This window comes from Microbulbifer sp. MKSA007 (genome assembly GCA_032615215.1).
GTDB lineage: Bacteria > Pseudomonadota > Gammaproteobacteria > Pseudomonadales > Cellvibrionaceae > Microbulbifer.
Genome location: CP128433.1, coordinates 2384631 through 2442301 on the forward strand (window position 1 = coordinate 2384631; position 57671 = coordinate 2442301).

At 44.3% G+C, this 57671-nt stretch carries 50 protein-coding genes (2 of these 50 cut by a window edge); 27 read left to right on the plus strand and 23 right to left on the minus strand.

The window, feature by feature from the left end:
* Positions 1-407 carry the 3' portion of a hypothetical protein gene (locus QT397_13535; GenBank protein ID WNZ58312.1) on the plus strand. It extends 340 nt beyond the left edge of the window, so 407 of the gene's 747 nt are visible here — the last part of the coding sequence; the start codon falls outside the window, past its left edge; the stop codon is at positions 405-407.
* A gap of 175 nt (positions 408-582) precedes the next feature.
* On the opposite strand, the gene pcp is transcribed toward QT397_13535, so the two are convergent.
* On the minus strand, positions 583-1251 hold the full coding sequence (pcp, locus tag QT397_13540; GenBank protein ID WNZ58313.1) for a pyroglutamyl-peptidase I: 669 nt from the start codon (positions 1249-1251) through the stop codon (positions 583-585).
* 95 nt (positions 1252-1346) lie between these two features.
* Positions 1347-1766: an ester cyclase gene (locus QT397_13545; protein ID WNZ58314.1), complete on the minus strand. Its 420-nt coding sequence runs from the start codon at positions 1764-1766 to the stop codon at positions 1347-1349.
* A gap of 272 nt (positions 1767-2038) precedes the next feature.
* Here QT397_13545 and QT397_13550 point away from each other — a divergent pair, with 272 nt between their 5' ends.
* From QT397_13550 to QT397_13560, 3 genes are all read left to right on the plus strand, one after another.
* On the plus strand, positions 2039-3406 hold the full coding sequence (locus QT397_13550; GenBank protein ID WNZ58315.1) for a hypothetical protein: 1368 nt from the start codon (positions 2039-2041) through the stop codon (positions 3404-3406).
* Positions 3403-6528 (plus strand): efflux RND transporter permease subunit, encoded by a 3126-nt coding sequence (locus tag QT397_13555; GenBank protein ID WNZ58316.1) that lies wholly within the window; start codon positions 3403-3405, stop codon positions 6526-6528. Before QT397_13550 ends, QT397_13555 begins: the two co-directional genes overlap by 4 nt.
* A gap of 291 nt (positions 6529-6819) precedes the next feature.
* Positions 6820-7401: a GNAT family N-acetyltransferase gene (locus tag QT397_13560; protein ID WNZ58317.1), complete on the plus strand. Its 582-nt coding sequence runs from the start codon at positions 6820-6822 to the stop codon at positions 7399-7401.
* Here QT397_13560 and QT397_13565 read toward each other — a convergent pair.
* Positions 7294-8202, minus strand: coding sequence for a LysR family transcriptional regulator (locus QT397_13565; GenBank protein ID WNZ58318.1), 909 nt, complete (start codon positions 8200-8202; stop codon positions 7294-7296). The two genes, QT397_13560 and QT397_13565, sit on opposite strands and share 108 nt — an antisense overlap.
* 105 nt (positions 8203-8307) lie before the next feature.
* Between QT397_13565 and QT397_13570 the strand changes: the two genes are divergently transcribed.
* Genes QT397_13570 through QT397_13580 form a run of 3 tightly spaced genes read left to right on the plus strand, consistent with a single transcriptional unit; the run spans position 8308 to position 9663 of the window.
* Entirely contained in the window at positions 8308-8895 is a 588-nt protein-coding gene (locus QT397_13570; GenBank protein WNZ58319.1) for a hypothetical protein, read from the plus strand.
* The gene (locus tag QT397_13575) at positions 8892-9248 is read left to right on the plus strand and encodes a hypothetical protein (GenBank protein WNZ58320.1); all 357 of its coding nucleotides are present in this window, start codon (positions 8892-8894) and stop codon (positions 9246-9248) included. Before QT397_13570 ends, QT397_13575 begins: the two co-directional genes overlap by 4 nt.
* Before the next feature lie 31 nt (positions 9249-9279).
* Positions 9280-9663, plus strand: a complete 384-nt coding sequence (locus tag QT397_13580; GenBank protein ID WNZ58321.1) for a 5-carboxymethyl-2-hydroxymuconate Delta-isomerase — start codon at positions 9280-9282, stop codon at positions 9661-9663.
* A 228-nt stretch (positions 9664-9891) separates the two neighbouring features.
* Here QT397_13580 and QT397_13585 read toward each other — a convergent pair whose 3' ends face one another.
* Positions 9892-10770 carry an ABC transporter six-transmembrane domain-containing protein gene (locus tag QT397_13585; GenBank protein WNZ58322.1) on the minus strand — a complete coding sequence of 293 codons (879 nt, stop codon included), beginning with the start codon at positions 10768-10770 and terminating at the stop codon, positions 9892-9894.
* Positions 10771-10789: 19 nt separating this feature from the next.
* Entirely contained in the window at positions 10790-11356 is a 567-nt protein-coding gene (locus QT397_13590) for a TetR/AcrR family transcriptional regulator (GenBank protein ID WNZ58323.1), read from the minus strand.
* Between the two features lie 95 nt (positions 11357-11451).
* On the opposite strand from QT397_13590, the gene QT397_13595 reads away from it, so the two are divergent.
* The 3 genes from QT397_13595 to QT397_13605 all read left to right on the plus strand — a co-directional run bounded on the left by QT397_13595 (position 11452) and on the right by QT397_13605 (position 16472).
* Entirely contained in the window at positions 11452-12573 is a 1122-nt protein-coding gene (locus QT397_13595) for an efflux RND transporter periplasmic adaptor subunit (GenBank protein WNZ58324.1), read from the plus strand.
* Between the two features lie 9 nt (positions 12574-12582).
* Entirely contained in the window at positions 12583-15699 is a 3117-nt protein-coding gene (locus QT397_13600) for an efflux RND transporter permease subunit (protein ID WNZ58325.1), read from the plus strand.
* Between the two features lie 629 nt (positions 15700-16328).
* On the plus strand, positions 16329-16472 hold the full coding sequence (locus tag QT397_13605) for a hypothetical protein (protein ID WNZ58326.1): 144 nt from the start codon (positions 16329-16331) through the stop codon (positions 16470-16472).
* A 56-nt stretch (positions 16473-16528) separates the two neighbouring features.
* Here QT397_13605 and QT397_13610 read toward each other — a convergent pair whose 3' ends face one another.
* Complete coding sequence (locus QT397_13610) at positions 16529-17293, minus strand: SDR family oxidoreductase (protein WNZ58327.1); 765 nt, start codon at positions 17291-17293, stop codon at positions 16529-16531.
* Positions 17294-17432: 139 nt separating this feature from the next.
* On the opposite strand from QT397_13610, the gene QT397_13615 reads away from it, so the two are divergent.
* Entirely contained in the window at positions 17433-18353 is a 921-nt protein-coding gene (locus QT397_13615; protein WNZ58328.1) for a LysR substrate-binding domain-containing protein, read from the plus strand.
* 244 nt (positions 18354-18597) lie between these two features.
* On the opposite strand, the gene QT397_13620 is transcribed toward QT397_13615, so the two are convergent.
* The gene (locus tag QT397_13620; GenBank protein ID WNZ58329.1) at positions 18598-19296 is read right to left on the minus strand and encodes a hypothetical protein; all 699 of its coding nucleotides are present in this window, start codon (positions 19294-19296) and stop codon (positions 18598-18600) included.
* Between the two features lie 170 nt (positions 19297-19466).
* Here QT397_13620 and QT397_13625 point away from each other — a divergent pair, with 170 nt between their 5' ends.
* Both QT397_13625 and QT397_13630 read left to right on the plus strand, forming a co-directional pair.
* A complete protein-coding gene (locus QT397_13625; GenBank protein ID WNZ58330.1) occupies positions 19467-20780 on the plus strand; it encodes a metallophosphoesterase in 1314 nt (437 codons plus the stop codon).
* A gap of 242 nt (positions 20781-21022) precedes the next feature.
* Positions 21023-21736, plus strand: a complete 714-nt coding sequence (locus QT397_13630; protein WNZ58331.1) for an ion transporter — start codon at positions 21023-21025, stop codon at positions 21734-21736.
* A 54-nt stretch (positions 21737-21790) separates the two neighbouring features.
* Here QT397_13630 and QT397_13635 read toward each other — a convergent pair whose 3' ends face one another.
* The 4 genes from QT397_13635 to QT397_13650 form a co-directional block, all read right to left on the minus strand.
* On the minus strand, positions 21791-22399 hold the full coding sequence (locus tag QT397_13635) for an OsmC family protein (protein ID WNZ58332.1): 609 nt from the start codon (positions 22397-22399) through the stop codon (positions 21791-21793).
* A gap of 150 nt (positions 22400-22549) precedes the next feature.
* Positions 22550-23005 carry a hypothetical protein gene (locus QT397_13640; protein WNZ58333.1) on the minus strand — a complete coding sequence of 152 codons (456 nt, stop codon included), beginning with the start codon at positions 23003-23005 and terminating at the stop codon, positions 22550-22552.
* A 250-nt stretch (positions 23006-23255) separates the two neighbouring features.
* Positions 23256-24329 carry a 3-deoxy-7-phosphoheptulonate synthase gene (locus QT397_13645; GenBank protein ID WNZ58334.1) on the minus strand — a complete coding sequence of 358 codons (1074 nt, stop codon included), beginning with the start codon at positions 24327-24329 and terminating at the stop codon, positions 23256-23258.
* A 1068-nt stretch (positions 24330-25397) separates the two neighbouring features.
* Positions 25398-26123, minus strand: a complete 726-nt coding sequence (locus QT397_13650; GenBank protein ID WNZ58335.1) for a YoaK family protein — start codon at positions 26121-26123, stop codon at positions 25398-25400.
* An 892-nt stretch (positions 26124-27015) separates the two neighbouring features.
* Here QT397_13650 and QT397_13655 point away from each other — a divergent pair.
* From QT397_13655 to QT397_13665, 3 genes are all read left to right on the plus strand, one after another.
* Complete coding sequence (locus QT397_13655) at positions 27016-28749, plus strand: Ig-like domain-containing protein (GenBank protein ID WNZ58336.1); 1734 nt, start codon at positions 27016-27018, stop codon at positions 28747-28749.
* A 17-nt stretch (positions 28750-28766) separates the two neighbouring features.
* A complete protein-coding gene (locus QT397_13660; protein ID WNZ58337.1) occupies positions 28767-30503 on the plus strand; it encodes a sialate O-acetylesterase in 1737 nt (578 codons plus the stop codon).
* A 774-nt stretch (positions 30504-31277) separates the two neighbouring features.
* The gene (locus tag QT397_13665; GenBank protein ID WNZ58338.1) at positions 31278-32579 is read left to right on the plus strand and encodes an MFS transporter; all 1302 of its coding nucleotides are present in this window, start codon (positions 31278-31280) and stop codon (positions 32577-32579) included.
* Between the two features lie 434 nt (positions 32580-33013).
* On the opposite strand, the gene QT397_13670 is transcribed toward QT397_13665, so the two are convergent.
* The 4 genes from QT397_13670 to QT397_13685 form a co-directional block, all read right to left on the minus strand.
* Positions 33014-33307, minus strand: coding sequence for a hypothetical protein (locus QT397_13670; protein ID WNZ58339.1), 294 nt, complete (start codon positions 33305-33307; stop codon positions 33014-33016).
* Entirely contained in the window at positions 33268-33837 is a 570-nt protein-coding gene (locus tag QT397_13675; GenBank protein WNZ58340.1) for a nitrogen fixation protein NifB, read from the minus strand. The genes QT397_13670 and QT397_13675 overlap by 40 nt, the downstream gene beginning before the upstream one ends.
* 1731 nt (positions 33838-35568) lie before the next feature.
* Positions 35569-36465 carry a fatty acid desaturase family protein gene (locus QT397_13680; GenBank protein WNZ58341.1) on the minus strand — a complete coding sequence of 299 codons (897 nt, stop codon included), beginning with the start codon at positions 36463-36465 and terminating at the stop codon, positions 35569-35571.
* A 23-nt stretch (positions 36466-36488) separates the two neighbouring features.
* Positions 36489-37292: a hypothetical protein gene (locus QT397_13685; protein ID WNZ58342.1), complete on the minus strand. Its 804-nt coding sequence runs from the start codon at positions 37290-37292 to the stop codon at positions 36489-36491.
* A 735-nt stretch (positions 37293-38027) separates the two neighbouring features.
* Here QT397_13685 and QT397_13690 point away from each other — a divergent pair.
* The 5 genes from QT397_13690 (at position 38028) to QT397_13710 (ending at position 41591) form a co-directional block, all read left to right on the plus strand.
* The gene (locus QT397_13690; protein ID WNZ58343.1) at positions 38028-38678 is read left to right on the plus strand and encodes a DUF4034 domain-containing protein; all 651 of its coding nucleotides are present in this window, start codon (positions 38028-38030) and stop codon (positions 38676-38678) included.
* Entirely contained in the window at positions 38663-39220 is a 558-nt protein-coding gene (locus tag QT397_13695; GenBank protein ID WNZ58344.1) for a hypothetical protein, read from the plus strand. The genes QT397_13690 and QT397_13695 overlap by 16 nt, the downstream gene beginning before the upstream one ends.
* A 228-nt stretch (positions 39221-39448) precedes the next feature.
* The gene (locus QT397_13700; protein WNZ58345.1) at positions 39449-39805 is read left to right on the plus strand and encodes a VOC family protein; all 357 of its coding nucleotides are present in this window, start codon (positions 39449-39451) and stop codon (positions 39803-39805) included.
* 152 nt (positions 39806-39957) lie between these two features.
* Complete coding sequence (locus QT397_13705) at positions 39958-40503, plus strand: hypothetical protein (GenBank protein ID WNZ58346.1); 546 nt, start codon at positions 39958-39960, stop codon at positions 40501-40503.
* 392 nt (positions 40504-40895) lie between these two features.
* The gene (locus QT397_13710) at positions 40896-41591 is read left to right on the plus strand and encodes a heme-binding protein (GenBank protein WNZ58347.1); all 696 of its coding nucleotides are present in this window, start codon (positions 40896-40898) and stop codon (positions 41589-41591) included.
* Between the two features lie 398 nt (positions 41592-41989).
* On the opposite strand, the gene QT397_13715 is transcribed toward QT397_13710, so the two are convergent.
* From QT397_13715 to QT397_13730, 4 genes are all read right to left on the minus strand, one after another.
* Positions 41990-44233, minus strand: a complete 2244-nt coding sequence (locus QT397_13715; protein ID WNZ58348.1) for a molybdopterin-dependent oxidoreductase — start codon at positions 44231-44233, stop codon at positions 41990-41992.
* A gap of 2 nt (positions 44234-44235) precedes the next feature.
* Positions 44236-44694 (minus strand): (2Fe-2S)-binding protein, encoded by a 459-nt coding sequence (locus tag QT397_13720; protein ID WNZ58349.1) that lies wholly within the window; start codon positions 44692-44694, stop codon positions 44236-44238.
* Positions 44695-44852: 158 nt separating this feature from the next.
* Positions 44853-45539 carry a nucleotidyltransferase family protein gene (locus QT397_13725; GenBank protein ID WNZ58350.1) on the minus strand — a complete coding sequence of 229 codons (687 nt, stop codon included), beginning with the start codon at positions 45537-45539 and terminating at the stop codon, positions 44853-44855.
* Entirely contained in the window at positions 45536-46567 is a 1032-nt protein-coding gene (locus QT397_13730) for an XdhC family protein (GenBank protein WNZ58351.1), read from the minus strand. Before QT397_13730 ends, QT397_13725 begins: the two co-directional genes overlap by 4 nt.
* 870 nt (positions 46568-47437) lie before the next feature.
* On the opposite strand from QT397_13730, the gene QT397_13735 reads away from it, so the two are divergent.
* Genes QT397_13735 through QT397_13745 form a run of 3 tightly spaced genes read left to right on the plus strand, consistent with a single transcriptional unit; the run spans position 47438 to position 49722 of the window.
* Positions 47438-47893 carry a hypothetical protein gene (locus QT397_13735; protein WNZ58352.1) on the plus strand — a complete coding sequence of 152 codons (456 nt, stop codon included), beginning with the start codon at positions 47438-47440 and terminating at the stop codon, positions 47891-47893.
* 8 nt (positions 47894-47901) lie between these two features.
* Positions 47902-49422: an amidohydrolase family protein gene (locus QT397_13740; protein ID WNZ58353.1), complete on the plus strand. Its 1521-nt coding sequence runs from the start codon at positions 47902-47904 to the stop codon at positions 49420-49422.
* 12 nt (positions 49423-49434) lie between these two features.
* Positions 49435-49722, plus strand: coding sequence for a hypothetical protein (locus tag QT397_13745; protein WNZ58354.1), 288 nt, complete (start codon positions 49435-49437; stop codon positions 49720-49722).
* Positions 49723-50242: 520 nt separating this feature from the next.
* Here QT397_13745 and QT397_13750 read toward each other — a convergent pair.
* Entirely contained in the window at positions 50243-51214 is a 972-nt protein-coding gene (locus tag QT397_13750; protein ID WNZ58355.1) for a class I SAM-dependent methyltransferase, read from the minus strand.
* A gap of 1140 nt (positions 51215-52354) precedes the next feature.
* Here QT397_13750 and QT397_13755 point away from each other — a divergent pair.
* Together QT397_13755 and QT397_13760 are read left to right on the plus strand one after the other, a co-directional pair.
* A complete protein-coding gene (locus QT397_13755) occupies positions 52355-53200 on the plus strand; it encodes an arylamine N-acetyltransferase (protein ID WNZ58356.1) in 846 nt (281 codons plus the stop codon).
* A complete protein-coding gene (locus QT397_13760) occupies positions 53197-53784 on the plus strand; it encodes a flavodoxin family protein (GenBank protein ID WNZ58357.1) in 588 nt (195 codons plus the stop codon). Before QT397_13755 ends, QT397_13760 begins: the two co-directional genes overlap by 4 nt.
* Here QT397_13760 and QT397_13765 read toward each other — a convergent pair.
* Positions 53746-55044 carry an MFS transporter gene (locus QT397_13765; GenBank protein WNZ58543.1) on the minus strand — a complete coding sequence of 433 codons (1299 nt, stop codon included), beginning with the start codon at positions 55042-55044 and terminating at the stop codon, positions 53746-53748. The genes QT397_13760 and QT397_13765 overlap by 39 nt on opposite strands.
* 493 nt (positions 55045-55537) lie before the next feature.
* Between QT397_13765 and QT397_13770 the strand changes: the two genes are divergently transcribed.
* Positions 55538-56143: a TMEM175 family protein gene (locus QT397_13770; GenBank protein WNZ58358.1), complete on the plus strand. Its 606-nt coding sequence runs from the start codon at positions 55538-55540 to the stop codon at positions 56141-56143.
* A 49-nt stretch (positions 56144-56192) separates the two neighbouring features.
* On the opposite strand, the gene QT397_13775 is transcribed toward QT397_13770, so the two are convergent.
* Together QT397_13775 and QT397_13780 are read right to left on the minus strand one after the other, a co-directional pair.
* Positions 56193-56615, minus strand: a complete 423-nt coding sequence (locus tag QT397_13775) for a GNAT family N-acetyltransferase (protein ID WNZ58359.1) — start codon at positions 56613-56615, stop codon at positions 56193-56195.
* A gap of 1 nt (position 56616) precedes the next feature.
* Positions 56617-57671: the 3' portion of a cupin domain-containing protein gene (locus QT397_13780; GenBank protein ID WNZ58360.1), read on the minus strand. It continues 100 nt past the right edge of the window; 1055 of the gene's 1155 nt are visible here — the last part of the coding sequence; its start codon lies beyond the right edge, outside the window; the stop codon is at positions 56617-56619.

Genomic DNA, 57671 nt, shown 5'->3' on the forward strand with positions numbered 1-57671 from the left:
GTTTAAATGATACTTGTTTTAACTACATCCTGACAAAGTATACCAGTAGCGCTACTAATAGACACAATACTAACAATGAAACTTATACTTCGATTAATGCGATTATGTCTCACAATGATAGCGATAGTCGAAGACGCAGAATTCAGAATGCTAATAATATCGGAATGGTTGCCAAGGCAAATAGCATTCAGTCCTTTCAGCCGCCCAGTATTCTGACCATAAGAAATAGACAGTTTATGGCAGCTGTAAACCTGAAGTGGGTTTTGGATACCTTGGCGAAAAAGGGGCATCACTTTAATGACATTGATTGTCTCTTCTGTAGAAATACTCTTTGGACTGGCACAGTAGCTGTGATGTCGGGTCTATCCGGAGGAGATAAATATAGTGATGATGTTGCTATAAATTAGTAGTACCAGAAGGGGTTGTTTTATAGTGTTAATATGGCCTTTTTTTATTCGGTAAGAGCATTTATTGATCTGCTTGGTGCTTTGAATTATCTCGTTGATATTTCCTTCTTTGTATGTTGATTGCATTGAAATTACTAGTAGGAAAAATATGACCTTACTAAACTGTTCAATTTGATTAGATTTGTAAGTGAGAAGGGATCGGATCGTCAGTGTCCCGCGGGTTAGCTAGTGCGGCTTCAATGGCGGCCTGTATCCCAAGGGCGGCAGTTTCTTTTGACATGCTGGGATTGCCGATATTTTCGGGTAGTGCGGCAATCTGGGGTAGCTGAGGAAGGTGTATCCAGCCGGCGGGGATATTCAGCTGATTAGTCGCGATATAGTGAAGCGCGCCATACATCATATGGTTGCAACAAAAAGTACCCGCAGTATCAGAAATATCGGCAGGAACACCAATATCGCGCATTGCCATAACCATTGCGCGGATAGGGAGTGTGCTGTGATAAGCGACAGGACCATTTTGTACAGTCGGCTCACCCTGCATTTCAACTCCCCGGTTATCTTTCAGGTTATATCTGGTGGAATCATTATAATTTTGTGCAATTCTCTCAGCCGTAATGATTGCACGGCCACTGTATTCTCCTAACATCACCACTAATTGCGGTTCTATTTTTTCAATAGCATCCGCGACAACTTCAACACTTTCAAAGAAGTTGTTGGGTACTAAAAGACCATGAATATCACCATTGGCTATTCGTGTTCCGTCCAGCATACGCATAACTGATTCCGCTGGATTTATCGGTGTGTTACCAAAGGGCTCAAAGCCAGTCAATAAAACTTTTGCCATAGAGATATTATCGTAAATAGATACAGAAAGATTGATATATGGTTAGTTGTCAAAGGTAGCGTTGTGTAGGCTACCTTTGACTGGTTCGTGGTCGGCTATTCAACTAAACCTAATTGCTCCAGGAAAGTGTATTTATCCCAGTCCACCCAGCTTTCCACCATTTTTCCATCTTTATATCTATCGGTATGTACGCCAGTCCAACTGCTGGTTTTTCCTGTTGCGTCATACTGTAGGAATTTACCCGTATGGGTGGCGGTAATCCTCCAGCGGGTGCAGACATAATCACCCTCGGCAACTTGTACCAGAATTTCTAATTTTGTGTTGGAGAATCCCTGGTGAAATTCAGCGACTAGATCCAGGCAGTCTTTTATCGATAAAACCGACGTGGAACCGCCAGCATAGGGCATTTGGTGATTTTTATAATCCGGTGATAAATAATCTGTCGCTTTGTCGGGGAAGTTGTCCCCCCACAATTCCAGTATCGCTTTTGATGTCTCTTTGTGATTGTTCGCCATTTTTGTCCCACTGTCAGTTAGGTCGGAATTTGGTAGCCCAAGCATAGTTCAGTGAATTTAAGGGGGAGCGAATCGAAGTGGGATTAGATTCAATATTGATAGTCGATTGATATGAGTTGGCGCAGATTACAAGGTAAATATATTGAGTAACTACTTTAAGCTTTACAGGGTGTTGTGCGTTCTGCGAACTTTAATAGAGTATTCAACTGCTGGGTTTTAGTGGCACCAGGCTTTTTAAGGTCTGGTTCGGCCAGTTCTTTATGGGTAAAACTATGACAAGTAGCGCAATCAAAGCCTTACTAAAGCGTCGTCGAATGCTACCCGTTTTGATACTTGGTGGAATTTTAATGGCTATGTCGCTGGTGGCCAGTCGACAGAAACCACAAAGATACGAAGGGCAAGTTCCGGAACTGCTGGTGGAAGCCATCGAAGTGAAGCGAATGCCTATTCGAGCTGAAACTGTTGCTTTTGGAGAGGTGATGCCGAGCCTTATCCTTGAGGCAAACTCTGAAGTTGGTGGTCGTGTGGTTTCAGTGTCGGCTGATTTGGAACCTGGCGCAATAATATCTGCCGGGGCACCAATCCTAAATATTGACGAAACCAGCTATCAATTGGCCGTTGCTCAAGCGGAGAGTGACCTGGCTGTTTATCGCGCAAAATTACAAGAACTGGAGGTTGAAAAGGCTAATAGCCAGCGTTCGTTGGAAATAGCTCAGAGGACACTGGAATTAGGGGAACAGGAATTACAGCGAAAAGAGCAGTTGGCGGTTAAGGGGATTGTTTCTCGCTCAGCGGCTGATGCGGAGGAGCAACGGGTATTGAAGTTGCGACAAGAAGTTGAACTTCAAAAGGGTAATCTCTCCCTCTTTCCCACTCGTAGGCAGGTGATAAAGGCCCAGATAAGTCGTGCTGAAGCGCTGCTTGGTGAAAGTCGCTACCAGTTATCGCGAACCCGGATAAGCCTGCCCTATAACGTGCGGATCGGTGATGTCTATGTGGAGGCTGGCCAGTCTGTTGCCCATGGGACTCCGCTTTTTGTCGCTTATGGTATGGATCAGGTGGAGGTTTCAGCCGAACTGACGATGGCTCAAATAGTGCCTCTTTTTCGGAGTATTGAATCTCCCAGTGATCAAACTTTCTCGCCTGACGACTTCTCAGATGCCTTATTGGGATTGGAGGCCAGGGTTGGACTGGTAGGTGGTATTGAACCGGTGGAATGGCGGGGCAGGGTAGTGAGAGTTGGAGGTACCATGGATACCACAAGCAGAACTCTCTCCGTAGTGGTTGCAGTGGATAACCCTTATCGAAATATAGTAGCCGAGGGTCGGCCGCCCCTATTTCGTGGTATGTATGCCCGGATTAAGCTTATTGCACCTCCTTCGCCAGCTTTAGCTATCCCTCGCAGAGCCATGCATGAAGGGCGGGTCTACTTGGCTGAAAATAATCAATTGAAGATTCGCACCATAACGGTGGACTACTACCAGGGTGATCTAGCTGTTGTTCGCTCTGGCTTGGTGCCTGGAGATCAGGTGATAACTACTGATGTTATCCCAGCAATCAGTGGGACGGCAGTATCTGTCATCGATGTCAAAATGGGAGTTTCAGACCTGGCCGTGGCAGCAGAGGAAGTTGGCGAGTGATTCGCTTTTTTGCGATCCACCCAACTGCTGCCAATTTGCTTATGGTGGGTTTAATGCTGGCTGGCTTTTTCGTATTGCCGACGATGAAGCGAGAGACTATGCCGGAAATCGACAAGTTCGAAGTACAAGTCTCAGTATTTTATCCTGGTGCAGCTACCGCTGAGGTCGAAGACAGTATCTGCCTCCCCCTCGAAGAGGCAACGGATGGCATCCCATTTATTGATGAGCGCCGCTGTGAAGCTGCAGACAATCTTGGCGTGATGAAACTGAAAATGCAGGAAGCAGGTGATATGGGGCAGTTTCTTGCCGACATTGAATCTGCAGTAGATGCGATAGACTCCCTTCCTGCTGAGAGCGAAAGGCCAGTCATAGAAGAGCTGGGACGTACCCAGCCGGTGGTGAGTGTTGCCCTAAGCGCAGATTTGCCTTTGATCCAGCTCAACCAATTGGCCGAGCACTATCGCCGAGAGTTACTTCGTCATCCGTTGGTGCCCATTGTCAAAATTTCCGGTTTTTCAGACCATCAATTGCAAGTGGAAATTTCAGATTACAATTTGCGACAGTATGGACTGAGTGTTGCCGATCTTGCCGCAATTATCGATAAGCAGGCAATTGATATGCCCGCCGGTAAGGTAACTGCACCTGATCGGGAGTATCAGGTTCGTTTTACCGAAAAGCGGCGCACCGCAGCAGAGCTTGAAGAACTTATTGTTGTCAAAGGAATGGCTGGCGCAGAGGTGCGATTGGGCGATATTGCCACTATCTACGACAGTTTTGAAAAGGAGGAGGACAAAATCACTTTTGATGGGCAGCGAGCCGCATTGCTTGTTGTTCAGAAAAACAGTGTGGATGACAGTTTGAGGGTGTTGGAAGCGGTTCGCGAATTTGTACAAGCGGAAAATGCCCGTTTGCCGGAAGAAATGCGGTTGATTCTTACTCAGGATAGCGCCTCAATTGTTGCTGATCGTTTAAGGATGATTATTACCAACGCCTGGCAAGGGCTTATTCTTGTTGCGCTGACCCTTTATTTGTTTTTTAGCGGGCGATATGTGTTTTGGGTGGTTATGGGCCTGCCCGTTTCATTTCTCGGCGCCTTTGCTGTGATTACTGCTTTGGGTATATCCATCAATATGATCAGCTTGGTGGGGCTGCTGATTGCAATTGGCATCTTGATGGATGATGCCATTGTGCTTTCGGAAAGTATCGCCACCGAATACCGAGATGGCCGTACACCTCTTCAGGCGGTGGTTATCGGAACCAAGCGTGTTGCAAGGGGGGTTATCTCCTCATTTGTCACTACCGTGATCGTTTTTTCTGGATTAGCTTTTATCAAAGGGGACATGGGGCAGGTCCTCAAAGTTTTGCCAGTTGTTTTGATCTCTGTACTAGTGGTTAGCCTGATTGAAGCCTTTCTTATTCTCCCCGCCCATTTGCGTCATGCCCTTTCGTACAAGGAAAACCCATCAGCCTGGAAAGTCGCTTTTGCTGAGCGATTTGAGTTGTGGAGAGAGTATGTCGGGCGTGTCGCTGATAAAGCGGTGGAATACAGATATGCTTTTGTCGGCGGCGTAGTGGGACTATTTTTTGTTACGGTGAGTCTTCTTCCTGCGGGGTTAGTTAAATTCCAAGGGTTTCCTACATTGGAGGGAGATTTACTACAGGCCCGAATTCTAATGCCCCAAGGAACCTCCCTCGTAGAAATGGAAAATCTGGTGGCGTATCAGAAGAAGGCCCTGTATTTAGCTGCTGGAAACCTCTCAGGGAAAGAGGTAGCGCCACTTATCGAGCACATTAGTGTTACTTACGGTGTGAATGGCGATGCTTTTGAGAGTGGAGCTCATGTAGCCACAATAAATGTCGACCTACTGGCTGCAGAGGTTCGCCATACAAGTATCAGTGAGTTACGTCAGGCCTGGAGTAAGGCTGCTGGCGATATACCTGGTGCGATCGCGATTTTGTATAAGGAGCCATCGCCTGGTCCAGCTGGACGAGCTATTTACCTTCGCTTGGCCGGGCTGGATATTGATCAGCTAAAAGGAATATCTATACGTCTACAAAACTGGCTGCGCAGTTACGAAGGAGTGGTGAATGTACTGGATGACCTGCGTCCTGGTAAGCCACAGCTGACGGTCCGAATGCGGGAGGGGGTTTATGCTTCTGGTATTGATGCCAGTGTTGTGGCCACTCAACTGAGAGCTGCCTATCAGGGCACAGAGATTGATGAAGTGCAGTATCAGGGAGAGACTTACGAAATTCGTGTTCGAATGGATGAGCCATCTCGCAGTGCGCTGTCACGATTTGACGAGCTTGTCATTATCCACCCTGAAACAAGGCAGCGTGTACCCTTGATGGCAATTGCCGATATTGAAATGCACCGGGACTATGCGCGTATCCAGAGAATAAATGGTGAGCGTGTTGTTACGGTCTTTGCAGATGTTTTTACAGAGAGGGCCAATGCCAGTGAAATTCTGCTGGATACCCAACAGAACTTTTTTGCACCATTGGAGCAGGAATTTCCGGGCCTAAGGGTAACCATGAAAGGAGAGATTGAGAATAGTCTCATTACAGGTCTATCGATGGGTAAGGCCTTGTTGATCGGGGCAATAGGAATCTATTTACTACTCTCGCTTCAATTTCGTAGTTATACCGAACCTGTAATTGTGATGATGGCGATTCCCCTGGCTTTAATAGGTGTAGTCTGGGGACATATTATTATGGGGCAGAATATGACGATGCCCAGCATGATGGGATTTGTCTCTCTCACTGGAATTGTGGTGAATGATTCAATCCTGTTAGTAGAGTTTGTGAAGCTTCGTGTCCGAAAGGGAATGGACGTTCACTCGGCGGCGAGTCAAGCCAGTCGCGACCGGTTCAGGGCTATTTTCCTTACCTCACTGACAACAGTGGCCGGATTGTTGCCACTGATGTTCGAAACCAGCCTTCAAGCCCAGATACTGATTCCACTGGTGACCAGTATTGTATTTGGGATAAGTAGTTCAACCGTTTTGATTCTGTTAGTCCTGCCAGCCCTTTATGGCATTCTTAAGGACTTTGGCTTAACTGAGCGAATTCAGGAGCCGCTAGATCGATTACCTGAAGATATCGCCGCTTCTACGACTTAAATAATCTTGATTGTTGAAGTGAAAAAGCAGCTGGAATGATTGGTAGAAGAAGGAAGATAAAGAGAAAGCAGTGGTAATACTTTGAGCTCCGGGAAGAATTATTCATCAATTCTTAATTAGCGCACATGTACGAGTATCCAATATAGGGTTTCGGAGTTGGTTTAAGTAGTCCAATGTTCCATGTACGTCACGGAAGAAGTAGCGAATAGTCCTTGTTGTCCCCTTTACTTCAATTGATAATCAGGAAGATAAATTTGAACTTGCCTTCTTTTGTACAGATTCACTCTCAAAATGATTAGAAAATACAATAAAAATGACTATCCAAGTGTGCTGGATATATATGCCCGTTCAAAACTTGATGAGCTACGGTTTGAAAGCCGGAGTTTCAATCTACTGCCACTGGATAAAGATCAAAAACGTTTGGCCCAGCTGATGGAGTCGGATATTTATGTGTACGAAAAAGGTGATGTTCTTGGCTATGGTGCGCGATATAAGAATGAGATTCGTGCACTGTTTGTGCATCCTTCGTTTAGAGGTCAGGGGGTAGGGCGGGAGTTGCTGGAGTACCTGTTAGGGGAAATCAGTGGCGCTGTACACCTGCAGGTTGCCAAGACCAACGACCCGGTGAAAAACCTGTATCGCAAATATGGTTTTGTGGTGACCAGGGAGCTGCAAACTACCTACAGTGGGGTCCCTGTACTTGCCAATGAGATGGTTCGCCCCCCAGCGCCAACTAAATACACAAACACCTATGCTACAGGAGTGTCAGCAGGCGTTGTTCTGAAAACATTCCTCCAGAAATCTCCAAAAGGCATCCAGCTTGGCGGAGGCGGCTCTTCTCTGCTGATACACCGCAAAAAGTGGCCTGCTTGATTGCTGCCAATCCGGCAGAACCTGAACCAAGTTACCCGCCGTCATATCCCGCTCTACCAAATAATCGTAAAGGCAAGCTATACCGGCGCCAGACAGGGCTGCTTGGTAGAGGGAATAGTAGTTATTACTTGAAAAGTAGGGCTTGGGGGCAATCGTGATCGATTCCTGCCCCTTTTGAAAAGTCCAGGAAAGTGGATCGCGGCTGTACTTGTAACACAGTAGTTGGAATTTATTGAGTTGGTCCGGGGAGGAAAAAGACTTAATCCTTGCCAGGTATTCGGGAGATGCTACCAGGAGCCGATCGTGCCGGCCGATTTGATGAGAGTAGAGTGTTGACTGGGGCTGCGCAGGTTGGGAGCGCAATGCCAGGTCAAACCCTTCACCGGTAAGATCCCGAAGCTGATCATCCAGAATCAGATCCAAACGGATATCTGGGTGCTCAGTTGTAAACTTCGGGAGCCTAGGTGCCAGCCAGAACTGCCCCAGAGCCGTTGGGGCGGTAATCCGCAGCAGTCCAGAGGGCTGCCCCTTGGAGCTGGTTAGGCGCTCTTCCACTTCCCTTAGATCATTAAGGACGCGCTCTGTGGTTTCCAGGTAGTCCCGCCCCGCATCCGTAAGGCTTTGGGATCGGGTAGTACGGTGAATTAGCCGAGTACCCAGTCGCTGCTCTAGCTGTTGGATGGCCTTGCTCACAGCGGACACCGTGGACCCCAATTCCCGAGCAGCACGGGTAAATGACCCCAATCGCGCCACCGTAGTGAACACCTGAATTAAGTGGAACCGGTCCAGAGGAACCTCCAATACTTTCCTGGCAGGAAAAAGTGAATATCAAATTTATGCTATTAACGCATTTATAGGAAAAAGTCACAATATCTTGGCAGATTGACAAGTTAAGAAGGGTTTCTGATGAGAGTGATTGTATTGCTATGCCTGATTTTGGTTCCCAGCGCCTTTACGCTGGCCGAGGCACCGCCAAACAGCCAGCCATTTCACGTCAAGGGGGGTGATTTTAAGTTGCCAGTGGGTTGGCACTTTGGGGAGGTTGCGGGGGTGGTCCGCAGGGAGAATGGCCACTTTGTTGTGTTTCACCGAGGGTCTCATTCGCTGTTGGAGTTCGATGGGCAGCGGCGTTTTGTTCGCGAAATTGGCGCGGGACTGTTTGAAAATCCGCATGGTCTTCGTATAGACCATAAGGGCAATATTTGGACTACCGATACTGCCACGCACCTGGTATTGAAATTTGCACCTGATGGCGAAGTAGCCATGGTATTGGGGAAGCGAGGAGCAGCCAGTGAAGGCTGGTTTGATCGCGACTACAACTTGGTGCTGTTCGATCAGCCCCAAGATGTTGCAGTGGATAGAAATGGATTTATTTATGTGGTGGATAAAGGCAACAGCCGCATCGTAAAGCTGGATAAGAATGGCCTTTTGGTAACCACCTGGGGTGGTCAGGGGAGGCCCCTGGAGAGTTTAATTTCCCTCACTCCATTGTGATTGATTCTGAGGGGCAGTTATATATTGCCGATCGTGAAAACCGCAGGCTACAGATCTTTGATTCACAGGGTAAATATTTAACTCAATGGCGTGGAATAGGTTACCCCTATGTCCTCTTTCTCAAAGGTGATGCTTTGTGGATGACAGATGCACGGGCCGAGGAAGTGCGACAGTACGACCTGTCTGGTGATCTCAAGATGCGCTATCAAGGCCAGCCTGGGCGGGGACAGAAGCAATTTGGCTTTGTACATGGGATCTATGTGGATGACGACGGACTTTGGGTGTCCCATATCTTGAACTGGAGCATTAATCGCTTACTGCCAGCGGATACACTACCCGCTCCGGTCATGTAGCTTTTCTTTCAAAATTCACCTGGGAGTATTTATGCCTCACTGTGTTATCCAGTGTCCTTCTAACCTACTTGAGTCGGTAGATGTTGATAGCTTACTGACTTCTATCCATGCCGCTGCAGATCAGTCTGCACTCTTTGAGCCGGGGGATATTAAAGTTCGTTTGTTACCTGTCGAGCACTATTTGGTTGGACCTGAACCAGCACCGTTTGTACACCTGGAGTGCAGTCTGCTTTCAGGTAGAAGTATTGAGCAGCGACAAAGCTTGGCTCATTTACTAGCCAAGGCCCTATGTGCAGCCGTGCCCGATGTGGAGATGGTTTCTGTAGAGGTCCGCGAGATCGTGCGGGCTACATATTGTAATCGCGCTGCATTGGGAATTGGTCCTTTGGTATCAATAGTCAATGTTCCCAGCTGACGGGAGGGGGAACTGCGTAGCCTTTTCTGGTACTTTGGATGATAAGTGGTCAGCGCTTGTTGATGGGGCGGATCATTAGTAGAAAGAAAGCGCCGGCGGTCATCTGTGCCTGTATCAAGCTTTGAAAGCGGCTTCCAAAGTTTCTTTTGAGATTGAGCCAGTATTTGGTGAGAAGCCCAGCTGTTTTGGAACGGGGGGAGTGCCTTTGGCAATAAAGCCCCTCTTTCCTTATGATCGAATCCGATTAGAAATCTCCTTCAAACGAATAACCTGCTGAACATAGAGTGGCAACGCAGATACCTTCCCAATAAAGTCGAAAACGTACATTAATAAGGCAACTATTAACCCGTAGTTAACCAGGCCCCCATCGATTGCAGCTATGGGAGCGTAAACAAACAAAGCGACTATGCCTGCCCACAATATAAAGTAAGTACCTGTTTCCAGGTCACTCAATTCAATATTCCACCGCATAAGGCGCTGGAAGTGTGCTTTTGCATGCTCAACATTTGGCTGTTTAATCGCATCAACCTGATATTCCAGCTCATTATTATAAGATTCATTCAGCTGATAATTGGTATTTCCGATTACGCAATAGATCAGGATAATCATAGCAAGAAGAGCCAGGCAAGCTAGAAAGACATTAAGATTGATAGCGCTGATGATAATGAGCAAACCCACCGTACCAATAGAAACGGTAATGACTTCTGGTAGACTATTTTCAAAGAATTCGACAATTTCAGTTAATAAACTGGAGCGCGCAGTAATAGTCGATACCGACTGCCTCTTTGCTTTTTCACGGGCTACCATTTCCGACGTAACTACCTGGTAAATATGTGCGTAGATTCTTGTATCGTAAAATCTTCGAGCACTTCCTATAAGGACAGAGATAGTACCCAAGATTGCCAATAGATAAATGCCATCATAGGACTGTTCTAACAGACTATTGATAGCCCAGCCGATGACAAGTGGAAAGAGTAGTTCGAGGAGTGTTTCAATAATGACCAGCGCTAGGGTCAAGGATACTCGCCACTTAAATCGGGTAAAAATCGAAAGTAAAGAATGTTTGTGCTTATCTTTCGTAAAATCAGCAGTAACTGGCTGAGTCATTTAACAACACTCTCAATGGTTAACTAGCAACGCCATTACAAAATGTGTGAAACGCTAAATCGGCCAGCGTATTGTGGTCTATGGATTCTGCATTTTTTGTTAACCAGGATGTATAAAGCAGACCTTCTACCAGGTTTACTACCCAGGAAGTAGGAAGTTTCTTGGACAAGCTGCCTTCGGATTTTGCGTATTCCACTAATGTCGCGATTTCATTTCCCTGTTTCTCATAGATCGCGGTGAGTTCTGGGTCATCTTCATCAAAGTCTCCCAGCTTCATTAAAAACTCCATTTCAGCGGACAGCGGAAAGATCGCCTTGAACATCAGGTGGAAGGCTTGCAGAGCTGATTCAGCTTCGCTTTCCAAGTGTTCGGTAGCTTTATCAAATGCCTGCAGGCAGTGAATTGCAGCAGCCTTAATCAGCTTTTCTCTCGTGTCATAAAGGCGATAAAGGGTAGTGCGCCCAACTCCAGCCGCCCTGGCAATGTCACTAAGTGACGCCTCCCTGTTTTTGCTCAAGAGTTCCATTCCTGCCTTCATGATCGCAGTTTGTGACTTCTGAATACGCGCATCTAGTTGATCAGCCATGGAGTTATCACTCAAACTTTATGGAACATACTTGTATCATAATCTGCTATTAGTTATGGTGCAAGAGTGTTCCATAAACTGTAAGTTGCCTAGGCATGATGAAAATTGCGGGAATCTGGTTAAAGCGACGGGCTGCAGGTGTCGTTGCCACCAGCTTACTGGTCTTGGTAGGGCTGTGGCTTGGGGCTGAGCAACAGCCGGTAGCCATGGTCGAGAAGCCCAAAGAGCTTGGTCTTACTGTCACCGTCGTAGAGGCGGTACCGGCGGATGCACAGTTTGAAGTCAAAACAACGGGCATAACACAACCCCGCTGGGCGACTGAAGTTATCGCGTCAGTCAGCGGGCGTGTCACCCATATTGCTAAACACGCAATGCCGGGCAGCCTCATTAGAAAAGGAGAAATACTGGCATCGCTACAGGATACTTTTTACCAGTCTGAGCTAAGTGCTGCTCAAGCCAGAGTGTCAGAAGCTGAACTCAACTTGGCCGAGGTGTTAACGCGTCAATACGTAGCAAAACGAGGGGATAAAGCGAAGTCATCATTTGGCCGGCTGGAGCCACATGTCAAAGCCGCAGAGGCAAATCGAGAAGCGGCGAGGGGAGCTCTCGCATCCTCCCGGCAGAGGCTGGCTGATACGCAAATCAAAGCGCCTTTTGACTCAGTGGTTATTGCAGATTTAATCCATCCTGGCCAATGGATAAATGAGGGGGATGTACTCTTTCGAGTGGCAGCCAGTGATTACCTGGATATTAAAGTTGAGCTATCCGAGCAGACTTGGCAGCGCTTAGACGGCCTTCAGCAAGACCCCAACAAAATCACTATAGAGGCGCCTGACGGACAACAATGGCAGGCCTCGGTCCGCTACCTTAGCCCAATCATGGATACGGTCACCCGTCAGCGTAGCCTTATGTTGCAAGTGGCTAACCCCTTTCAGCACGAGACTCCCTTGCTCGCCGATCAGCAGGTCGGTGTAGTGTTTGGAGGCAACACACAGAGCTATGTTGTCAGCGCACCAGCATCGGTTCTTACAGAAGATGGGAAAGTATGGAGCGTTTCTGAACAATCCCTACTTTTGGAAGAGATAGAGCTACTGGATATGCGGCCGGAATCAGTCCTGTTTCGTTACAAGAATCGGCCCCACCAGAATCGTCAGCTTGTTCGCTTTCCTTTGACCAACTTTGTTGAAGGTCAAGCGGTTGCAATGACTATCAACTAAGGCCTGCACATGAAAACACTCTCACGCTGGTTCCTGGATAACCCGGTTGCCGCTAACCTTCTTATGGTGTTCATTCTGGTTGCAGGCTTGCTGACCTTTCAAAATCTGCGGGTGGAAAGCTTCCCACAAATTCCACCTACGGAAGTCGAAATCTCCGTTGTCTACCCCGGCGGCACTGCCCGCCAGGTCGATGAGAGTATTACACAGCGTATTGAGGAAGCTATCAGTGGTGTTGCAGGGATAAAGCGCATAACCAGTCAATCGAGCAAAGGTTACGCTTCATTAGTAGTGAGAAAAAATACTAATGTTAAGCTGGATCGTTTGATAGAAGATATTCGCAATCAAGTTGAAAGTATCGAAGGTTTTCCTGCATTGGCGGAGCGGCCGCGTATTTATCGCAGTGAATATACGAATCTTGCGGCGTTTGTCATGGTCTACGGTGGTGACAATAATGATTCTCTTCAGCAGGTATCCTCACGAGTAGAGCGAGCACTTAAGAAACATCCTGCTATTTCTAAAGTGACAAACCTGGGTAAAAGAAAGAAGCTATTGGCTATAGAGCCGGACCTCAGGAAACTCCAAAGCTACGGTTTATCCATTGAAAACCTAACGAAACGTATTCGCCAATGGTCAGTAGAATATCGCAGTGGCGAATTAAGAACGGCCAATGGCAATATTGTACTGCAGGGCAGTTTCCTGGCTGACAACTTGGCGGAACTTAGGAATATCCCCATTATCAATACATCGACGGCACGAGTGGGACTCAGTGATATCGCTACTGTTAAGCGAGATTATGAGCAAACCGACAGTATTGTTCGATACCAAGGGCAACCTGCAGTCGCACTGATGATATCCACCAGCCAAAAGGACAACCTGTTTCATATCAATGAAGCCACAAAATCAGTATTAGAATCATTAGAACCGACCTTACCCAAGAATATGCAATTGGATGTAATGGCGGATATGTCCCCTTATATTTCCGAGCAATTAGACCTACTAAGTAGCAACGCCTTACAGGGATTATTCATCGTCTTATTACTATTGGTGCTTTTTTTAGATACGCGGCTGGCCTTTTGGGTTGCCTTGGGGATTCCCATATCCCTTGCTGGTGCGATTACATTGATGGGTTTTCCTTCCCTGGATTACAGCATTAACGATATCACTTTATTCGGCATGATTTTGGTGCTGGGGATATTGGTAGATGATGCAGTTGTGGTCGGTGAAAGTATTCACCAGGCGAGACAAAATACAACTGACACTAAAGAAGCTGCCTGGAAGGGTGTTGAAGCCGTAGCCGTGCCCACAGTTTTTGGCGTATTGACTACAATCGCGGCCTTTTCACCGATGTTATGGATTGAAAATGAGTTGGCAAAAGCCTTGTCAGGATTCTCAGCTGTAGTGATATTTGCACTGATATTTTCACTAATTGAAAGCAAATTTATATTACCCGCCCATTTGAGCTATCCAAATACACATACTCAAACTAAAGGCGCACTAAAACGATGGATTGAGATTGCCAGAGAGAAATGTAACCGTTTATTAGATAAATTTTCGGATAAGATATATATTCCGCTTTTGTCTTTGAGCTTGGTAAACCGGAAAACGAGCATTAGTCTGTTCGTCACCTTTTTGCTACTGGCCTATGGCGCTATGTTCAAGGGGCATATTGCTTCAGTATTTTTCCCTGAGATTCCAGGGCGCTATGCCACGGTTAAAGTGACTATGCAGCATGGTGTTGCAAATACTTTAGTGGAACGCAATACCGGTCAGCTTGAACAGGCCATCAAGCGCACTGCAAATAGGTTGCAACAGGAGTTTGAACTTCCAGATTCACCTGTTAGCAAGTATATAGTGTCAAAGGAAGGCACCAAGACTATCGAGTTGACAGCGGAATTAACACATGACGCCTTGGCTAAATTAGCGAGCAACCGCTTTTTAGAGGAGTTGCGGCTGCATACAGGTATCCTGGAGGGTAGCTATGCAGTGAAGTTTAGCCTTACGGAGGAGCCGGCGGGCGACACTGCCATTGCGGTTTCTGCTCGCAATCGAGATCAGGCAAAACAAGTGGCTGACCGCCTCAAGGCTTCACTCGCTGAGTTGCCCGGTGTGAACGATGTATACGATGATAGCCAACTTGCTAAAAGACAGCTGAAAATTTCGGTTAATGAGCGAGGAGCCAGCCTGGGAATTGATCAAAGCCATCTGGCGGTGCTGATAGGCGGAGCATACGGCCAGATTGAAATACATCGCCTGTTGGATAAAGGTGAAGAAACTCTGGTTTTGGCCCGCTTTCCTCAAGCAAAAACTAAAACAATTGAGCAGTTAAAAGCGACTCCTATTAACCTGGATGGCAACAGCTACGTAAGCTTAGGTGAAATCGCCCAGCTTGAGTATGAGCGTGAGCCCGAGGTTATTTATCGTCGTAATCGCGATGAAGTGGTCAGTATCTACTGGCGTCAGAATCGTTCTGTTATCTCACCGGAAAAAAACTGGGAGAAGCTAAAGGAAGGGTTGGTACCAGAACTGGAGCGCCTATATCCGGGTGTCCAAATTAAGGCCGTTGGTGAATTTGCCGAAATAGTAGAAGTACAGGCTGGATTTAAAAAGTCCATGTTGCTGACCCTTTTACTTATCTACGTTTTGTTGGCGATACCATTAAAATCCTATTGGCAACCTTTGATTATTATGTCGGTGATTCCAATGGGCTTTGCAGGGGCAATTATTGGACACGGCCTATTGGGCTTCCCAGTAAGCTTGTTATCCTTGTTTGGGATGATGGCAATGACTGGGGTAGTGATTAACGATTCCCTAGTATTAATGAGCCGATTTAATCAGCTCTACGCGCAGGGCGTACCAGTAAAAACAGCGTTACTTCAAGCTGGGAAAAGTCGCGTTAGGGCAATTTTCTTAACCACGGTGACTACTATCTGTGGGTTGCTACCATTATTAGCCGAAACCAGTGAGCAAGCCCAATATTTAAAGCCAGCGGCTATATCCTTGGTATTTGGGGAACTATTTGCTACACCGATTACCCTAATCCTGATCCCTCTTTTAATTTCTTTTGTGCAATGCAAAATTGCTTCGAAAAGTGATAGCACTTCTTACCCTAAGCAAGTCTCGCTTTGATGACTTAAGCCACCAAGTTGATCTCACGAGTGAACGTTTAGGGGACAGCTAAACGTTCATTAATTTTCCACTAAAGGCTCCAGTACTTGTGAGGGAACAGGTGCCCGGTAGTCATCAAGAACCAATTCGAGCGCGTTCATCGGTGAATAAGATTCAAGTTTTAACAGGATTTATATAGTAGAGGGCGCTTCTAATGCAATTTGTATGTAGGTGATAAATTGCGTCATACTACTTTTTTATTGCCATTTGTTTTTTTTATTTTCTAGACCTCCCCCAGTTTTTTCATCTCGCTACTACTTGGAGCTTAATAGGCCTGTATATAAGCGGATTCACGTTGTTGAAGAAGATAATAGGTCTATCCTAGTTCTGGGTTTAATATGTTATGAGATATTGTTTAAAGGCCAGATTTTAAGTGCGGTAATTTGCACAAGTGATTGTTCTCGAAAATTAATAGAGGAATAGTGTCATTTTCGTGTAGAAAATATGGAACAGTTAATCGAAATGTTTCACCGGGTAAGAGGAGCCATTTTAAGTAAGTTGGTCCAAGAGGATCTGAAGCTAAACCGCAAAGTAGAGGTGGGTAAACTGGATTTTGGAAAGCAAATGGATACTCTGGGAAGGAATGCTAAATGTCATTTCTGTGGTGGCACCATGAAAACACTACTCCCCAACTGCATTCGGTTTATTCAGATAATTTTGTGCTGGGTGGCTTGTTATTAGACCCTGATCACATAGGTGCGGTAGCCAAACTACTGAATGAAGAGGATTTCTAAGGTGGTCATTCGCACAAGTGGAGGGCTTGGCCCCCACTTGTGCACTTTCAAGCCGGTTAGAGGCAGTAGCCCCCATCAACCTTCAGGTGTGCATTTCGCATACCGACTGAGTGATCTGTGGCCAGATAGTGGATTGCTGGCACTATGTCATCTACCTCAAGTGCCCGGCCCAGTGGCGTTACCATCATACTCTCTGCGAGACTTTGAATGTCTGATTGGCTCATGCCGGCTTTTTCCTGGATTTCGGTCAGGGTGATTCCGGGGCGTACGCTATTTATACGAATTCCCCTCACCGCTAACTCCGCATTCAGGACCTGGGCATAACCTTCAATGGCAGACTTACTCGCGCTATAAGCGGAAGTTCCCGAAAAGGTTTTCTCTACGGCAATACTTGAAAGCAAAACCACGCTGGAGGGGTTATTCATCACCGGTAGTAATTTTTGCAGTGTGAAAAAAGGTCCCTTCACATTGATATCAAAAGTGTGATCGAAGAGGGCTTCATCGGTTTCCTCAAATATCCCAGGCTTGAAAATACCGGCATTCAAGATAAGGGCATCCAGTTTAACCTCATCGTTTTGTAATTTGTTTCCCAGTTGCTCAATTTGATCGAGTTGTCCGCTATCACATAGGTGGCAGGTCAGCTGGCCGCTACTCCCAAAGAGGCCCGCGATATCCTCGGCTGTTTGTTCCAGTTTTTCAGCGTTTCGGCCCGTGATGATGACTTGCCAGCCCTCGGTTAAAAAGTGCTTAGCTGTTGCGAGTCCAATACCGGCAGTGCCACCAGTGATTGCGATGGTTTTTGTTCTCTGCTGGTGTCCCATAGATCCTCTCTTGCGATTGTAATGGTGCAATGAATGGCAGTTGCCAAGATTAGGCTTAGGAGGATATGTTGTTATACTGGTATCAATAAGGCACCATTAGGGCAACACTTTGATTCTAATTTGGAAACAGTGAGGCAGAATGCAGCATCTACATCAATACTTGGGACATTTGTACGTCTTCCGGTTGGTCATTGAGCAAGGCAGTTTTCAGGGGGCTGCTAATCAGCTGGGCTTACCTCGCTCATCAGTCAGCAAGAAGCTGGCACAGCTGGAGGGGTTTGTTGATCAGCGTCTATTGCACAGAAGTACGCGGCAATTGCGCCTTACGGATGCCGGTGCTGCTTTGTTGGAAGCAACGGAGACAATGGCTCAGCTAATGAGCAATACCGAACACCTGATCCTCTCCCACCAGGATGAAGCTGTTGGTAGAGTTAAGATAAGTTGCTCTACCTTAATGGGGCAGCGGTACTTATTGCCATCCATACCATTACTAAAGCAACGCTACCCAAAAATTACTTTTCAAGTGAACTTAAGCGATAGGGTTGTGAACTTACTGGATGAAGGCGTTGATATTGCCATTCGCACTGGGCACTTGCCGGACTCTTCATTGGTAGCGCGCCGAATAGGTGAAAAGCGTTGGGGGTGGTTTGCCAGCCCGGATTATTTGGCGAGTAGGGGGGAACCTAATTCTCCAGATGATTTAAGCCAGCATCAATGCTTAGTGTTTAGTAACCAAACAACAACCATTGATCACTGGCACTTTTCTAACGATGGTAGTGAAATAAAGACCATTCCCATTGATCCGGCGATGGTAGTCGATGATGGCCGTACATTGGTTGAATTAGCTACAATGGGTCAAGGTATAGTTATGATTGATCCTCTTCTGGTGCGCCGGGAATTAGCGGAGGGCAAGTTGATGCCTATCTTTCAGCAATGGAGAAGCCCTGAGCTGCAACCGATCCATCTAGTGTGCTTGGGAAGGTCTATAAGAAGTAAAGCGGTAGAGGTAGTTTGGCAGGCATTGGTTGAGGGCTTGCAGAGGGATTTAATTCAGCCTTAAAAGCAAATATGGCAGGGTTTTACGTATCATCTCTTTTGTTCTTTTGAATTTCCTGAAGCTTCTTTCTTTTTAATTCTCTTTTCTCTTGGTAGTAGCGCTTGTCGACATATCTAAGCAGTAGCCATAAGACAAGCGCAGCAACAATGCCAATCAGGTATCCTTTCCCGTACATACTATGTGCGACCCGCTGCTGGCCAGATTGATACTCTGTTCAACCAATCTGGTCTTTTTAGAAACCTGGTTATTAGTAGGCAAAATAGGGCAGGTAGGAACTCCAGTCGGTCCATACGAGCTGCTGGACAGTTCTATTCACACCATTGGTTTGCATGTAAAAGTTCCATTGGCCCGTTTCCTTAACACCTATTACATTTTTATTTTGCAGATTAATGGCCGCAAAGTTTGATTGAATCAAAATATAACGATTCGGGTCCAGGCCACCAACTTTAGAGGCATCGATTAGCTGAGTGACGTCTGTTCGTAAGTAGCTTCTCTGCGTGCTGGCAAATACACTGAGAGGCGTATTATTGATAATAGTTTGATTTACCTGGTTGTAACTATTAAAGGGATGGGGCTGCAAGTGTCCCATAGAGAGCTGACCACCACCCCAGTCAAGAATGATTAAGCTACAGCCAGTTTGACGCTCGGTTACCCAAAAATCCGCATTTGCCGTATTGGGCCGTAATAGTGCGGTATACCGATTCACAGAACTGTGCCCTCGCGTTGGGGTTGTGAGAGCCTGAATATAGATTCTACTGTCGTTATTTGGTGCACCTGGGCCGATATTGATACTTCCCAAGTTGAGTGAGAATGGGACTCGAGCCAGCTGCGTTTGATGTCCAGGTTGGAGGCCGACTTGCAACCGATAATTTTGTAGTGCAGTTTGCGGGTCAGCTTTCAGTTCTCTCAATGCATTACGAGAATTTAGTTGATCTTGCAGCGGCATAGCTTTGAACTCCATTTTATTTATGCTTGGCATAATACCGCATATTTTTGGCTGTTTTCACAGTATTTTTCTTTTCAAATTTACTCGACTTGTATTTGGCTGGTAGAGAGTTTCTATCGAATTAATTTGTACTGAGGTGCAGGTTAAATTTTGCCATGAGTTGAATGATTTTGACTCAAGAAATCTTTGTCTTGATAATGTTCGAATTGATTCAGGTTATGTTAAAGGGATTTTTTGTGGTCGGAACGGTTGTTAAGCGAGCTATCACCTTATTTTTTGTCCTATTTATTTTGGGGGTAGCAGGTATAACCTACCTGCTAAGTGGTAGTAAGGTTATTAAAACTACAGGACAAGTCTTTCAAGGAATTAAGATTCCTATTGGTGATGCGGCTATTAGATGGCGCGCCGACTTGAGTAAAATTGCTGAAAACCCACTTCTAGAAAGGATGCAGGGGCCGGTGATCATTCAAAGCACAGATGGTTATATTTCACGGTGGTTCTGTGACGATAAAGTTAAAGAGCAGAGGTCCATTTCTAAGGAAATTGTATTGGAGTGTGGGGGCGATCAAAGAACTTATTCTTTGAGGGATGGTGAAGTTGAGTTTGTCCCCTATGATGAGGTAAGCCCTATTGCTGTGGTCAGTGACTTGGAAGGAGATCTAGACTTCTTTAAAAATTGGGCGAGAAACCTGGGTATTATTGATGCCGATGAAAAATGGACTTATGGCTCAGGCCAATTAGTGATTGTAGGTGATGTCTTTGACCGGGGGCGATATGTTTATGATTTGCTCTGGTTTATCTATCATCTTGAGGAGCAAGCGGCCAATAGTGGTGGAGCTGTACATTTTCTACTAGGAAATCATGAACAGTATGCATTTACTTATAGAATTAAATCTGTAGAGGCTGAACACTTATGGGCTATAGAGCAGTTGAGGCCATATGATCAAGCTTTGGCAGAAGATACAGTTTTAGGAGCTTGGCTAAGGAGTAAAGATGTAATGCTGAAGCTTGGATCAGTACTTTTTACCCATGGAGGTATAAGCCCTCAGTTGCTCAAGCAGGGGCTGAGCACCAGCGAATTTAATGGTGCCCATAGAGCCTATTTAACAGGGGCCAAGATAGATAATAGCCTGTTAGTTGGGCCTCACTCTCCAACGCAATATCGTGGCTATGCCTATGCGATGGATCAATATCCGGAGGCCGATCAGCAGTTAGTTAATGCCACTATGGAGCACTTTGACGTAAGCTATATTGTGGTAGGTCATAGCCATCAGGAAGAATTGGCTTCCAAGTTCCAGGGTAAAGTGTACTTGGTGGATAGCACTTTGTATGTACCAAAAGCATTGGTCTTTGAGTCGGGCAAACCAGTAATTCGTAATACTGGCGTAGTGCGTAAAAGTTTTATTGACAAAGATACAAAGGAAGAGCCATTTGATGTTCTAAATACTGTACATTGGATGGCTTTTTTGGGGATATTTTTGTAAGTATGTCTGTATAAAAGCGAGCATATGAGGTCGTTGTTGGGAGCTGAAATAGAGTGTTTAGGCCGACTTATTGGTATTGGCATGTTTCAACTCCATTACTCGAATTACCTCTCTAATCATAATTTTTATTGTTTGATGTATCGCTTACAACTTACAAAATGATAAAGCCAAATATGCATGTGCATTAGTAGGTAGTGTTAAAATGCGGTATATATTCAATATGATACGAGCTGGGTGATTGTGTGGAACAGGGAATTAGAAAGCTGGTTGATAATTATGAGAGCAAAGAGGGGCGATTTTTTTCCATATTTATTCAGTGTCTGATAGTTGTATCGCTAATTTCTTTTTCTGTGGGTACTATCCCTGATTTAACACCAGAACAGAGAGCTGTATTGGATCACTTCGAGTTGTTCTCAGTGATTGTGTTTACTTTGGAATATATATGTCGCGTGTACGCGGCGAAAAATAGATTAGGCTTTATCTTCAGTTTTTATGGTTTGATTGATCTTATGGCGTTCTTGCCATTTTATATAGCCTCAGGAATGGATTTAAGGGCGCTTAGAATTGTTCGCTTATTTCAAGTGTTTAGGGTTTTAAAGCTATTGCGCTACAGTAAGGCAGTTGCTCGATTTAGCCGTGCATTTAGTATGGTTAAAGAGGAACTGGTATTGTTTGGAGTAACAGCTCTGATCTTGCTTTATTTGTCATCTGTAGGTATCTATTATTTTGAGAGCGCTGCTCAGCCGGAACAATTTAAATCTATCTTTCACAGTTTGTGGTGGGCAGTTACAACCTTAACCACTGTGGGTTATGGTGACATGTATCCAGTTACTCTCGGTGGGAGAATATTTACTTTCTTTGTGCTTTTGATTGGTTTGGGGGTGGTTGCAATTCCGACAGGTCTTGTCGCTTCTGCCTTATCTAAAGCCCGGATTGAGGATGTAGAAAACGATTAGTAACAAGCGCTATTAGGCTATGGCCTCTTGGTCTGTGAGGCCATCCCAGGGTATTCAATTGAACTCAATCGCTTTACTATTGATAAAGAGCTGGGTATCAACGGGTGTAGCACTGGAAACGGTTTGAAGTGACATACAGGCCTGCCGGCAACAATGCATAAATTTTACAAGTTTTTCTTCTGGCTCATCACTTTCAACAATCAAATGTATTTCCACTCTATCCCCCTTGCCAAAGACTTCTTCCGGTTTGATACCCCCAAAATTCAAAGTGGTTGAGAACTCAGTTTTTTGCTCTAGCCTTACACTTTTTAATTTGATCCCGCCAAGTTTAGCCAGCATTTCGATGTGAGACATCATGCAAAGGGCTAGCCCTGCAGAGAAGTACATAATTGGAGATGGAGCGCTGCCTCTACCGCCGACGGCTGTGCCTTCATCACAGATAAGCTCCCATGTTCCACCATTAGGAACGTTGGAAAATATGGTGGCTTTTTTTAGGTGATGCCCCTCAGGCATTTGTTCGACATTAATATGAGCGTGAAACTTCAGCAGCTCGCCTTGTTTCACCTTATCGAGATGAGGGGGAGGGAAGGTTACTTGGTGTGCATCCTCGTCCAACTTGCGAACGATGGTAGAACTCGACATTTTCCATTGAATTGGGTCCATTTCGAGGCTCCTCTGTTTTTTTGTCTCGACTGGAGGGTCGAGTAGAGTTGACTTGTGCACCCCTGCGGAGTTGGGTGGCAACAGCTTTAACAAAGGAGGTTAGGGTGAGAAGGGCTATATCCCCACTTGTGCCTTAAGAGTACTGGCTCTTTAGTCCAGTAGGGGGAGCGCGGTAAAGAGCGCGAGTTCATGCGCGTAGGCCAGTGCATCATTCTTGGAGTGGAAGGCCTGCGCCTGGATACTATTGCTACCGTTACTTTGGCGGGGGACCAATATTACCTGCCAGCTGGAGTGGCTACTTTTACGGTCTGTGGTATGGGGTGAGTAGGAGACAACCTTAACCCCCTTGAACGCCGCTAGCGATTGCCTCTCGGTCCAGCTATGCCAGAGGGCTTGTCTCTTGGAAACATAGCTTTTTGATTCTCCATCGATGTAATGTGTTGCCCGAAATGAGAATGTGATTACTGCGAGAAGAGTGCAGAGAGCGGTGGCCAGCCAGGAGATGGTGGAGCCCCCATCGAGAGCAAAACTTAGGCTGACAAGTAGCCAGGTTAGAGTAAACCCACCAAAGATATAGATTGGTACTTTGTTGGACTGCAGTTCCATATGTGCTGCTTTCCTATTTCCCATAAATGAAAAAATTAGGTGCCAGATTTCAACCTCAATCTAGTAGGCCGCTTATTTTTATTTAGCTGATTGAAGGAAGCATACGACAGCTATCTGTTACGGCAGGGCAAAAGTACTCTTTTTGTAGGGTCTTTATCAAGTGAATAGCGTAATTTGTAGGGAGATCAAGCTGTGGCGGTTATCTTTTCGGCAGGAAAGAGGCCCGCTATGGGCCTCTCCAGGGGGAGATCTAAGAGGAGCGTGCTTTAAGGGGCTCGCGCAGCTGTTCGGCCATGCCTAACAGCAGGGACTCAGTAGTTTCCCAATCAATACATTTATCGGTTACCGAAACGCCATACTCCATATCGCTCAGGTTTGGCAGAATTTTCTGGTTGCCGGCTTTCAGGTTACTTTCCACCATAATGCCAATAATCGACTGATTGCCATCGAGGATTTGGTGAGTCACATTGTCGACCACCAGGGGCTGTAATTCGTGGTTTTTATTGGAGTTGGCATGACTGCAGTCGACCATAATGTTTGGCACGATATTGGACTTACGCAGCTCCTGCTCGCACATTGCAACACTCACTGAGTCGTAATTTGGCTTGTCATTGCCCCCGCGAAGTACAACGTGACCGTATGGGTTTCCTGCGGTGTGGATAATCGCAACTTGACCGTGCTTATTGATGCCGAGGAAACGATGGGGGTTGGCGACTGATTGCAGGGCATTGATAGCCACCTCCAGGCCACCATCGGTACCATTCTTGAAGCCCACGGCAGAGGATAGGCCGCTGGCCATTTCCCGGTGAGTCTGTGACTCTGTGGTTCGCGCGCCAATGGCAGACCATGAAATTAGGTCCTGCAGGTACTGAGGGGAGATTGGGTCTAGTGCTTCTGTTGCAGTAGGCAGTCCTAGCTCGGCAACATCCAATAGCAGCTTGCGGCCAATATGCAGCCCCTCCTCAATCTTGAAGGAGTCGTTCAAGTGAGGGTCGTTGATCAAGCCCTTCCAGCCAACAGTGGTGCGGGGCTTCTCAAAATAGACGCGCATTACAATTAGCAGGGTATCGGAAACCTTGCCCGCTATCGCCTTCAAGCGCTTGGCATAATCCATTGCGGCGTTCACATCGTGAACGGAGCATGGCCCGATTACCACCATCAGGCGGTGGTCTTTGCGATCTAGGATGTCGCGCACGGCGGCGCGTCCTCCAGCGACAGTCGCCTCGGCGGCATCGCTAATGGGGAGTTCTGCTTTCAGCGTCTCCGGGCTGATCAGTACTTCCTGGGAGACAACATTTAAGTCGTCGAACTGCTGTGTGGTCATGGCGTCTTCTGGTTTCTCTATTCCTTAGTGCCGCGCTGCACCTGCAGGCGGAGTACCTATCCTACTTTGCCATCAAGAATAGGGCGAGGGTTTCATTTGCAACCAAATAATTGGACTTGGTTTGGGATGTTCATTTGTATTCACCCTTTAACAGTTTGGCACTTTCAAAGCGGTTGAGGTGGCTCTGCTGGGGCGGGCTGAGTGATGCGGGGTGCTACTTATCCATCGGTGAGTAGGTCTTCTGGCGTGTTTAGAGAGGCTTGATGTTACGAAAGAAATACGGATAACTGACACTGCAATGGCCTGCTGCCATGATATAGAGATCCCTTTAGACAGGGAATCCTTTCCAGGCGCTATTGGAACAATATATGAGTACGCTCAAAGTTCCGCAAAAGAAATTGTTGGAACAAGATTCCTGATCAATAATTTTTGTCAGTCACCAGCGGGGGTGGTAAACGGGGGGCTCTATCCAATGAAGGAGTTTGGTTTAACTGATGCGGGGCTTTTATTTCAACATAGCGAAGGCTATCTCCTAACACTAGGGATCATGGTATTCAATTAATTGTGACATGTGCAAGGGGAGATGTCAGTTTAGACTAAATAATTGTATTTGATGAAGGCTTGTTTAATACGGATATTTCATTGTGAGGTGACTATTTAGAGCAGATGAAGTTATGGCGAGCTACATAGCTGTGTTTTTTGAGTAAAAAGTAAGAGCTCATGTACAGTGCTTTCTTATGGATTGTTTATGATAAAGGCTTGTACTAAAAAAGGTCGTTTTACGTAACGATTTCTGAGTTACCACAACGGTAAGATATACGGTGGATTGAATTTTTGTGTGGACTGGCCTTTTGGATTTACCTGTTAAAAATTAGTGCGGATTTTTTTGCGTATCTATACAGAATATAATAAGCAGGGTATTCGAGGCTATGGTGTTCTGAGGAAGCATGCTTCCGTCTAGGCTTAAGCACAACCGATAGTAGTTTAGATGAGCATTCCCATACTGAATTACACGTAGATCCTAGCCCTTTGTTTGATATCTTAAAGTGAGCTTCATATTCATTAATATCAAGAATCGGTCGCGGGAGGAGGGTCGTGTCGTTGAGTCGATACAGCTGTGAACAGTGTCATGACTACGGGTAATGCAAGAGAGAGGAACCCCCAAATTTTATATCCAATAGTGCCAAGAATTACACCAGTTATAAACCCCATAATTACCCCCAAATAGTACTTAGCTCTACGAGAAGCCTTAGGATAGGGCGGAGCGTTCGTGCTTTTGTCAACACGATAGTTATCCAGCATTTCGAAAGCAGCAGCGAAAAGATTAGTAGAGTTTCCTGTCATAAAGTGTGTAGGCGCCTTCTTATTAAGTACCCTGAAGAATATTGTACTGTGAAGAGACATGGTTGCAATTGCAAAAAAAGAGATGATGAAGGTATTTGCAGCATAGGGAGATGAAAGTTTTCCTATATAGCTGCCACTGACAAAAAATAGTAGCATTAGTCCACTCTCTAAAAATAGCATGATAGTTGCTGGGTTTCTCTTTTGTAAATGTAATCTTCTGATGAAATAAATCCAAAATATTTGAAGAAGGATAAAGGCGAAGAGGATAAAAGTTTTTGTGATGTAGTTTGGATTGTTGCTTGCAAAATCGGTGATGGCGAGAACAATTGTGCCGGTAATAAAAGTTGTAAAGCTTCCGAATAAACCCAAAATGCATACAGCTTCAGAAAAGCCGGCAACTAATGCCAGGGTGTACTCTATATTTGTCTCTTTATTGGACCTTTGATTCATGGCGTATAATCTACCCTATACTGTGATAGCTTATCTAATTGACTATTTGGTATTTAGATGATTATGAATGATAGTTTATCTTGATTTTGGATAATAAACGTTACTGGAAAGAGAGCCTCAGTTATCAGAGATATAATCCAAAGTATTACCATTCGGTAGTGGTCTTGAATTCGCTTGCCATGAAACGATTGCGGAAGGTTTGAAAGCTGACGTTTAATTTATCCGCTCACTCATTTAGACAGGGTGGTTAATGCAAATGCTAGCGGCCTCATTCAACCATATTTCCCATAGAGTACTGGCTTTAACGATGTAACAGGCGAGCAGGTTAGATTTGTGACGGGTTGCTTGGATAGTAGACCAAGAATGAGTCGAGCTGGGCAGTCACCGAAAGGGTTCTTTGTGGGGCTGCAAGTGATTTGCTTGTAATATTAAGAATTGCAGCTATTACTTGAGGTCAATTTATAGCCCCTAAATCACTAGATTAGCGCTGGTAACTTTGTCTATTCGCTTGTTTATTGATGAGTTTTCTCAAATTTCAACAGATTAAAGTTATCTACTTAATCGAGCAATTGCCGAGCAGTTGCTCATGAGCGATGTTAATTTTATAGATTTCTGTGATATAGCAAGCGAATATTGAAGGGCAGTCGCATAGTTTGGTTATGTTTGCTGAATTGGAGCACATGGTCTCATATTCACATCCAGGCCAGATCCTTTGCTTGAAAAATCACTTTAAGATCAAAGAATAAATCAAAGAACTGGTTCACGGCATTTGTTTTTATATCTCTCTAAAATTTCTGGTTAATTTCAGCTCTTTAAATGACTACTAATGTTTATAAATGCTAATGAAAATCTTCAATCAAAAAAAATATTGAAGGCTCCGCTTTTAATACTATTGAGTGCACTACTTTTTGGCTGTGGGGGAGGTAGTAGTAACGATGAGACGACACCGCAAGAGAACACTGGCGGTGATAACTCGGGCGGTGGAAATTCGGGTGGGGGAGTGGTAGATACCCCGGATGAAGGTGATGATTCTAACACTTTACCCATTGCCAATGATCAGTTGGTACAGATGGCCGCACACGGCCGACTTGCAAAATCTATATTTCTTGCTGCGTATGATGAAGATCTGGATTCTCTAGAATATTCTATTCAGTCGGAGCCGGCGCATGGCACTTTAACAGGAAGTGGGCGTCGCTGGGAGTACCTCCCTGCAACAGACTTTACGGGTACTGATAGCTTCTCATATCTAGCGTCAGATAGTAGTGGTGCTAGTAATATTGCGACAGTTACTATTGAAGTTGCGGCAAATGATTGTGCCAGCGATTTCCTGGATGGACCAGCTGACAGCCTTCTGGTGCATGTTCCGTCTCACTTGGAATTCCGTGATGTAGCGGGTGGAAATTCTGTGATTGTTGAGGGCACTGCGCTAACAGAAAGTGCATCTTCGGATCCAGATGTAGAAGGGCGCACAATGTTTGTCAGTCGCAACGACTTTAATAATGCAGACATGACGGTGGCTCTTCCTGAGAAAGATGGCCTCGCGCATTTTAGCTTGTCTTTTAAGTTCATCCCGGATAGTACTGAAGGCGATGAAGTGATGGTGAGATCAATTGCTGATCCTAATGGTGATAATAACTCCGGCAGCTTTTATATAGGCATCAGTGATGATGTTGTTGTAGGGCAATTGGGTGGCCAAGACAGCCAGCAGTTTTCTAACGCAGAAAGTACTTTAAAAACCCGTAGCTGTAATCATGTCGCAGTTACGGTGGACAATGGCACGTTAACCGTGTACGTAAACGGTGAAGCTTCTTCTTCGATATCTGTTGATGGTGATAGCTATCCTTACTTGGGCGACATGCTGCAATTTGGGCCCTTTGCGGGAAAAATCTGGGATGCGCGACTCTATGAGCGTGTGCTGACATACGATGAAGTCATGGACCTGGGTGGCAGTAAGTGCAATGAATCCATGATTGCTACCAGCCCCTATGATGGTTACAACAACTATCTTTGTTCAACGTACCAGTGCCAATGGTGGTCGGATGATACCGACAAAACCATGGCTAATTTTGAGCATTATATTGTGGCTCAAGAGCGGGTATGGGAAAGGAATATCTTTGAAGCCGGCATGTATGGAAAAGGCGAGCTTTGCACTTACTTCAGTGATGAAGGTTCCACCCGTGATTTAGAACTCAATTACTCAATCAGTAATACGTTCGTTAAGAATTACACCCTGGAGGATAACCCGCTTACCCAATCTAACGCTCAGCACTGGATGCATGAGAACTTCCACTCCTATCAGGGTAAGCTAAACAGGGTTACAGGTGAGTCCAGTGGTAAGTACACCCTGGAATCCTCCGCAAGCTGGGGCGCGGATCACAATATCCCGGGCGTTAAAGATAGCTTGCTGGGTTACTACACCCTCCACCCACATATTACCCTTTGGGCCATTCAAGACTCTCCCGTCGATCACCAATATGGTTATGACTTTAAAGGTGGGCATCAATACGGCGCTTATATTTTCTGGTCTTGGCTGACTAATTATGCTGTGAGTAAGGACCTGATGGGGGGGTATTCCGTGACTCCAGGGATGGACTTAACGACCTGGAAGCAGCCGATGCTTATTTAACAGCCCAAGGGCACGACATGAAGGCCCTGTTTGCAGATTTTGCCGCACAAATCACGACCTGGGATATGGTTGAGAGTGAGGCCTACCAGGTGTCGGAGGCGGCCTCTTTGAGTCGAATGTTGAGTGAGCACCCTGATGCCAGCACCCACGATAATAAGTACACTCAAACATTTGACCAGGAAGGGACGGGTAACAGCTGGACTGATATGGATACCGGTTTTGTACCAGGCTCTTGGGCTTTTAATGCCTTTAAGGTAGAAGGTATTACTGAAGACAGTAACTACACCATTGCGGTTAGGGTTGATGCTGAAAATAACCCAGCTCATGCGGACTTCCGTGGTCGTGCAGTGGTTTACAACCCATCTACCGGCTCTCGTAGTTATTATCCATTTGATATTGATAGCTCCGGGGAAGATTCAAGTACCGTAGTACCGGTACCTGCCAATCATGAACTCTATGCTCTCGTAGTCACAACTCCTGACACCTTCAGGGATTTTGAGTTTTATGATTATGATTTTGCTATCTATCCATCTGGTGGCGACGTAAATACCGATCCAGTGGGTGATACTTCAGATGAGGATGTTGTAAAAGTTGTGGTTATGGCAGGCCAGTCCAATATGGAAGGCAACAACACCCGGTTAGATCGCTTGCAAGAGCTGATTTGCCATGCCAATGCAGATTACACCTACGGCGATGTCGACTGTGGTTCTACGGCGATTAGTGATGACCAGATAACAGAGCAGTTTATCAATAATAGTGATTCGCTAGCCGATTATAACCAGAGACTTAGCGATGATAACGAAGATCCTGTGGTGCAGAAGCTCGGGCAATTCCTCTGCCGTGCAGGCAGTCTCGACTCTCATACAGGTGAAACCTGTGATAGCCGTAACTTTGATCTGACTGACCGACTCTTTGCCACCATTAGTAGATATTACTTCTCCTCTAGCGAAGGCTCCTATGGGTACAACTACGATGCCTGGATGCAAATGAGTACTGCTATGGAGGTAGCTGAGATTTATGCTGATGGCCACCTGGACGCAGCTCTTGAAGGTACACGAGACGATATTACTGTACTGCAGTATCAGGGTTCATTGAATGATACCGGTTCTCTCTCCTTCTCTGAGCGCCATGGTGAATTGTTCCCCAATTATGGCGTGTCTACTAACCGCTATGGACCAGAGCTCACTTTAGGGCACTACCTCGGTGAAGAGACTGAGAACGATCTGTTACTTTTAAAAGTGGTTCAGGGTGGTACTGACCTGAGAGTAGACTGGAAGGTCCCTGGCTGCCATGACTCCGCCGCTAATGAGTGGACCCAAGATGAGGAAAATCAGGAGTCTCTTTACACTGCGATGTTGGAGAAGATTGAGGCCTTGCGCGACCCTGAAGTCTTGGCTGGTTACTTTCCGCAGTATGAAAATAAGTCGATTGAAATCGATAGTTTTATCTGGTTCCAGGGTTGGAATGATGGAGGGCAAAGTGTAAATGAAAACAACTATGAGGCGAATTTGACCTGTCTGGTGAATGGCCTACGGGAAGCGCTAAATGATTATGACTTGCCCATTGTTATTGCTAAAAGCCACTATGGTGATGCCAGTGGAGCTATCCAGTCTGCCCAACAGTCTGTTGCAGACAACCTCTATAATGTTGAGGCTCATGAAACAGATGATCTCTCAGGTTATTACCATTTTGATCCAGCGGCGCATTTAGCGATAGGTAAGAGAATGAAAGAAGAGAGGGATAACTTACATTGATTTAGGACTCATTTACAGGGGTTAAGTAGTGGATAAAACCATCATTCTTAAGGTTTTATCCGCTCTGGCTTTGCCTTAAAGGCTTACAAGTTAACTCCAATATACTCTCAGGTTGCCTTGCTTTGGTATATCGCTTTGCCTAGGCCAAGCGAGGTACCTAAGACCTAATTTAAGTCGTTCATTCCTCACATTATTACAATTCCTTCAACTCATCGCTGCCTTTTTCTGGACCGGGAAAGGTGGTAGTGCTACCAGTAGAATTTTCCCTGATTAATGGCACTTACTACTCGTAGCGAAGCAAAACAAGCTTTACTTTATTTTGTGAAAACGCACAGCCCGACTAGAGTTTAATCTTTATATATGCGGCTAATTATTTACTTCTACAACTGGAGGCGAATGACATATGGGAATTTTGTTAAAAATTTTCGAATTACTCACCCTCTTCAGATATTCAAGTTGATACTGTGAGCGTTGGAGTATTGAATCACAAGGGGCAAATTGATCTTTAACATCTCGTGAGTTGTATTTTAGGAATCCTCACTTCCTAGGTGTGAAGAGTTAATAGTTTCTATCCTAATAGAAAGTTATGAATATCATTTGTGAATTGATCTAATCGCAACCCTTAATACCTAACATGGATTCGTGAGGTTGTAATTGTACTTGTATGTAATCGTGCTGACCCATCACAGTAGGTTAGAGTATGAATTTTAGCTAGGCATAGCCATAATTTATTGCTATGCGATGGCGGCGTTTCAACCAGGAATGGTGATAAAGATGAGCAGGTCGGTACATGCTTTAATAATTAAGTTTGGTCTTGTTCAGGCCGGAATATCAGCTATAAGTGGGATGATTGCTCCGATTATATTCTTGTTGTTTATGAGTAAAGGAATCGAGCTTCATGAAATGGGTATATTGTTGGCAGTAGCAACAATATCCACTGTTGCTTTAGAGGTCCCGTTTGGAGCGCTTGCTGATAGATACGGGAGAAAAAAGACCTTTATAGCTGGCGAGCTGGTTCTACTGCTTGTAGTGATAGGTTTTTGGTGGTCGTCTAGCTTTGCGGAATTGATTGTATTTATGATTCTTAATGGATTGTCTATAGCTCTTTTCTCTGGAACTATTGATGCACTTTTTGTTGAGCAGTTTAAAGTGGTTTCTAGAGATGGTGAAACAAACTTGATGGAAGCCCAAGCTTCAGTAAATATTTTCCAGATGATTGGCTTAGCTGTTGGGGCAGTATTTTCAGGACTTATCCCAGTATGGTTTTCATTTGTAAGTGATAGCTACGATTTTATAGGGTTTTATGAGGTGGGTTTTGTCTTTCTTGTTCCTTTAATATTAATACATATGCTTTGTACTTTCTATTTTGTTGGTGAATCAGATTCTATGGGGGAGCCAGTTGGTTCGAATTTTTTCCGCGAGGTTCACAGTACCATTAAGAGTGCTTTTGATGTGATTGTTGAGAATCCAGTCTTTAAACCACTTTTATTAATTGACTTCATAAGCGGGGTCGCATTCATTAGTTTAGAGCAACTTTGGCAGCCAATGCTTTCTACTTTAGTCGACAGCAAGGAAAGTCTTTGGTTGTTTGGTATTCTATTTGCATTAAATTATGTTTGTATGGCGGTAGGGCAGGGATGCTCCATTCCCTTGTCAAGAGTTTTTAAAAATAATTATTCGAATATGCTATTGGTGCTTGAGTTCTGTACAGGACTACTATTTTTTATATTTGCAATTCAAAGTGATTTGTATGGTTTTATAGTTGTATATTTACTATTGCATGTTGTTGTTGGGATTTCGATGGCTCCAGGATCGGCAATGTTTCACGAGAAAATTCCAGAATCTAGAAGATCAACAATGCTATCGGTGAAATCTTTAATTGCACAAGGGGGTGCGACGGCAGGGGCTTTAGTGGCAGGGTATACAGCTCACTATTTTAGTATTTCTATTGCGTGGTCCATTGCTGGATTTGTGTTTATTATTTCCTCTTTCCTTTATCTATTGCCGTCTATCTCGAACTTGTCAAAAGATATGGCTATTGTGCTAAACAAGAGGTTTCAGCCACAACCCGAGTAGTACTTTCTGCGCTCAATAAAAATCTGAGTTGATGGTATGTAAATAGCTATCAATATTTTATTGATATGTGGGCTCTGAAATCTGGAATGTGCATTAATTGATGATGAGAATCTTCCTATATCCAAGTTGTATATCTCGTGCGTATAGCAGTTCATTGAATCTAGTGAGTCTCTGAATAATTCCTCAAATTAATCCAGGAATTAGAAATTAATCCAGAGAAATTAATCCAGGACATCCAAAGAACATCCAAAGAATGGAGAGTCGGAAGCTAGACAAGAATTTTTTCGCCACCACTTGGTAGCCGGTATATCTGTCTCAAAATAGATGGCAATTTGGCGTTAAAAGATCATTTTGGGAGTCCATAGGGAATCAGGTGGGGTGTAGAGTCGGGAGCGATGGAATCTAGGGGCAGCTGATAAGCGGATTTCTGTAATCTAGCAGGGGGCGGGGCAAAGAAAGCGCTGGCAATCGGGCAGCCCGTGTACCCAGCGTTTATTTTGCTGCGCACAGACCTGGCGTACCGCTTCCGCCGAGCCCACCAAGCGTTTAAAGCGGCTTTCAAAATTGCGGTTTAGGTAGAGCCAGTGTTTTGGCGAAATACCCAGCCGATTTAAAATAGGTGGGATGTTTTCGGGAATAGCGCCGCGCTTTTTAGGGTGCAGCTGCCGGCCACTCCAGTCTACCAGCTCTAAATAGTGATCCAGCTGAAAAGGCAAGCCTTTAGGCATATCCCGGCGCTCTCCGCCCACCAGCGGCAGTAGGCTTTTGGGCTGCTGGCCTGAGATGGCTGTGTGGATGCGTTGCTGGATCGAAGTGTAATCGGATTAGCGATACTAGCACGGATAGGGTTGAGGTCCACGTAAGCCAGGCAGGCGGCAAGGGCTCTTTCATCCATCAAGGCCTGAGACTTGAAAAGCCCTTCCCAGAAACGACCGGTGCAGCTGTCCTCGGCATTGGCCTGGCGGGCGATGGACTCGTTCAGGCAGCGCATAAACCAGCTGATATCGGCCAGGCGTTCGCGCCAAAGGGATGTCACCTCCTGAAGTTTTTCCAGCTCGACGGCATCCAGGGCTTCACCGCGAAGATAACGTTTGCTTAGCGCAGAACCTTTGAAAAGTTGTTGCCAGCGTTCAATTATCTCGATAGTGGACCATGAGTTTGCTGTGTAGGTATCGATATAGAGCACAATATGGGTGTGATTACTCATTACCGCATAGGCAGCGATATCGAGAGCAAAGATTGAGGCCAGCTTATGCATCCTGGCCTCAATCCACCGGCGTCGGTGCTCATAGTCTTTTTCGGATTAGCATCCCTACCGCAAAGGAACGCTCTACGCACACAGCGGGAGACACAGTGATAATAGGGTGTTGCATCGAGAGAGATTTGCGTGCTGCGCGGAAGAGTCATGGATTTTTATCTTTGACTCCAGTATTTTGATCATTCTGCCTGTGTTGTGTCAATTGACTTGACGCTTTAAGCTTCTACTTTGGTGGGTGTCCAGAATTGTCTCGATACCACCTACAATGTTGAGGCTCATGAAACAGATGATCTCTCAGGTTATTACCATTTTGATCCAGCGACGCATTTAGCGATAGGTAAGCGCATGAAGGAAGAGAGAGATAACTTGCGCTGATTAAAAATCATACTCGATAGCAAGTGCGTAGATAAGGCCTCCCTGCTGAAAGTCTTATCTACGCTCACCTAGCCCACAAAGCCAAAAAACCAGTATTATCCCTTCCGTTTATCTTGTCAGATTTTTTCAAACCATACTGTATCTCGCTCTAATAGCGTGATATCAATAGCGCTATACTCAAGTAATTAATTTGCCCCATCAAAAGGTGCGTACTTTAGCGTTTGAGATAGGCGTTACATTGATTAGCTGTGTCTTCAAAATTACTTTTGCTGAAAAGTTATGTGAAGGGAATATTGATATCGGTAGAGATATAGCCTTTGGGTTTTAAGTTTAGTTACTCTAAAGTGAGTATCGATAGTAGTGCGTATCATAAGGGGCCGCCACGATTCTAAGTAGCGGATTAATTCTAATAGATAGAAGTTTAGTAACATGAAAACCTTGCCTAAACATATAGGTATAGTTGGATGCTCCGCAGAAGGGACCGCCCTTTGCTACAGAACAATATGTACTGAAAGCCCCAAAATTTTGGGGGAGTATGCGCACCCGGAAATCTCCATGCATACTCACTCTTTGGCAGACTATGTGGATCGATTGAATAACAGCGATTTGTTGAGTGTTGGTGACCTAATGCTTTCTTCAGCTAAAAAGCTCAAAGCTCAAAGCTCAAAGCGCAGGGTGCTGATTTCTTAATTTGTCCAGATAATACCATTCATCAGGCGTTTGAGTATGTAAAAGAATTATCATCGCTACCTTGGCTCCATATTGCTGAAGTTGTAGCAGAGAGTGCGAAATCTCGCGGTTATCAAAAGCTTGGTATTTTAGGCACCAAATGGCTGGTGGAAAGTGATGTTTACCCAAAGAAAATTGAAGGGCAGAACCTTGGTTGGCTGCGACCTACAAATGAGCAGGTACACAATATAGACCGCTTAATTATGGAAGAATTGGTCTGTGGTGTCTCGACGCCAGATTCAGTAACTTACTTTCAAGAGGTAATTCAAAGTTTGAAGGCTAATGGTTGTGATGCCGTTATACTTGGGTGTACAGAAATACCACTAATAATTAGTGACTCCAACTCCCCTCTGCCTACCTTGAACTCCAATCATTTATTGGCGGAGGCAGCAATTAGGTTGGCTGTTGGATGTGCAGAATATTCCTGGTAAGCGCAATAGTGGGTGCTCGATCGGCATTTATCATATATAAAGCGAAGCTCTAATGTATGGATTTAGATGGCAGCAAAGCAAAAAACCATTTCACGGATAGGTTAGCATGGCTTTTGCTGCTGCCTGTATGGAAAATACGGCGGAAGTATCATTCTTATCTTAAGCTGTTTTGCCGCGAAGTATTCAGTTTCAGTTGCTATCTTAACACCTGCCTTAACACGCCAAGGTAGTTATCAGCCAGCTCTACATCATCATAGTACCCGCGGGCCTTAAGAAACTTATGGAGTGCCCTTAAGTTATAGGTGGGCACACCCATAAAAGCGTGATGCTCACAATGGTAGCTTAATCCATCGGTGGGGCTGACAAAGAGTAATCCTAAAATTCCCCTTGGAACCGATCGTGTATTATATTTTGGTTCCAGATGATAGAGATCTTTAACCCCGGCATGCTCAGCGATTTGACGCATTCGAATGATGGCCATATAGACTGTGAAGTAGGCTATTACCCATAGGATATACAACTGCGGAAAGCCAGAGGCCCACAAAGCCGCAAACATGATACCGTTAACAAACAGGCCCCGTGTCAACTGATAATTAACTCTCTTATTTCTGCTCAACAAATCTCGACCGCTTAAAAAAAGATATAGATTTGCCTTTAAACCAGTGATTCCCAAAAAATCTCTAGTGAATTTTCTCGCTAGACTCCTTTTACTTACAGGATAGTCTTTGTAGTTCTTCAGATCCGGATCTTTATCTGTGCCAGCATTTCGATGATGTTTTAGATGGCTCTTAATATAGGTATCACCATCCATCAATAAAAATGGTGAAGATAACCACTTGGCAACGAATTTATTATAGGCCCGGGTTGCGAAAAGCGTTTTATGACTGGCTTCATGCATGATTGCGGCTAAGGCCTGTTGACGCCCAGCAAGCAAGAATACTGCTGCAATATATACGTACCAATATGGTAATAGTGCTGCAATAACAAAAATACTAACGATGCTAATCCAAGCGCTTGCTACTATCCACCAAGCTCTGGCATCACTACGCTGCAGAAAAGGCTTGAGTTCTTCTTTGCTAATTGGGATATTCATTGAGGAGTACCTTGTTGTGATTATTAGTCAACACCTAACTTCTTCAACTGTTCCAGCCAAATGTTACGGCCAATACGATCGTACTTACGCACGATATTCTTCAATTCTTGGTACTTCTCTTGCGGTCTTATTATCTTTGGGAGTAGAGGATCAATCGCTAGGCGATGAATGGCCTCACCACCCAACCGGCATGTTTCTGATAATGTTGTATAAATAGGTTTATTTGACAGAGTCTTAAGGCTGTTCTCAAGGGACCGCACGAGATCGTCATATTCGCTATCAAGCCTTTCGATATCCCATAGCTGGTGACCCCATTGAGAGACTAATGAATCGGGAACCTCATGTAATACAAAACAGCTAGCCCCTACCTCAAGTCCAAGAGTATCTAATGAAGCGATTATTTCAGTATGGGCGAGTTTTAGATTGTTGGGTCGTACCCACAGGTGATCGAGGCCTACGGAAAAACCATACCATTGGAGAACAGATAATGACTTTCTACGAACCGTACGTGATATTCCTTTAGGTAAGTGACAAGTAAGCCAACTACCGTCCCAAGTTTCATAATGAAAAGTATCATGTTGCCAGCGGTTGATAAAAGCGCGTTTGGCGATCGCTTTTTCTGTTAAACGGTACACCCCCCGCCCATCATGGCTGACCAATTCGGTACTCACCAATCTATTTAATGTTACTCGTAGACTATTGATAGAAATGTCAAATGCATCAGATATAAAGCTGAGCTGACTGGTTCCAAGCTCGTGTCGCTTGTTAACGCCCATCAGGTCCAGTAGGACATTTTTAGGGGTAGGCTCATACGTAAACTGATACATAATGATTTTACTGACAATAATCCTGGTATTTGTTCTAAGTGATATTACAGGGTAGAGCACAACTTGCAAGACATTGTAATCTTTGGGTTAAACAAATAGACGCTTAAATCCACGGTAATGCCATCTTCTGCTATCCGATATCCTTATCACCGTGAGAAAAATCTATTGGGGAGGATTATATTCAAGTACTTTTAAGTGCTCGATAAACTCCCCGTGTGAGAATGAGATGATGGTCTCAGGCTTTGTTGTTAAGGCAGTTATAGTTGTAGATGTTAGTAGCTAACACAAAGGAAGCTTGTACAAAAGTGTTTATTTTAGAAATTCTACAGGGATGACTTTGTGTAGTGCTTGAAGAGTATTTTTAAAGCTAGTGTCTATGGGTTGGTGCTCTTGTAATACTAATTATCAGTGAATTAGATAATAATCGACAGAGACGTCCCTTGATTGTAACATAAGTTCCATATGTAACTGTCGATTGTCCCTTCATGATTTACGTCACATCGATGATAGTTAGAGCCAGTTTGAAATGTAGCTTTGAAAGATAAAATCTGTAACTGGAGCGGTCAGTCAGGGTATTATCTTTGGTTATTGTACCTATAACCTAGGTTTTTCTGACCATTTGCGCTCTAATTGTTTGTAGGCCAGGGTAGATTGCTTAAGAGCCATAAATTGAAGTTGCCACACGGTAAGATGTTATAATAATTATGCGCTTTAAAAGTAGTAAGGATAAATATAGTGAAGCTTAATTTTTGTTTGTTAATTATGTTGCCATTGATATTGTCATGTGCAAAGGCGCCCAAAGCAGATTCATTTAAAGTAATGCCGCATGGATATTACAGGCAATTGCTTTTAGAAGAAAGATTTCAAGAACTTGAAAATATCCAAGCAACGGCAAACAAGGCATATATATCTGGTAAAGTCAGTGATGCGATTTATATAGATGTGTTTGGGACGCTCTGGTTTACCAGTGATCACAAGTCAGATTTGATCGAGAGCAAACTCAAGATGTGGCTCGAGGAATTTCCGGAGTCCGCTTTTGCCTATTCAGCCTTGGGCAGATATTACTATAGGAGAGGCCAATATCATCGGGGTAACAAATGGGCTTCTCAAACGTCAGAGTCAAGCTTTAAAAAACTTTACGCTAATTTGGAGCTGGCAAATACATTGGTAGTAAAAGCTCTGGAAATAGACCCTGATTTAATTAGGGCTTATGACACTTCAATCGGAATATCAATATATAGTAAAGGGAATAATGCAGAAGAGGCTTTTGAATTGTTGCTCAAAGGTGTAAAACATACTCAAAATGATTTCCCTCTTTGGCATACGTATATGCATGGATTAAAGCCCCGATGGGGGGTAGTTATTTCTCTATGGAAGAAATGTTGAAGTTGGCACAGAGAGAAAATTTAATAACTGAAAGCACTCATCGGCAGATGAAGGGGTATATTATTGCCGATAAAGTAAACAGAGCAAACGCTAAGAAAAAATATGAGTTGGCTGAAAGCTTAGCCAGGGAGCACATTGATTCTGGGTATTATGGCTTATATATGGAACTTGCAAACGCATACTCCTACCAGAAGAAATATCAAGAGTGCTATGATGTCGTCAAGCAATTTTCTGATAATTATCAATATTATTACGATTATCAAAAGAGGATGGGGTGGTGCTCGCTTCGGTTAGAAAAATGGGATGAAGCTAAGCATGCTTTCACTAGATATATTCAAATGACAGGAGGAAATGCTTGGTCGTTCTTTAATCTGGGTAAAGCATATGGTTACCTCGATAATTATCCAGCTGCTTACACTTTGTTGATTCATTCAGCAAAAATAGATCCAAGCTACTCAGATTCAATTAAAGGATATATCGATCATATTTTAGACGAAAAGCCAAATACGAGGGAGTTAGAGTTATCTAAATTAGGGCTTTAACAGTTAGGGCAAGGGTGGATGCAGATGGCATCTATTCTTTAACTGTTTCTTGTTGTTATAGATCTATCTCAATATAGATGGAAAATACTCTATAGTTTGAGGCTTGTGACTGAGATTTAAGGTTTAATATTTTTTAGTTTGCCAATAACTTATTGTATTTGGAGGCTGTTTCTTATGCAATATAAGTCGAGATATTTAGAAGTCTTGTAAAGCAAGGGGTGGTAAGATATGAGTGAAACATCAAAGTTTGGAGTCGTAATATATGCAAGAGATATACAGGGTCTCTCCGAGTTCTATCTAAAAATGTTTGATTTTCACGTACTACATAAATCAGATAAGTTAATTAGTATAGGTAAAGATGGATTTAATATTGTTGTACACGTCCCGCCCATAGAGCTCCCTGAGCGAAATTTCAACACAATTAAACTATTTGTCATGGTGGAATGTCTTGAAGATGCAAAGAATAAGGCTGAGGCACTTGGGGGCAGGGCTATGGAGGGTGAGTGGTCAAATCCAATTTTCAAGGTTTGTAACGTAGCTGACCCTGAGGGGAATCACATTCAGCTTAGGGAAGCTAAATCTTAGTAATAAAGTCAGTTTTTATCTATATTGGTGAAGCATGACCTTCATTGATGCTGCTTAGTGGCGAGTATATGTTTCTTTACAGTTTTATATTTTAAAGTTTGATTTCCAAAGTAACTCTTCAATGTGGTGCGTAATAGTGAGTTGGAGGATAGGTGGATTTAATATTAAAAGATATAATTTCTTTATCATGTAAGGCTCTGCAGGAGGAGGATCAGTATCTTCAGGAGTCACTTTCCAATAATTCTTGCTACTCGTGTGACCAAGCTGGGATTCTAAAAATAAATAATGAGAGATATTATCAGTTCATCATTGCCAGGTACCTTTTTAGATGCTTCGCTAGAAGGATTCAGGTCGAGTATGACTTAATTGATCTTGTTGTATTCCGGGAAGATGTGCCATCAGAAATAGAAGTGGTGGTGGAAATGAAGAGGTGGATGAGCTCAACAGGTAGTCCTGAAATACCTAAAATTAGAAGTGACTTTGATAAATTAAGCAAGTGTAGTCCGGCAAAAGGACTGGCTCTAATAATGTCTTCTAATCCAAAGGGCGTATCAATTAAAGATAATATACAGTATCTTTCTGATGAGCTAGATAGAAATTTAGATTCAGACCTATGGGTATATGAGTCGTTCGATACAATAGGTATAAATGGTGAAGAAAATGTATTTTGGGTGGCCGGTTATAACCCTGCCTATTGATAAGAGTCAGTTGTAAAAAGACATGATTGTTTTCTATAATTTATTATTTGAGTAATTCTTCTAGCTTAAAATCGTTTATTGTGTATATAGACTTTTTTATTTTAGATAGTGTTTATTTTGTGGTCGTCAATCATTCGTGTAGTTAAGTTGGATTTAGATGGTTCGTAACCAGTTGGATGGAGATTAATATGATCTATCCTGCTTGTTGGTTGTAAACTAGTCATAACTCTCAATAGAGGCAGTCTTCAATCAGGTAGGCGAGAAAATAATTTTCAAACTTGCTGGCAGAGTATAGGTTGGCTCTACTGACCTTTAGTGGTTGAAGCACATTTAATGCAATAAGCTACTATGATTGGATGCTAATTACTTGAGCGAGAAAAGGAGAAGTTGGTATGGACGCTGCTTCAGTTAAATTCCCAACGCATTCTGAGCTTCAGAAAGTGCTTAAAGATATTGTAAGCGAAAAAAATGGTGGATTTAACTTTAATATGTGGGCAACTATCGTTGACAGGGATGGTGTCGTTAAATTAGTTGCATTTTCAGGCAAGGACCGAGGTGATCAATGGCCTGGGAGCAGAGTTATTTCAGCGCAAAAGGCAAACACGGCGAATGCTTTCAGTCTTCCCGACCTATCACTATCAACGGCCAACCTTTTTTCGGCTGTACAGCCTGGTGGTAGTTTATATGGCTTACAGCATAGCAATCCAGTTGATACAAATGTCGCTTATGGTGGTTCATCAAATCAAATTGGCACAGAAGATGACCCGATGGTGGGTAAAAAGATCGGAGGAATTAATGTATTTGGTGGCGGTTTAGCTCTGTATAATATGAATGGAAAGCTTATCGGCGCTCTAGGGGTTAGCGGTGATAGTTCATGTGCAGATCATAATATCGCATGGAAATTGCGCCACAACCTCCAGCTAGATTATGTGCCTTCAGGAGTTAGCCCCAATAAGGATGACAATATTGTCTATGATATTGTTGATGGCGTTAGCGACAGTGGTTGGGGGCACCCCGCATGTTCTCCCGAATCAGTTGATATAGCGGCAAGCTTCTCTAAAATTTATTCGGTTAGAATAAAAAAGTAATTTAATTTCCAGTAAGAGCAGTATTCAACACTATCCCAATAATGAAAATGGCAAGCCGAACGAGGTTTTTGTAGATATCTCTTTATTTGATGTTGCCCAACAAGGTAAAGGCTATGGCCCAAAAACTATGAGATTTCTGTGTGAGGAAGTCGGAAAAGTGAAAATTTTTAACCCTGTATCCTGTTGCTATGTAGCAATCCATGCTCTTATTAAGAAACTTTTGAGCGATTTAATTTTTAAGTTGTGAACGAGATGAGTTTGATGAGTCAATAATAGAATTACATTTGGTTCAGTCAGTTCCGTGGGGCTTTGTCTACGCTGTTTTCTTTTATATATCCCCCTTCACGAAGAACGAGTAGGGGGATATAAAGCTCTACCTTTGCAATTGTGATCATAACTTAAACATTAAGTTTTTTATTTACTGGCAGATTGCGAATTCTGGTTCCTGTTGCTGCAAATATCGCGTTGGTCAATGCAGGGGCTACGGGTGGCACACCAGGCTCACCAACGCCTGCTGGAGCAGAATTGGCACTCACTACCCTTACCGAAATATCAGGGCACTGCCCCATACGAAGTACAGGGTAATCATGGAAGTTGGACTGCTTAACCTTTCCATCTTCAAAGGCTACCTCTCCCATCATCGCCAAGCTTAAGCCAAAAATCACCGCGCCTTCGGTTTGTGATACAACTCTATCAGGGTTAACAACAAGTCCAGCATCAATAGCTGCAATTGCTTGCAGTACCTTAAGGTTTGTGTTTTCTACCTCCACCAGTATCGCTATAGCTACATAGCTATTAAAGCTTCGATGAACGGCAAAGCCCCAGCCTTGATTTGCCTGGTTAGGTGCAAATTCAGCCATATTCCTTTCAACAATATCAATCACCTGATGGTAGCGACCAATATCGACTGGGTGACGTGATAGATCCTCTCCGTAGTTTCCGTATTTGAACTGTTGACCGGAAAAGTCGATATGCCTAGGTTGGCCCAACATTTCTTTCCACATCTTTGGGCATGATACTTTGGCATTGTGTGCCAGTTCATCCACGAAACTACCAATGCCAAAGGAGTGCTGAATATTACTCACTGAGCGCATCCAGCCGATACGGGTATGTGCCAGTGCTTTAACCGCTTCACAACGATGACTTCGCACAGTAAATGGAATGTCGACAAAGCCAAGGTCCAGTTCTCCAGCTGAGGGGTACTCCACGTTCTCGGCAAAGGTAGTGCTAATAGATGGAAAGGCGGTACGTTGTAGTATTGCCGTTGGCATTTGATCGCTATCAAGTTTTGCTTGATAAAATTGGGCACTAATTGCGTGCATGTAGCCGTTTTGGATATCGTCCTCGCGGCTCCAGCTAACTTTAACCGGCCGTCCAAGCTTTTTAGACAATAGTGCCGCTTCCACACTAAAGTCAGGCTTTGACTTCCTTCCAAAGCCGCCCCCTAATAGCGTGACGTTAACTTTCACTTGTTCGTCATTGAGCCCGAGGTTTGCTGCTACATTTTGCTGCGTACTTTGGGGTGTTTGTGTTGATGCCCAGATTTCACAGCCATTTGGTGTAACTGAAGCTACAGCAGCAGGAGCTTCCATCGGTGCGTGGGCCAAATAGGGCACTGTGTATATGGCTTGCTGGGTAGAGTCCTCCGGCCAATCGGTGTTTTCAACTCCTTGTTGGCGAACTAATTTACCAGGCTCCTTGACCCCCTGAATTAACGACTCCATGAAACTTGTGCTGCTGTGGCTATCATTCTTACTGGCAGTCCAAGTTATTTCTAATGCTTTACGCCCTTGCAAGGCACTCCAGGTGTTAGTAGCAATAACTGCTACACCACCTAAAACTTGAAACTTAGGTGGTCCTTCGGGCACAGGTAATTGAATTACATCCACAACCCCGGGAACCTTGCGAGCCAGGGTATCATCTAAACTTTCTACATCACTACCTAGAACCGGGGGCCTGGCTATACTGGCATACAACATGCCATCTATTTGAATATCGTAGCCATATCTAGCTCTTCCGGATAGCATATTATCCATGTCGACAATCTTGTGAGATTTGCCGATATGTTTAAAGTCCTTGTTTTCCTTCAGTTTCACGTGGTTCAATTCTGGTATGGGTAGTTTAGCAGCAGCAACTGCTAGCTCTCCATAACTAAAGCTTCTGCCCGACTTTACGTGTACAACATTATGATTCCTGGCTTCCACTTCTCCGACAGGTACTTGCCATGAGTCTGCTGCAGCTTGTTCCAGCATGGTCCGAGCTATTGCCCCCATTTGTCGCATTTTGTCATAATGCTTACGAATACTGCGTGACCCATCGGTATTCTGGCTTCCATAGCGCTTATCGGCTAACCCTTGAATCACAACGACATGTTGCCAATCAGCCTCAAGCTCATCAGCAAGTATCTGAGGTATCCCGGTTCTAATACCTTGGCCCATCTCTGAACGATGACAGGTAAGATAGACTTTATTGTCTTCGCCAACAGCAACAAACAGGTTTAACCTCGGCTCCTTTCCTTGTGCTATGGCCATCGGACTCCAGCTCATCCCACTTGCACCTAAAGCTAAGCCCCCGCCAGTTGCTCCAAATAGTTTAAGTACATCCCGGCGGCTGAAATTTTTTACGGCTGTAAAGCTACTCATTATTAAGTTCTCTTTTTAGCGGTGTCTTGAATAGCAGCTCGAATTCGTGTGTAGGTACCACAACGGCAAATATTTCCAGCCATGGCAGAGTTAATCTCTTCATCACTTGGTGATGGGTTTTGGGTCAATAGCGCGGCAGCAGTCATAAGCTGGCCAGACTGACAATAGCCACATTGTGGAACGTTATTGTCGCTCCATGCTTGCTTCAATTCAGCAAATTGCAGCCCCTCGATGGTAGTTACTTTCTTGCCTTTGGCTTGCGAAACCGTCGTTAAACATGCTCGCGTCGGCGTTCCGTCCAAGTGGATTGTGCAAGCTCCACACAATCCAACACCGCAACCATATTTAGTGCCTGTTAATCCAAGCAAATCTCTGATTGCCCACAAAAGTGGCATCTCTGGATCAATATCTAGTGCGTAACTTTCGTCGTTGATGGTTAAGGTTAACTTCTTATCTGACATTACCCGCTCCTTGATAATCCCGCTAGTAATTGCGTATCGGTGGCGAAATCGCTTCTTTTCGTTAACTGGCTCTGACTTGGAAATCTGACTATCGCAGAGCTAGTTTTACGGAAGTACTTATGTAAATTGATACTCTCACTAAAAACTGAAAATAAGCCCTAACTGAGATTTTCCACAATCATTTGTTGCCATTTTTCTATATCAGCTCTACGATCTATATCTATGGCGACACCCTCGATCTCAACAATTGATAAAGCATCAAGATTAGATTTCTTTTTCAATAAGTGCTTTGCGCCCATATCGCCTGTGAGAGATGCGAGATCAGTAAAATCTGAGGAGTTAAATACTGCAGGTACGCCAAAACTATTTTGATATTGGGCGCAGCAAGTTTGCCCATATGACTGCCACGCAGTGATTAATTGTTGATAATCATCCAAAGTTACGCCTATGTGATCAGCCAAGGCAATTAGCAAACCATCTACCTTAAGGGCCTCGGCTTCGATAACTGCTTCTTTAATAGAGCTTGCAATACCACTTTGCCAGTTAGTGTTAAATCGTCGGTTCACATCGGAAGACAACAAATTAGCCAGCTTCTCTTGATGCGCTCCCAGAACTACCAATAACTCTACTTTTAGCTCGGTTGATGTTTTTGTGTTTAGGCTGGTTAGTTTATCAAGCGTTTGCAACAGCAGAGGCTGACTCTTAATCTTCCCATTTGAGTCAATCACATCTACTGTTGCTTGTAATTTTATACCATTAAATCTACGACTTTCTCCGGCAGCGAGCAATGCTACCAGTATCCGTTTTGAAGGTTGTCTAGCTGTCTCCCGGATAAATTTATTCACGTTGCGACCTTGTCTAGGGGTAACAATCTAGCTTGATGCAATACTCCGTGACATTGAGCCAGGATGCTCAAAGCAATGGACTCAGGTAGCTCACCACCTAATGCTAAACCTGCCGGTGCGAAAAAGACACCATAGAAATCACTTACTTTTATCCCCGCTCTATCAAGAACTTTATCACGTCTATGTGGAGGGCCGAGCAGCGCAACATAGTGTAGCTTCGTCAGGCTTACGGCTTGTAACGCCTTCGCATCCAAGTCCAAGTTGTGGTGCATCACAATCGCCGCATCAAACTGATTCAGCAGCGATGTAGTCAGCTGTGAATAGGGTTTCTTTAGAATACTTGCACCAGGGAAATCGTAATGACGGGCAAAACTTGTGCGTTCATCAATCACCGTAATATGCCAGCCTAGTTCTTGAGCAATTTTGACTACTGGCTGAGCATCTAACCCGCCACCAAAAACAGCAATATGAAAGCGGGGTAGGCAGGGAATAATTAATCTAGGATGCAGAGCATCTGTTTTTCCATTTTCTAGCGATAGCGTAGCTTTGGTAGTGCTATCAATCTGGTAGCCCATTACTTCTGGGGCAATAACTCTCGCAACAAGATCTCTTGAATTGGTATTTTGAATAGGTAACTCCAGTTCGTAGAAAGCGGAGTTTCCCGAGTTCAAATATTCTAATAGGCAATGCAACTGAAGATATTGGTTTCTATGCGTGAGGGGAAATAAAATTAGTTCTACAATGCCACCACAGCCTAATTGATAGCTAGTATCCGACTCATCACTGGCATCGTAAATCACTTTAATCGAAGTATCATACTGAATAGCGCGTTGAGCGTATCGTTTTAAATCGGCCTCTAAGCAACCACCACTGACTAGACCAATACTCTTACCTAGTGGGTGAAACAACATCATCGCTCCCGCCTTACGATAAGCTGAGCCCTGAACTTTGGTGATTACGGCTAGTACCCAATCATCCGCAGGCGATGCCTGCCATTCACTTAATAGGGCTTCAATATGGTGCGACATAACTCTGTGCTCGAATACATGAAAAATGACCTACAAACCTATTTGGAACCCAGTAAACTGTAAAACACCACAATTTAGCGATACTCCAAGAATGTGAATAAAATGCAAGGTCGTTCCCAGAAAATGCGGCAGCTGTGCTGTTAAGCGCGATAGTTGGAAATTGATGCGTGCTTTCGTCTAATAATGGGCTGCTTCTATAAGGGTAGAATCTGAGGCGAGGCAGTGGAGTTTTGTCCTAAATGGCTATTATTAGATTATTTTCTATTTTGGCTGCCTCTGAAATAGTGGTGCCAGCTCACTGGCTTGTTCCGAGTCGAACCAGTAACTTACTTCCTAGTGATACTTTGGGTAAGGAAAGGCTTAGTGCGTAGAGGTTCTTGTAATTGATCTTTGGTAGAAGAGTGAAGCAAGGCAAAAGAGTAATAGATGTAGAATGGAAAATTAGATATTAAGCTGCTAGTGCTGGGAAGCCATTGGTTACATCAATATTTATAAGGTTAACTAAACGTTAGTATTGCAATGCCAGGAAAATTTCGAGATCCGTATGAAATTCTGTCGATAGCCGGTCTTGTTTAAGCGATAAATAGTGTTTTATTCAAAGATTGTAACAGATAAGGTTAGAGTAAGGTGAATTTTAAGTCCGTTTAGTTGTGTTTTGTGGTGTGCCCTATAAAGATAAATTGATAAGGATGATTATGAATGCCAAGTCGATTCTCAATTTTCTCATCGCAGGTATCATATTATTTGGTGTTTCAATTCTTGCTGAGAATAGCGGTATTCTAAAGCATGGAGTATTAAAGGTGTGGAATTATCTATTTCGCCGTATCGTGAAGTTCTTGGTTTGAGTTATGTAGTTAATGGGGCGTAATTGTGAAATTTACACAGAGTTTATTAGTTAAGTATTGCCTTGTTTTATTGTTCCTTTTCTACAGTGCGGTAACTCTGGCACAGAACAATAAAATAGATTATTTGGATATTTTGATTCTTGATGGAAAAGTTATCGATGGTTCAGGTAATCCATGGATAAAGCAAGATGTAGGAGTGGTCGATGACAAGATAGTCTTTGTAGGGAACGCTGATAGTTTTAGGAGCAAGGCTAAATTAACCATTAATGCTGAGGCGTTATATGTTACTCCTGGGTTTATTGACATGCATAGCCATGCAGATCTCAATGACCCGCAGGGCAAAAAAATGTTGCCCCAGATCTTTCAGGGCGTGACCTCGGTAATTGTTGGTGTAGATGGATTTGGGAAAAATGATGTTCTAGAGCAATATAAAATCGCTGAGGGGGAGGTGAAAGGCTCAGTGATACCGGTGTCAATATAGGAACCTATGTGGGTTTTAATCAGGCTCGCTTGAACGTTATGGGGATGAATGATAAACCTGCCAGCAATGAAGAGCGTTCAAAAATGACGCAGTATCTTGAAAGTGGTATGCAGCAAGGTGCTTTTGGGGTCTCAACGGGTCTTTTTTACCGACCGGCTTCTTATGCCTCAACAAAAGAAGTGATTGAATCCCTGTCATTCTTAAATAAGTATAAAGCTATTTATGATACCCATGATAGGGATTTGGGGGCAGTTCTAAACGGTATAGGATACGATGCTTCTGTTGCTGAAGCTATCAAAATTGGTTCAGCAATAGATGCAAGAATTATCTTTAGCCATTTTACTCCACAGGGTAAGCATAACGACGGACGAGCTAACGTAGGGATAGATTTGATCAATAATGCCAGGGCGGATGGTGCTCAGGTATTTGCTGCACAACATCCATATACTGCAACGCAGAGTTCATTGCTGGCTTATACTATTCCAGACTGGGCCTTAGCTGGAGGAATGACATCTTTACTTGAACGGTTACAAAGTAAAAATCTCCTAAATCGTTTACATTCAGAACATAGGCAGATGCTTGACATTCGTGGTGGTCCGGAAAAATTATTATTTACTGATAATAATAAAGACCTCAATGGCAAAACGTTAGCACAAGTATCCGAGGAATTAAATCTAACAACTTTAGATACTGTACTTCATATTGCTAAGGAGCAAAGAGATGCTTCTGTGATGAATCTTGAATTATATGATATGGACAATATTCGCTTATTAGCAACACAGGAATGGATGATGACGAGCTCGGATGGAGGCTCACACGCTGTGCCAGGCCAGCGTGCACATCCTAGGACATTTGGAGCGTTTGCTAAGAAGATAAGGCAGTTTGTTGTTGATGAATCTCTGATTTCTTTACCATTCTTGATTAGGGGGATGACAGCATTGCCCGCGAGTTTCTTAGGCATTCAGGATCGGGGGCGATTGGCTCCTGGATATTATGCCGATATTGCTATCTTTGATTTGGATCAGGTCAATGATCGAGCAACCTACGAAGATCCGCAGCAGCTCGCAGAAGGCTATATTCATGTATTAGTTAATGGCGAATTGGCCTTGTACCACGGTGAGATAAAGAGTACAGATTTAGGACAGGTTTTACTTAGGCACCAGCCGCTAGTGAATGAAATGCCAACCGCACTACAAGTTAAAGAAAGTCTCTTAGGTGCTTTTGGAGGGAAGGACTCATTACATAAGATTGAATCTTTAACGTCCACAATAGAGTTATCTTCAGAAAGCAAGCCGTCACGTACAAAAATTCAATATTTAAATTTTTTGAATGAATCCATCGCAGAGTATTCAAGTCGTGAAAATGTAATTCACTTTGGAGTAGAAGGTCAATACGAACTATATCAAGGTGGCAATTCAATTGACCCTGAGTCAGCTGCCTATATTAGCTTAAATAAGAAGGATAATTTGCTTCAGGGATTATGGCTTAATTTCCTTTATTTTCTACGTGACCCATCGATGGAAGTGTAGGGCCCATTTGATGTGCCTGAGCACAGAAGTGAAAGCTGGTGGAAGCTCGTCTCAGGGGGAAGGATAACCCCTTTACTTGGTATAGACCCTGATACTGGGTATATTAGAAAGGTACTTTATGAAAATGGTGTTTTTGTTGAGGAGTTTGATTATAGAAGGATTGAATCAGGCGTCGTTTGGCCGCACCAATTTAAAGTATTAAATAATGGTAAAGTTAGCCTGAGTGGTCGATACAGCAATTTACAGACCGACTCAGGTCCAGGGTTTGAGGTATTACCATCTTGGTTCCCTGGAAATTAACTATATACGAAAACACAATGCTGCTGGATTGTAGGTAGACAATTGACTCGGTTTGATCTTGAGAAAGAGTTTTAATTGTATTAATTTAAATTTTGATTGGCGATGTGTTTTTTGTGAAGTTGTTGACCCTGGATTCCTACAATATTCGATACATATGGCGATGGCGAAGAATATCTGCTGGCTGGTAAGTTCCTACACAAACAAGTTAGGACCATCATGGGGTTCCCAGTTGATCATGGAAAAATGGTGCCTGATCGAACTCCTTATTGGGTAGTTCTGTTCGGGGGTTGCCTTCAGGTTACCATTTTTTAGGTGATTAACTGATATGCATCAAAACTGAAGTCAGCTGTTATTGTTGTAGCTATTATTTTATAAGTGGAGGTGAGTGGACTGATAAAGAAGGTAAGTTGGTTATGGGGGTTTGGGGCAATTTATAAAGGGGTAATTTTTTTGGGGTTTAGGAGTCGCTATTGTGGGTTTTGGCGAGCATGAAATTACTCGCCGAGTTTTTTAGGCACTGTTAAGGTTTTAGGATTTCAATTTTCCAGCCAGTACAATTGTTTTCATCATAGAATTTATCGCGAGCTAGTGGTTGCATCCCCAACCTTTCGAATATTGCTAGAAGGTTACCCATACTTTCTTCTGATAGTGATGAATCTAGTTGGTTTTGCGACCTTAAAGCCGTATATTCCAGTTCTGTACTAAAAAAAGAAAGAAACTTATCTTTTGTGGCGTTATTTGATGCTAAATTTCTTTGCAGGAAGTTTTCAAGAGAATTTCTCACAAAGTAGGTTGTCGCAGATTTTGGATGTTTGGAGATTAACATCTCAACGGATGTAATAAGATACTTTAATTTGTCTGCTGTGTGCGGGTTGCCTAATTTTACTTTTGCCTCTTCAATGGACTGGATGTCTTTAAAATCATGTATAAAAGATGTAGTTTGCTCTGGGATTCTTAATTCTTCGGTAATTAGCTTGTGGGCTAAAACCTCATCTGAGCAATTTCTGTAGGGGGTGGAGTTTGTTTTGTGGCATATCGCTTTAAATACTCCTCCAGACTCCAGTGATTTTTCTATGCTTCTCGCGGCTTCCAATTTATTGCTGTACTCAAAGCCAAATTGTGAAGTAATTAGGTTGAATTTCTCATCAAGTGAATGAATTTTTTCGATTGCCATGCAGGAGTGAAAGTGTAGTTTTTCTAATAGTTTTTGATTTCTAGGGTTTTTGTTGGTTGCTAGGGGGGTGATGTTAGCTGCATCAGCAGCATGTATTTCAAGAGGTTTGCCAGACTTTGATGCTTCATCTGCAATTAATAAAGCTATTGCACCATTGCCGCATGCAATATCGAGAACTTTAGAGTTAGGACTCAATCCAGAGACTGTTGATCTCCAATATTCGCCTGTTTTTCCTGTATAGCTGTGGGGCAGAACTTGTGCAAAAGAAGTGGGAAATCCTTGCTTCCAGAAATTTGTCCATTGCTCCAAATTTTGCATGGGTACCTCGATTTTATTTTGATTTATATATTGGATAATACGGTAAAGGCGTGTTTAAGAGCTACTTGTCGTGTATTGAGTGGGTGAGAATGGAAGGCTATTTAGGGGCATTATGCCCTCACAGTGGTTTGGCTAATATAATTAGCATGCCGTTTGTGACATTTATGAGTTTTTTATATGTGGCGATGTATTTAATATATTTATCCATATTTAGGATGATTTTATTTGACTGTTTGCCTGTGTAGGATATGTGTCTTTTTAGAACGGTTGTGTAGACTACTGTCTTGCTTTTCCAATGCTCAGACTAATTTGTATGTAGGTGGGGCAGGTATATAACGATTGTTATCAGGTGAAAAGGCAGTTGACTTAATGGTCGGGTTTAATCGGGTTTTCCCAACACATAGAACCCGCTTGATAAATTGCTGATAAGGGGACTTGGTGACTGGGCGTGCCTACTTGGTCCTTTATTATTGTGTAAATTGATTCTGTAGTATTGTGATTTTGAACTTCAATCTAGTTATTTGGGCGAGTCGTTTTTCTGTTTCGGCATAGCTTTCCCATATGATTACGTTGATATATGTTGGGTTATCTATACATATGGGGTAGTACTCCCTGTTTAGCCAGTTTCAGATACGTAAAGTCTTCAGCTAACTACAGCCACCCCTATAAACTGATTGTGCCTCATTCCTAATTGTCTCTTTTGATCATTAGGTTCTTTTGGTAGCGAGTATAGTCATGGTTAGAACCTGATTGGGTGTTGATATACTCTCCGTAAAGAAAGTAATTAAGTAGAAAGCCGTGTCCTACACGGCTCACTATTGCGGTGATATTCTTTGTCTAAATTGCTTTATGTACTAGTACACTTTCCAAAATTCCAGCAGCAGAAACACTATGATACTTGGTTGGTGTGCCTGATGATGTCGCTAAAAACGGTATTTTCACCAAGTTCTTCCTGATTTTTTTAATATCGTTATCGAGATTGGAGTCTGCGTTTGCTGAGTAATCCCTACACTGTGAGCCGGAATTGCTCTAGATCGTAATCAATGTAGAAGATGAAAAAAGCTATTGACCTCAAGTTAGGTTTAGGTATTAAGCTCTTGTCTATTGATTATGAGCCCGGATTTTGAGGAGACAATCGAGATGAGTACCCCTGGTATTAACTTGCAGCAATATTTAGACCGTATTAATTTTGATGGAACCCCGGGTGCTAACTTGCAGTGTCTACAGCAGTTGTTGACCCAGCACGTCCGTACGATTCCATTCGAGAACGCCACTTCATTTTTGGGAAGCCCCGTGGATATTGAGTTGGAATCTATAGAGGCCAAGTTGGTACAACAAAAACGTGGAGGTTATTGTTACGAGCAAAATGCCTTATTAGGGGCAGTGTTAGGGCAAATCGGTTTTAAAGTTACGAACCTCGCCGCGCGGATACTGTGGCAAATGCCGATAGGGCATCAACCCGCTCAGTCGCATATGATTCTGATGGTGGAGCTTGAGGGCGCACGCTTTCTGATTGATGCGGGATTCGGCAATAACACTTTGACTGCGCCACTAAATATTGACTCCAGTGATCGTCAGAGCACACCGCATGGTGTTTACCGCTTTACTTTAATAGGTGATGAGTACCTGTTAGAGGTTACAACCGATAGTGGTTGGCAACCTATGTACAGCTTTGACTTGAAACCTAAAACTCATGGCGATTATAAAATTGGTAGTTGGTATTGCTCAACGCACCCAGAATCCAGGTTTGTAGAGCACTTGATTGTTACTCGGTCTTTCCCAGAGGGGCGGCATACACTTTTCAATAGACAGTTAAGCTATCAACCACTTTTAGGCTCCAAGAGTGTTGTCATGATAGCGGATGTTGATGAGCTTCGGGCTACTTTACTGGATATCTTTGGGATAGAAGTGCCGGCTGGCAGAGAAATTGATCAAAAGTTAGGCCGGATATTTGAGTCAGGCGGCATAGCGGAGAGAGTCATATGAAGAGGGTAGGTGTTGTTTACCATTCTGTATCTGGCTGCAGTAAAGTTCTTGCGGAGTCCGTGGTGGAGGGAGTTAACACGCTAGAGAAGTGTATTGGTGTTGCCCTTGAGATTCAGGGAGAGAGCATTCGTCACGGACGTTATGAAGACCAGTCATTATTAGCTCAGTTGGATCAATGTGAAGCCATAGTAATGGGTTCGCCGACCTTTATGGGTACTGTCTCCGCTCAATTCAAAGCATTTATGGATGCAGCAAGTGAACGCTATGGAGATCGGTGCTGGCTGGATAAGTTAGCTGCAGGATTTACTGTTGGTAGTAATTTTAGTGGTGATCAGCTAGGTACCATCAGGACTCTACAGGTCTTTGCTGCACAAATGGGCATGTTGTGGGTTCCCCTGGATATTCTACCGAGTCAAGATTCCCTGGGTAGAAACCGGGGTGGTTGTCAGTCGGGCTTGGTAGCTGTCGCTGAGGGGGCTGGTGAAATTCATCAGTTGGACCGACTTACAGCCGTACATTTAGGTCGTCGAGTCGCAGGCTTAGCACTACGAACTTCCGATTTTAGAACCGCGCTTCTTGACTAGCTTTTTGCTGTTCAAAAGTAGGCTGCTGATGCAGCCTATGATGACGACAATCCCGATTAGCTGAAATCCCGCTTGGTAATTGTAGAATTTCTGTGTTGGTTGTGGAGCAAAGTCAAAAAGTCTGGCTAGTAGATTGCTGAGGGAGCGGATATAAGCGAACTCTATATCTTGATCGAGTGAGAGCCCTATGAGGGTTTGAATTACCCCTCCTAAAACAAAGCCCCCAGTTACAATAAGGGCAGAGGCAATGGCGTGCGCCTTTTCAGGAAGTTCAGATTGCACTATCGAGAGAGATAGAATTGAGCTGCTGAGGCCAAACCCTAAGAGAAAATTTGCCGCCAAAGTCCAGGAGTCCGACAAGTGAATACTCAGTAAAGCTGTGACAGCAATAATTGAGAGGAAACTAAAAGTTCTCGCTGGAATTATATAATCTCCCCGATAATGAGACCAAGCACCGACAATAAAGCTGCCGATAATGATGCCCGTTGAAATCATCGCATTGAGTAGGGCACTTTCTTTGGATGTTTCACGAAAAAAATCAACCTGGAACTGGATATTCCATAAATCAGAGTAGGCGATAATTATGCCGAAAAGGCAGGAGTAGAAGGTGAGGGCCAGCCAAAAAGCTCTTGATTTGAAGCATGAATTTAGCTTGTCAAATTGAGTGGCTTTTTTGGCAGAGAGTTCATGGGAAGAGTTTTGATTGCTGCCAATAAAAATAAATAGCAGCACAGCAAGGCAAATAAAAAATAGCGCTGCGATGAAGTAGGGCTCCCGGAATGAGACTTCGGTATCGAACAAACCGATAAGTAATGAGAGTGAAGCTGCTGCGAAATTAGCTAGTCCTTGGCTAACAGCGGCCATTAGTGAAAACTTATTAGGTAAATCCCGTCCGATAACATAGATAACTCCCAAGAAGCTACTGGATAATCCAAGTGCGACTAAGAGCTGCCCTGTAAGGGCTGTTCCGAAAGAATGACTGCTGGCAAAAATTACACAGCCGCTAGCGGCGAGGGCGGCTGAGATACCCAGTAAATACCGTGGACTTATAGGGCCCAATAGTGAGCCAAGTGTCAGTTGACCAATAGAATAGGCGACAAAGTAATATCCTCCCAGCATCCCTAAGCTTTGATGGTTGAGATTGAGTTCTTGAGTGAGGCTAGGTGATAGTAGGGCAAATAGGATTGAGTTGGTTACGCTGGCGCTGAAAAATATGACTGCAACTGTCCAAGACGCGTAGCGGAAGTGTTTCTGCCCCATAGGCTTTTCTTTATCGGTGTCTATTGCCACGTCTCGGCCTTGGGCTTCACTCCTCAGCTCCTGCTTATGATTGCAGCGACCAATAGGGATAAAGCGCTAGGGTTTTAAATGGATATGAAACAAGTCGCATTAGATAGATCTTAGAGCAATTAGGAGCCGTAGCCCGAACACAAGTAGTTGATAGTAAGCAGGATTGAAATCGATCGGGCAGCTAGGTTTGATCAAAGTATCGCCAACGGCTGTTGAAGTTGAATGCTATTTGCTAGGCGGTGCCGTATTGAGGAGCTTTAATAGACTCTTTATTCAAAAGAATACACTTACAAAGTCGTTATCACGTGATTTCATCTCCCCAATAGAAACATTCCGTGGCTCGTTATCAGGTGGAAGGGATGTGAGCAGTGTGAACGCTGTTGGCATCTTGATACTGGAGGTGAGATCGTGCTTCGGGACTGGGCTTTAATGAGTATGCAACCCTGGCAATCGATGGTGGCCCATGCGTCGAAAGTCTTTCTTGGCTAGCCGTATTAATGCCGTGAGTGATGGCGTTTTTGCCATTGCTATGACGCTGTTGGTTTTTAATATCCAGATTCCCGATCTGGAGGATATAAAGCCGGGCGAGGATTTCCACAGCAATATTCTTCAGCAGTTGCCCCACTTTTTTTCCTGGATACTGAGCTTTGCGATTCTCTGTCGGCTATGGCTTACCCACAATCATCTGATGTCGGACCACCAATTTAAATCGGTTGCCTTTACCAGTTTTAACTTTTTGCTATTGGGGGCGGTGGCGTTTATTCCTTTTCCAGCAAGTTTGATGGGGGAGTATCCAGACCAGGTTTGGTCAGTGATCTTATTGTCAGCCAGCTACGCGGTGGCCGCTATCGCAATTGCGGGTATGTGGTGTGTCGCTGCGAACCGAACGAACGTATCCGCGCACCGTGTACTAGTGGTCAGCATGGTGATGTTGTGTACCAGTATCCTGGCGTGCTTGTTGACCCTTTTCAATCCCTATTGGGGGCTTGGGCTCTGGATAGTATATGTGTTGGGGATAGTGCCTTTGGCTCACTTTGTCGAGAAGCGCTATGCCCCAGTAGAGAGTTGAGATGGGGCTGGGCCTGCCATATGGGTGCTGGTGGCAGGCCTCAAAATGGTCAAATCAGGCCGCGCACCATTTTGATGTGGGGAATTCCCGCTTCGTAAAACACGTCGCCTTCCACCTCAAACCCAGCCTGCAAGTAAAACCCCTCGGCATGTTGCTGTGCATGTAAATAGACTTGCTGAAAGTTTTGTTCCTTCGCCCGCTCACAGATGGCCTGCAATAGCTGGGCCCCGATGCCGCATCCGCGTGAAGATTTCTGTACAGCCATACGACCAATTTTTCCGCCTTGGGTGAGGCGCCCGGTGGCAACTGGGATTGTTTCGCGGAAGACGAGGAAGTGCTGGGATGTCTCCTCTTGATCATCCCATTCCAGGTCCGCAGGTACCTGTTGTTCCTGTACAAAAACTGCTTCGCGAATTGAACGAATTGCGTCCCGGTCAGTGTTCCAATCCGCTAGGCGTATAGCTACTGGCATCTCAGAAATCCTCAGGAGGGTAGATCAAGGTGCCCTGTGCAACCAGCTGATCGAGAAGGCCGCTGTCTTCAGCTATTTCTGGGAAGGCTTCGATATCATCCCAGGAAATTTCATGGGATTCAGCAAACTGCTCGGCAAACGCCAGGGGGCAGGGGAAGGCTTCACCATCAACAAATAAAGTGGCTGGCTCGCGGCAAAAGGCGGTGCGGGAAGCGGGATTTAAAACCAGTTGTGCTCCCTGGGGTATTTGTTCGCGCCAGTCTGCAGCGTCGTCAGCGTCCAGGGCTACAGTATCCGGGTATTTCGCTTCGGTCATAATCGCGCCAAACCACTGGGCGATTTTCTCCGGCTGCTGCAGCCATTCGCCGAGTTGTTGTTGCAGGCGGGCAACAGAGGCGGGGTCAATTTCCGCTGGGTTTTTCGCCACTTCAGCACGGGCATCGGTGTAACGCTGGCTGTCCGGCAAATCCATAGCAACTTCAGCGGCGAGATCTTCGAGGATCGCTGCGGCGGAAGGGGCGCGGAAACCAATAGAGATCGTGGTGCACCCACCTTCGGCTATTCCCCAATGGCTGTATTGGGGCGGCAAGTAGAGCATATCGCCGGGCTCTAGTACCCAGCTGTTTTCTGCTTCGAATTCTTTCAGGATATTGAGGGGCGTTCCTTCCAGGCGGGGATTGCTTTCATCCACTTTGGGGCCTTGCTGCCACAAGCGTTTGCCTTCGGCTTGGAGAAGAAACACATCGTAGTGATCGTAGTGGGGCCCAACGCTGCCCTTATCGGCGGCGTAACTGATCATCACATCATCCAGACGCCAGTCGGGGATAAAGCGGAAGAAATCTTTTAGTTCAGCAATTTCTGACATCCACTGATCGACAGCTTGTACCAGCAGGGTCCAGTGGGTTTTAGGGAGGGAGAGAAAATCCTCTTCAGTGAATGGACCTGTGCGCAGCTCCCAGGGGCCGCTTTCACCATTTTCCAATACCAAGCGAGACTCGACCGCTTCCTCCAGGGCCATACCTGCGAGTTCTTCACCCGAGATGGGTGATTCAAAGT

Excerpts from the sequence above, each read along its gene's own strand:
- QT397_13710 (WNZ58347.1), top strand. The coding sequence starts at position 40,896 with ATGGACGCTGCTTCAGTTAAATTCCCAACGCATTCTGAGCTTCAGAAA.
- QT397_13600 (WNZ58325.1), top strand. The coding sequence starts at position 12,583 with ATGAAAACACTCTCACGCTGGTTCCTGGATAACCCGGTTGCCGCTAAC.
- QT397_13755 (WNZ58356.1), top strand. The coding sequence starts at position 52,355 with ATGAGTACCCCTGGTATTAACTTGCAGCAATATTTAGACCGTATTAAT.
- QT397_13610 (WNZ58327.1), bottom strand. The coding sequence starts at position 17,293 with ATGGGACACCAGCAGAGAACAAAAACCATCGCAATCACTGGTGGCACT.
- QT397_13620 (WNZ58329.1), bottom strand. The coding sequence starts at position 19,296 with ATGCCGCTGCAAGATCAACTAAATTCTCGTAATGCATTGAGAGAACTG.
- QT397_13730 (WNZ58351.1), bottom strand. The coding sequence starts at position 46,567 with ATGTCGCACCATATTGAAGCCCTATTAAGTGAATGGCAGGCATCGCCT.
- QT397_13605 (WNZ58326.1), top strand. The coding sequence starts at position 16,329 with ATGTCATTTCTGTGGTGGCACCATGAAAACACTACTCCCCAACTGCAT.
- QT397_13560 (WNZ58317.1), top strand. The coding sequence starts at position 6,820 with ATGATTAGAAAATACAATAAAAATGACTATCCAAGTGTGCTGGATATA.
- QT397_13650 (WNZ58335.1), bottom strand. The coding sequence starts at position 26,123 with ATGAATCAAAGGTCCAATAAAGAGACAAATATAGAGTACACCCTGGCA.
- QT397_13590 (WNZ58323.1), bottom strand. The coding sequence starts at position 11,356 with ATGGCTGATCAACTAGATGCGCGTATTCAGAAGTCACAAACTGCGATC.
- QT397_13660 (WNZ58337.1), top strand. The coding sequence starts at position 28,767 with ATGAAGGCCCTGTTTGCAGATTTTGCCGCACAAATCACGACCTGGGAT.
- QT397_13550 (WNZ58315.1), top strand. The coding sequence starts at position 2,039 with ATGACAAGTAGCGCAATCAAAGCCTTACTAAAGCGTCGTCGAATGCTA.
- QT397_13700 (WNZ58345.1), top strand. The coding sequence starts at position 39,449 with ATGAGTGAAACATCAAAGTTTGGAGTCGTAATATATGCAAGAGATATA.
- QT397_13695 (WNZ58344.1), top strand. The coding sequence starts at position 38,663 with ATGGAAGAAATGTTGAAGTTGGCACAGAGAGAAAATTTAATAACTGAA.
- QT397_13545 (WNZ58314.1), bottom strand. The coding sequence starts at position 1,766 with ATGGCGAACAATCACAAAGAGACATCAAAAGCGATACTGGAATTGTGG.
- QT397_13670 (WNZ58339.1), bottom strand. The coding sequence starts at position 33,307 with ATGCCTAAAGGCTTGCCTTTTCAGCTGGATCACTATTTAGAGCTGGTA.
- pcp (WNZ58313.1), bottom strand. The coding sequence starts at position 1,251 with ATGGCAAAAGTTTTATTGACTGGCTTTGAGCCCTTTGGTAACACACCG.
- QT397_13635 (WNZ58332.1), bottom strand. The coding sequence starts at position 22,399 with ATGGACCCAATTCAATGGAAAATGTCGAGTTCTACCATCGTTCGCAAG.
- QT397_13595 (WNZ58324.1), top strand. The coding sequence starts at position 11,452 with ATGATGAAAATTGCGGGAATCTGGTTAAAGCGACGGGCTGCAGGTGTC.
- QT397_13770 (WNZ58358.1), top strand. The coding sequence starts at position 55,538 with ATGCGTCGAAAGTCTTTCTTGGCTAGCCGTATTAATGCCGTGAGTGAT.
- QT397_13685 (WNZ58342.1), bottom strand. The coding sequence starts at position 37,292 with ATGTATCAGTTTACGTATGAGCCTACCCCTAAAAATGTCCTACTGGAC.
- QT397_13750 (WNZ58355.1), bottom strand. The coding sequence starts at position 51,214 with ATGCAAAATTTGGAGCAATGGACAAATTTCTGGAAGCAAGGATTTCCC.
- QT397_13720 (WNZ58349.1), bottom strand. The coding sequence starts at position 44,694 with ATGTCAGATAAGAAGTTAACCTTAACCATCAACGACGAAAGTTACGCA.
- QT397_13765 (WNZ58543.1), bottom strand. The coding sequence starts at position 55,044 with ATGGGGCAGAAACACTTCCGCTACGCGTCTTGGACAGTTGCAGTCATA.
- QT397_13775 (WNZ58359.1), bottom strand. The coding sequence starts at position 56,615 with ATGCCAGTAGCTATACGCCTAGCGGATTGGAACACTGACCGGGACGCA.
- QT397_13615 (WNZ58328.1), top strand. The coding sequence starts at position 17,433 with ATGCAGCATCTACATCAATACTTGGGACATTTGTACGTCTTCCGGTTG.
- QT397_13665 (WNZ58338.1), top strand. The coding sequence starts at position 31,278 with ATGAGCAGGTCGGTACATGCTTTAATAATTAAGTTTGGTCTTGTTCAG.
- QT397_13675 (WNZ58340.1), bottom strand. The coding sequence starts at position 33,837 with ATGCATAAGCTGGCCTCAATCTTTGCTCTCGATATCGCTGCCTATGCG.
- QT397_13570 (WNZ58319.1), top strand. The coding sequence starts at position 8,308 with ATGAGAGTGATTGTATTGCTATGCCTGATTTTGGTTCCCAGCGCCTTT.
- QT397_13645 (WNZ58334.1), bottom strand. The coding sequence starts at position 24,329 with ATGACCACACAGCAGTTCGACGACTTAAATGTTGTCTCCCAGGAAGTA.
- QT397_13680 (WNZ58341.1), bottom strand. The coding sequence starts at position 36,465 with ATGAATATCCCAATTAGCAAAGAAGAACTCAAGCCTTTTCTGCAGCGT.
- QT397_13580 (WNZ58321.1), top strand. The coding sequence starts at position 9,280 with ATGCCTCACTGTGTTATCCAGTGTCCTTCTAACCTACTTGAGTCGGTA.
- QT397_13585 (WNZ58322.1), bottom strand. The coding sequence starts at position 10,770 with ATGACTCAGCCAGTTACTGCTGATTTTACGAAAGATAAGCACAAACAT.
- QT397_13760 (WNZ58357.1), top strand. The coding sequence starts at position 53,197 with ATGAAGAGGGTAGGTGTTGTTTACCATTCTGTATCTGGCTGCAGTAAA.
- QT397_13715 (WNZ58348.1), bottom strand. The coding sequence starts at position 44,233 with ATGAGTAGCTTTACAGCCGTAAAAAATTTCAGCCGCCGGGATGTACTT.
- QT397_13640 (WNZ58333.1), bottom strand. The coding sequence starts at position 23,005 with ATGGAACTGCAGTCCAACAAAGTACCAATCTATATCTTTGGTGGGTTT.